General features: G+C 72.2%; 50 protein-coding genes (1 of these 50 only partly in view). 39 read left to right on the top strand and 11 right to left on the bottom strand.

The features are described from left to right. Nucleotides 1–528, bottom strand: the start of a protein-coding gene (locus I6A60_RS18305; protein ID WP_203012117.1) for an ABC transporter substrate-binding protein. It extends 729 nt beyond the left edge of the window; the window shows 528 of its 1257 coding nt (coding positions 1–528); it begins with the start codon at nucleotides 526–528; its stop codon lies beyond the left edge, outside the window. A 439-nt stretch (nucleotides 529–967) separates the two neighbouring features. On the opposite strand from I6A60_RS18305, the gene I6A60_RS18300 reads away from it, so the two are divergent. The 14 genes from I6A60_RS18300 to I6A60_RS18235 all read left to right on the top strand — a co-directional run bounded on the left by I6A60_RS18300 (nucleotide 968) and on the right by I6A60_RS18235 (nucleotide 18120). Further along, complete coding sequence (locus I6A60_RS18300) at nucleotides 968–2560, top strand: AMP-binding protein (protein ID WP_307873745.1); 1593 nt, start codon at nucleotides 968–970, stop codon at nucleotides 2558–2560. A gap of 231 nt (nucleotides 2561–2791) precedes the next feature. Then, nucleotides 2792–3901 (top strand): Zn-dependent alcohol dehydrogenase, encoded by a 1110-nt coding sequence (locus I6A60_RS18295; protein ID WP_203012118.1) that lies wholly within the window; start codon nucleotides 2792–2794, stop codon nucleotides 3899–3901. Next, complete coding sequence (locus I6A60_RS18290) at nucleotides 3898–5049, top strand: hypothetical protein (protein ID WP_203012119.1); 1152 nt, start codon at nucleotides 3898–3900, stop codon at nucleotides 5047–5049. Before I6A60_RS18295 ends, I6A60_RS18290 begins: the two co-directional genes overlap by 4 nt. Nucleotides 5050–5128: 79 nt before the next feature. Beyond that, nucleotides 5129–6184: a phosphotransferase family protein gene (locus I6A60_RS18285; protein ID WP_203012120.1), complete on the top strand. Its 1056-nt coding sequence runs from the start codon at nucleotides 5129–5131 to the stop codon at nucleotides 6182–6184. A gap of 55 nt (nucleotides 6185–6239) precedes the next feature. Continuing rightward, entirely contained in the window at nucleotides 6240–7910 is a 1671-nt protein-coding gene (locus I6A60_RS18280) for a class I adenylate-forming enzyme family protein (RefSeq protein ID WP_238435703.1), read from the top strand. Then, nucleotides 7885–9072, top strand: coding sequence for a MaoC family dehydratase N-terminal domain-containing protein (locus I6A60_RS18275; protein WP_203012121.1), 1188 nt, complete (start codon nucleotides 7885–7887; stop codon nucleotides 9070–9072). The genes I6A60_RS18280 and I6A60_RS18275 overlap by 26 nt, the downstream gene beginning before the upstream one ends. 66 nt (nucleotides 9073–9138) lie before the next feature. Beyond that, entirely contained in the window at nucleotides 9139–9765 is a 627-nt protein-coding gene (locus I6A60_RS18270; protein WP_203012122.1) for a TetR/AcrR family transcriptional regulator, read from the top strand. Between the two features lie 85 nt (nucleotides 9766–9850). After that, nucleotides 9851–11038 (top strand): cytochrome P450, encoded by a 1188-nt coding sequence (locus I6A60_RS18265; protein WP_203012123.1) that lies wholly within the window; start codon nucleotides 9851–9853, stop codon nucleotides 11036–11038. Between the two features lie 66 nt (nucleotides 11039–11104). Next, on the top strand, nucleotides 11105–12079 hold the full coding sequence (locus tag I6A60_RS18260) for an MDR family oxidoreductase (protein WP_203012124.1): 975 nt from the start codon (nucleotides 11105–11107) through the stop codon (nucleotides 12077–12079). Nucleotides 12080–12083: 4 nt separating this feature from the next. Further along, a complete protein-coding gene (locus I6A60_RS18255) occupies nucleotides 12084–12809 on the top strand; it encodes an SDR family oxidoreductase (RefSeq protein WP_203012125.1) in 726 nt (241 codons plus the stop codon). Continuing rightward, nucleotides 12806–14275: a class I adenylate-forming enzyme family protein gene (locus tag I6A60_RS18250; protein WP_203012126.1), complete on the top strand. Its 1470-nt coding sequence runs from the start codon at nucleotides 12806–12808 to the stop codon at nucleotides 14273–14275. Before I6A60_RS18255 ends, I6A60_RS18250 begins: the two co-directional genes overlap by 4 nt. A 65-nt stretch (nucleotides 14276–14340) precedes the next feature. Then, nucleotides 14341–15765 carry an aldehyde dehydrogenase gene (locus tag I6A60_RS18245; RefSeq protein WP_307873744.1) on the top strand — a complete coding sequence of 475 codons (1425 nt, stop codon included), beginning with the start codon at nucleotides 14341–14343 and terminating at the stop codon, nucleotides 15763–15765. Nucleotides 15766–15797: 32 nt separating this feature from the next. Further along, entirely contained in the window at nucleotides 15798–17243 is a 1446-nt protein-coding gene (locus I6A60_RS18240) for an acetyl-CoA synthetase (protein WP_203012128.1), read from the top strand. Between the two features lie 61 nt (nucleotides 17244–17304). Further along, nucleotides 17305–18120, top strand: a complete 816-nt coding sequence (locus I6A60_RS18235) for an enoyl-CoA hydratase-related protein (RefSeq protein ID WP_203012129.1) — start codon at nucleotides 17305–17307, stop codon at nucleotides 18118–18120. Nucleotides 18121–18159: 39 nt separating this feature from the next. On the opposite strand, the gene I6A60_RS18230 is transcribed toward I6A60_RS18235, so the two are convergent. Further along, a complete protein-coding gene (locus tag I6A60_RS18230) occupies nucleotides 18160–18639 on the bottom strand; it encodes an Lrp/AsnC family transcriptional regulator (RefSeq protein ID WP_238435702.1) in 480 nt (159 codons plus the stop codon). Nucleotides 18640–18785: 146 nt separating this feature from the next. Here I6A60_RS18230 and I6A60_RS18225 point away from each other — a divergent pair, with 146 nt between their 5' ends. Beyond that, entirely contained in the window at nucleotides 18786–21116 is a 2331-nt protein-coding gene (locus I6A60_RS18225; protein ID WP_238435713.1) for a pyruvate dehydrogenase, read from the top strand. Between the two features lie 72 nt (nucleotides 21117–21188). Here I6A60_RS18225 and I6A60_RS18220 read toward each other — a convergent pair whose 3' ends face one another. Next, entirely contained in the window at nucleotides 21189–21899 is a 711-nt protein-coding gene (locus tag I6A60_RS18220) for a GntR family transcriptional regulator (protein WP_203012131.1), read from the bottom strand. A 176-nt stretch (nucleotides 21900–22075) separates the two neighbouring features. On the opposite strand from I6A60_RS18220, the gene I6A60_RS18215 reads away from it, so the two are divergent. Beyond that, nucleotides 22076–23026 carry an amidohydrolase family protein gene (locus I6A60_RS18215; RefSeq protein WP_203012132.1) on the top strand — a complete coding sequence of 317 codons (951 nt, stop codon included), beginning with the start codon at nucleotides 22076–22078 and terminating at the stop codon, nucleotides 23024–23026. A gap of 19 nt (nucleotides 23027–23045) precedes the next feature. On the opposite strand, the gene I6A60_RS18210 is transcribed toward I6A60_RS18215, so the two are convergent. Next, nucleotides 23046–24527: an aldehyde dehydrogenase family protein gene (locus tag I6A60_RS18210; protein ID WP_203012133.1), complete on the bottom strand. Its 1482-nt coding sequence runs from the start codon at nucleotides 24525–24527 to the stop codon at nucleotides 23046–23048. A 9-nt stretch (nucleotides 24528–24536) separates the two neighbouring features. Then, a complete protein-coding gene (locus tag I6A60_RS18205) occupies nucleotides 24537–25676 on the bottom strand; it encodes an amidohydrolase family protein (protein WP_203012134.1) in 1140 nt (379 codons plus the stop codon). Nucleotides 25677–25918: 242 nt separating this feature from the next. On the opposite strand from I6A60_RS18205, the gene I6A60_RS18200 reads away from it, so the two are divergent. From I6A60_RS18200 to I6A60_RS18165, 8 genes are read left to right on the top strand one after another with little or no spacing between them, the layout of a single operon-like run. Next, nucleotides 25919–27049, top strand: a complete 1131-nt coding sequence (locus I6A60_RS18200) for a substrate-binding domain-containing protein (RefSeq protein ID WP_203012135.1) — start codon at nucleotides 25919–25921, stop codon at nucleotides 27047–27049. An 8-nt stretch (nucleotides 27050–27057) separates the two neighbouring features. After that, complete coding sequence (locus tag I6A60_RS18195; protein WP_203012136.1) at nucleotides 27058–28644, top strand: sugar ABC transporter ATP-binding protein; 1587 nt, start codon at nucleotides 27058–27060, stop codon at nucleotides 28642–28644. Further along, the gene (locus I6A60_RS18190; RefSeq protein WP_203012137.1) at nucleotides 28641–29753 is read left to right on the top strand and encodes an ABC transporter permease; all 1113 of its coding nucleotides are present in this window, start codon (nucleotides 28641–28643) and stop codon (nucleotides 29751–29753) included. The genes I6A60_RS18195 and I6A60_RS18190 overlap by 4 nt, the downstream gene beginning before the upstream one ends. Before the next feature lie 8 nt (nucleotides 29754–29761). After that, on the top strand, nucleotides 29762–30616 hold the full coding sequence (locus I6A60_RS18185) for a fumarylacetoacetate hydrolase family protein (RefSeq protein ID WP_203012138.1): 855 nt from the start codon (nucleotides 29762–29764) through the stop codon (nucleotides 30614–30616). A 49-nt stretch (nucleotides 30617–30665) separates the two neighbouring features. Beyond that, nucleotides 30666–31238: a VOC family protein gene (locus I6A60_RS18180; RefSeq protein ID WP_203012139.1), complete on the top strand. Its 573-nt coding sequence runs from the start codon at nucleotides 30666–30668 to the stop codon at nucleotides 31236–31238. Nucleotides 31239–31241: 3 nt separating this feature from the next. Continuing rightward, nucleotides 31242–31709 (top strand): hypothetical protein, encoded by a 468-nt coding sequence (locus tag I6A60_RS18175; protein WP_203012140.1) that lies wholly within the window; start codon nucleotides 31242–31244, stop codon nucleotides 31707–31709. Between the two features lie 52 nt (nucleotides 31710–31761). Beyond that, complete coding sequence (locus I6A60_RS18170; RefSeq protein WP_203012141.1) at nucleotides 31762–32664, top strand: alpha/beta fold hydrolase; 903 nt, start codon at nucleotides 31762–31764, stop codon at nucleotides 32662–32664. Beyond that, a complete protein-coding gene (locus I6A60_RS18165) occupies nucleotides 32661–34313 on the top strand; it encodes an FAD-dependent monooxygenase (protein WP_203042548.1) in 1653 nt (550 codons plus the stop codon). The genes I6A60_RS18170 and I6A60_RS18165 overlap by 4 nt, the downstream gene beginning before the upstream one ends. Nucleotides 34314–34412: 99 nt before the next feature. Here the strand turns inward: I6A60_RS18165 and I6A60_RS18160 are convergent, their stop codons facing one another. After that, entirely contained in the window at nucleotides 34413–35057 is a 645-nt protein-coding gene (locus tag I6A60_RS18160; RefSeq protein ID WP_203012143.1) for a dihydrofolate reductase family protein, read from the bottom strand. Between the two features lie 370 nt (nucleotides 35058–35427). Here I6A60_RS18160 and I6A60_RS18155 point away from each other — a divergent pair, with 370 nt between their 5' ends. Beyond that, nucleotides 35428–36309 (top strand): SAM-dependent methyltransferase, encoded by an 882-nt coding sequence (locus I6A60_RS18155; protein ID WP_203012144.1) that lies wholly within the window; start codon nucleotides 35428–35430, stop codon nucleotides 36307–36309. A 149-nt stretch (nucleotides 36310–36458) separates the two neighbouring features. Beyond that, nucleotides 36459–37574, top strand: coding sequence for an NDMA-dependent alcohol dehydrogenase (locus tag I6A60_RS18150; protein ID WP_203012145.1), 1116 nt, complete (start codon nucleotides 36459–36461; stop codon nucleotides 37572–37574). 9 nt (nucleotides 37575–37583) lie between these two features. Here I6A60_RS18150 and I6A60_RS18145 read toward each other — a convergent pair whose 3' ends face one another. After that, nucleotides 37584–38363: an enoyl-CoA hydratase/isomerase family protein gene (locus I6A60_RS18145; RefSeq protein WP_203012146.1), complete on the bottom strand. Its 780-nt coding sequence runs from the start codon at nucleotides 38361–38363 to the stop codon at nucleotides 37584–37586. Nucleotides 38364–38645: 282 nt separating this feature from the next. Between I6A60_RS18145 and I6A60_RS18140 the strand changes: the two genes are divergently transcribed. The 5 genes from I6A60_RS18140 to I6A60_RS18120 are packed head-to-tail and all read left to right on the top strand — an operon-like array spanning nucleotide 38646 to nucleotide 45610. After that, complete coding sequence (locus I6A60_RS18140) at nucleotides 38646–40298, top strand: carboxyl transferase domain-containing protein (RefSeq protein ID WP_307873743.1); 1653 nt, start codon at nucleotides 38646–38648, stop codon at nucleotides 40296–40298. Between the two features lie 8 nt (nucleotides 40299–40306). Further along, nucleotides 40307–42373 carry a biotin carboxylase N-terminal domain-containing protein gene (locus I6A60_RS18135; protein WP_203012147.1) on the top strand — a complete coding sequence of 689 codons (2067 nt, stop codon included), beginning with the start codon at nucleotides 40307–40309 and terminating at the stop codon, nucleotides 42371–42373. After that, a complete protein-coding gene (locus I6A60_RS18130; RefSeq protein WP_203012148.1) occupies nucleotides 42373–43185 on the top strand; it encodes a TIGR03084 family metal-binding protein in 813 nt (270 codons plus the stop codon). The genes I6A60_RS18135 and I6A60_RS18130 overlap by 1 nt, the downstream gene beginning before the upstream one ends. Then, entirely contained in the window at nucleotides 43182–45029 is a 1848-nt protein-coding gene (locus I6A60_RS18125) for an acyclic terpene utilization AtuA family protein (protein WP_203012149.1), read from the top strand. Before I6A60_RS18130 ends, I6A60_RS18125 begins: the two co-directional genes overlap by 4 nt. Continuing rightward, nucleotides 45026–45610, top strand: coding sequence for a TetR/AcrR family transcriptional regulator (locus I6A60_RS18120; protein WP_203012150.1), 585 nt, complete (start codon nucleotides 45026–45028; stop codon nucleotides 45608–45610). The genes I6A60_RS18125 and I6A60_RS18120 overlap by 4 nt, the downstream gene beginning before the upstream one ends. 28 nt (nucleotides 45611–45638) lie before the next feature. Here I6A60_RS18120 and I6A60_RS18115 read toward each other — a convergent pair whose 3' ends face one another. After that, nucleotides 45639–46463, bottom strand: coding sequence for a TetR/AcrR family transcriptional regulator (locus I6A60_RS18115; protein WP_374210126.1), 825 nt, complete (start codon nucleotides 46461–46463; stop codon nucleotides 45639–45641). Between the two features lie 95 nt (nucleotides 46464–46558). Between I6A60_RS18115 and I6A60_RS18110 the strand changes: the two genes are divergently transcribed. The 4 genes from I6A60_RS18110 (at nucleotide 46559) to I6A60_RS18095 (ending at nucleotide 50421) form a co-directional block, all read left to right on the top strand. Continuing rightward, nucleotides 46559–47776, top strand: coding sequence for a CaiB/BaiF CoA-transferase family protein (locus I6A60_RS18110; protein ID WP_203012152.1), 1218 nt, complete (start codon nucleotides 46559–46561; stop codon nucleotides 47774–47776). Nucleotides 47777–47849: 73 nt separating this feature from the next. Beyond that, on the top strand, nucleotides 47850–48302 hold the full coding sequence (locus tag I6A60_RS18105; RefSeq protein WP_203012153.1) for a pyridoxamine 5'-phosphate oxidase family protein: 453 nt from the start codon (nucleotides 47850–47852) through the stop codon (nucleotides 48300–48302). Nucleotides 48303–48361: 59 nt separating this feature from the next. Further along, on the top strand, nucleotides 48362–49633 hold the full coding sequence (locus I6A60_RS18100; protein ID WP_203012154.1) for an amidohydrolase family protein: 1272 nt from the start codon (nucleotides 48362–48364) through the stop codon (nucleotides 49631–49633). A 143-nt stretch (nucleotides 49634–49776) separates the two neighbouring features. After that, nucleotides 49777–50421, top strand: a complete 645-nt coding sequence (locus I6A60_RS18095; protein WP_203012155.1) for a TetR/AcrR family transcriptional regulator — start codon at nucleotides 49777–49779, stop codon at nucleotides 50419–50421. Here I6A60_RS18095 and I6A60_RS18090 read toward each other — a convergent pair. Together I6A60_RS18090 and I6A60_RS18085 are read right to left on the bottom strand one after the other, a co-directional pair. Continuing rightward, a complete protein-coding gene (locus tag I6A60_RS18090) occupies nucleotides 50387–51559 on the bottom strand; it encodes a hypothetical protein (protein WP_203012156.1) in 1173 nt (390 codons plus the stop codon). The genes I6A60_RS18095 and I6A60_RS18090 overlap by 35 nt on opposite strands. A 9-nt stretch (nucleotides 51560–51568) precedes the next feature. Beyond that, nucleotides 51569–52477, bottom strand: coding sequence for a metal-dependent hydrolase (locus I6A60_RS18085; RefSeq protein ID WP_203012157.1), 909 nt, complete (start codon nucleotides 52475–52477; stop codon nucleotides 51569–51571). A 228-nt stretch (nucleotides 52478–52705) separates the two neighbouring features. Here I6A60_RS18085 and I6A60_RS18080 point away from each other — a divergent pair, with 228 nt between their 5' ends. From I6A60_RS18080 to I6A60_RS18065, 4 genes are all read left to right on the top strand, one after another. Beyond that, nucleotides 52706–53458 carry a TetR/AcrR family transcriptional regulator gene (locus tag I6A60_RS18080; protein ID WP_203012158.1) on the top strand — a complete coding sequence of 251 codons (753 nt, stop codon included), beginning with the start codon at nucleotides 52706–52708 and terminating at the stop codon, nucleotides 53456–53458. A gap of 24 nt (nucleotides 53459–53482) precedes the next feature. Beyond that, on the top strand, nucleotides 53483–54712 hold the full coding sequence (locus I6A60_RS43605) for a cytochrome P450 (RefSeq protein ID WP_203012159.1): 1230 nt from the start codon (nucleotides 53483–53485) through the stop codon (nucleotides 54710–54712). A 158-nt stretch (nucleotides 54713–54870) separates the two neighbouring features. Beyond that, a complete protein-coding gene (locus I6A60_RS18070; protein WP_203012160.1) occupies nucleotides 54871–55281 on the top strand; it encodes a lipopolysaccharide assembly protein LapA domain-containing protein in 411 nt (136 codons plus the stop codon). 132 nt (nucleotides 55282–55413) lie between these two features. After that, nucleotides 55414–55992, top strand: a complete 579-nt coding sequence (locus I6A60_RS18065; RefSeq protein WP_203017091.1) for a PaaI family thioesterase — start codon at nucleotides 55414–55416, stop codon at nucleotides 55990–55992. Between the two features lie 92 nt (nucleotides 55993–56084). Here I6A60_RS18065 and I6A60_RS18060 read toward each other — a convergent pair whose 3' ends face one another. Beyond that, nucleotides 56085–56732, bottom strand: a complete 648-nt coding sequence (locus tag I6A60_RS18060; protein ID WP_203017089.1) for an MBL fold metallo-hydrolase — start codon at nucleotides 56730–56732, stop codon at nucleotides 56085–56087. Nucleotides 56733–57348 lie beyond the last annotated feature (616 nt).

The following is a 57348-nucleotide window of genomic DNA, read 5'->3' as shown; positions in this document are numbered from 1 at the left end:
GAACACGGAGGTGCCTCCGCCGTTGTACAGGTTGCCGGCGTGGAAGAGGTTGGGGTAGTCGCTCCAGATGGCGCTCGAAGCGGTTCCGGTGACCGGGACGTTCTCCTTCGCCAGCCAACCGGCGGACTGGTCCAGGGCCGTCGACGTGGTGATGAGGCCGAAGACCTTCTCCGTGTCGACCAGCCCATGCGCGGCGCCGGAGAAGGCCTGCTCGTCGGACTGGTCGTCTCGCCACACCAGGTCGATCCGCCGGCCGTTGACGCCGCCGTGCGCGTTCTGCAGGTCGATGCGGGCCTCGACGCCGCTGCGGGCCGACTTGAACGTGGAGGCGATCTCGGTGGGCCCGGTGTCTGGATAGATGTACCCGACCTTGATGGAGTCGGCTGTCACGCCGGGCGCCGGCAGGGGACAGGCGCTGGCTGCCGGCGCGGACGATCCGCAGGCGGTCAGCACCGTGGAGAGCCCGACGAGGGCGACGGCGACCGCCGCGACAGGGGCCCGCCCAGGTAATCGGCGAATGATCCTCACGGCCATCTCCCTCGTTGCTTCGTGCTGCTGAGTCCGCGGGTACCCGGTCGGGCCTCCTCACGGCGACGCAGTCGAGCTCGCTCGGGTGAGGCTGGTCCCACGGCCAGCGCGGTCTTCCGTGGTGCGCCTCCCCTCGGCCCCATGGATACTTTACAATGCTCAAATTGGTCAAGGGCCCGCCGTCGCGGGCCGGTCAGCCACCCGGCCGGTGGGCTGTGACCGAGGTACTACACAACGACTGGGCCGTGGTCGCCGACCCGGCAGGGCGCCGGGGGCTGCCGTCGCGGCGCCGGCCCCCTGGCCGTTCGATCCGGTGAAGGCAGGTCACGATGTCTCACGCACTGTCGGAGTTGGAGCCGCGGGAGTGCCGTTACGGCCACCGCGCCGGTGGCGAACGGGAGCCGAGGCTGCCGGGCGCGCGCCGGGGAGCGCGGTGGGCGTGACCCGCGCGCGCACCGTCGCGGAGGCCCTCGACGCGGTGCTCGCCGATGCCCCTGACAGGCCCGCGGTGGTGGGGCCGAGCGGGATGTTGACCTATGCGGGCCTCGACGCGGCGGCCGACGCGGCCGCCGGGTTCCTGGCCGAGCGCGGGGTCCGGCCGGGTGACCGGGTCGCCGCCGCGCTGCCGAACGATCTCGACATCGTGGTCGCGTTCCACGCGGTGGCGCGGCTCGGCGCGGTCTGGGTGGGCCTCGGCCGCGCGCTCGCCCGGCCGGAGAAGGACGCGCTGCTGGCCGTCGCCCGTCCCGCGCTCGTCCTGGTCGACCCGGCCGGCTACGCCGCCGAGCGCGAGCCGCGCACGACGGCCAGGGCCCCCGGACGGCCGTCCCCACTGCTCGTCGACCCGGCGGACCCGTCGGGCGACTGGGCCGCCGGCCTGCGCGCGCATGCCGGGGAGCCACGCCGGCCGGCGCCGGACCCGGATCTGCCGGCGGCGATCGCCTTCACCAGCGGCACGACCGGTCTCCCGCGAGGCGTCGTGCACTCCCAGCGAAACCTGCTGCTGCCCGCGGCGGCGCTCGCCGCCGACCGCGGCTACGACGAGAGCCTGCGCAAGGGCGACTGCCTGCCGCTGACCATTCTCAACCTCGTCGTCCTGACGACGCTGCTGACCTCGGCCGCGGGCGGCTGCTGCGTGCTGACCGACCGTCGCGACGCTCGCGGCGTCGCGGCGTGGATCGAGCGTGAGTCCGTCACGGTCTGGAACGGTGTCCCGGCCTTGCTGCACAGCCTGCTCCACGACCCTGAGATCACTCCCGAGCGGCTGGCGTCATTGACGGAGGTGTGGTCCGGCGGCGCCAACTGCCCCGAGGAGCTGCGAGCCGCGTTCCGCGACCGGTTCGGTGTGCCGGTGTGCGCGACCTACGGGCTCACCGAGGCGCCGACGGTCGTGACGATCGACCCGCCGGGGCGGCACATCGCCGGAGCCAGTGGTGTCCCGCTGCCACACCTGGACGTGCGGGTCGTCGACGACGAGGGCGCACCCGTACCCACCGGGGAGCTGGGCGAGGTCCTCGTCCGGGCCGCGCACGCAGGGCCGTGGCAGGGCGCCTACACGCCGATGCTGGGCGAGTGGACCAGCGACGGGCTGGTCTCCTTCCAGGGCTCGGAGCTCCGTACCGGCGATATCGGCCGGGTGGACGGTGACGGCTGGCTGTCCATCCACGACCGGCTGAAACTGCTCATCATGCGAGGAGGGGCGAACATCTACCCGGCCGAGGTCGAGCGGGTCCTCGCGCAGGTCGACGGGGTCCGCGAGGCCGTCGCGTTGGGGCTGCCCGACCCGCGGCTGGGCCAGCGGGTCGTCGCCGTCGTCGAGGTGACCCAGCCCGGCGCGACGGACGAGGAGACGTGTGTCGCCCACTGCCGGGCCAGCCTCGCGCGCTACAAGGTCCCCGAGCGTGTCCTGGTGCTCGACGCGCTGCCCCGCAATGCCATGGGCAAGCCGCTACGCGCGGCGCTGCCACCTCTCTTCGCGTCCGCCCCCGAACGTGAGGACGGGGCCCGGACGGCGCGGCCGCGGGCGACGTAGGCCGGCCGCGGCCGTGTGAGGCGGCCGGCTCCCCAGGTCGCGGCCTGGTCGGGGCCGGCGCGGTGGCCTGGTCACCAGGAGCTGGATCGTCGCTCCCGCGCCTGGGCGCTTTCCTTGAACGCCGATTTGAGCAGTGTAAAGATGACTGTGTCGCGGCCCCGGGCGTCATCGCCCCGGCCCGCGTCAGGGGTCCTACGTCCGTGCCCCACGTGTGGTGAAGGAGTCAGCTGGATGCGCGCCGCTGTGATGACCGCCTACGACGAACCTCTGGTCCTCGAGGACCTGGAGCGGGATCCGCTCGGGCCGCACGATGTCGCGGTCCGGGTCGACGCGAGCGGCGTGTGCCACTCGGACCTGACGATCCTCACCGGAGGCCTGCCGTTCCCCCCGCCGGCCGTGCTCGGCCACGAGGCGGCCGGAACCGTGCTCGAGACCGGTGACCAGGTGACCAGGGTCCGACCCGGTGACCGGGTCATCGCCAGTTTCGTGCCGCTGTGCGGGGAGTGCTGGAACTGTGTCCGCGGTCGCGGCCAGTTCTGCCGGCGCGCCTTCGGCGTGTCCGTCGCCCGGCGGTGGCGGCGGCCCGACGGCGCCCTGACGCTGGCGATGAGCGGTCTGGGGGCCTTCGCTGAGGAGATGGCGGTGCACGAGTGGTCGCTCGTCAAGGTCGACACGGACCTGCCGGCGGAGCAGCTGGCGCTGATCGGCTGCGGTGTGGCGACCGGCGTCGGTGCCGCTCTGAACACGGCCCGGGTCAGGCCCGGGTCCACCGTGGCGGTGATCGGCTGCGGCGGGGTCGGGCAGTTCGTCGTCCAGGGGGCGCGCATCGCCGGCGCGAGCCGGATCATCGCCGTGGATCCGGTCGCCTTCAAACGGGAGAAGGCGCTGGCTCTGGGTGCCACCGACGCGATAGACCCGGGCCTCGACGGGCCGCAGGCCACGGTGAACGACCTGACCGCGGGACGCGGCGTCGACTATGCCTTCGACGTGGTGGGCCTGCCCGCGACGATCCTGGCCGCCTATGACGTCGTCCGCGCGGGGGGAACGGCGGTCATCGTCGGCATGCCCCGCCAGGACGAGACCGTGACGTTCCCGGCGTCCGCGCTGTACGCGCGGGAGAAACGGCTGGTGGGCTGCTTCTACGGGTCGAGCCAGGTCCGCCGTGACTTTCCCCTGCTCGTGTCACTGGTGGAGACCGGGCGGTTGGACATCGCCGCCACGGTCACCCGCCGCCTGCCGTTGGCGGACGTGAACGCGGCTTTCGACGCGATGCAGGCCGGCGAGTCGATCCGAAGCGTCCTCGTGCCCGACGCGGCCCGCCCGATGGGAGCAGTCGCGTGACCGAGGAGACCGAGGCGCCCAGGCCGCTGGCCGTCGACGCCAGCACGGAGCACTTCCCCCTGACCGGGCTCGACGAGTACCTCATTCACAACCACCCGACGCCGGTGGCCGTCATGTGGACGCCGGACCTCCAGGCCTACGAGCGGGTCTGGTTCACCTGCCACGACCGCGTCGGCGAGCTGCTGGTCGTCTGCGGCGTCGCCTTCTACCCCAACCTCGGCACCGCGGAGGCGTTCGCGATCGTCAACCTGCGCGGTCGGCACATCACCGTGCGGGCGCACCGCCCGCTCGGGCCGGACCGCACGACGCTCGCGGTCGGCCCGATCGCCCTCGAGGTGGTCGCGCCGTTCCGGGAATGGCGGCTGACGCTCGGCGAGAACGACCAGGGCGTGCGGTTCGACCTCAGCTGGTTCGACACCAAGCGCCCGATCTTCCGCAACCTCGGCGCGGGGGCGATCGTGGGCAGCCGGCCCTTCAGCGGCGTCGCCGGCTATGACGGCTTCGGCCACCAGGAGGGCTGGGTCGAGGTCGACGGCGAACGTTTCGAGGTGACGCCGACCAGCCATCTCGGCACGCGGGACCACCACTGGGGAACCCGCGACGGCGTCGGCGGGCCGGCGCTCTACCAGGGCTTCACCCATCCCGTCCCGAGCGTCTTCGTCGAGTTCCCCGGCTGGTCGGTCTGGGTCGACCATCTGCTGCGCAACCTGGGGGACCCGAAGCGGGGCAGCGGGCTGTTGCAGGACCGGCGTTACCGCCTGCGCTTCGAGCCGGAGACCGACCAGCTCGTCGGCGGCGAGTTCGACCTCGTCCACAAGGACGGCTCGGTCCGGACGATGACGTTCGAGCGTCTGGGCAACCAGATCGCGTTCCTGCGCTGCGGCATGTACGGCGGGCCGAACGGCGGCACCCCGGACGGCGACATCTGGCAGGGAATGAAGGTCGGCGACGGCCGGAGCCTCGTCGTCGGGGGCGAGTCCTACGACGCGAACGATCCGGGGACGCGGGTCCGGGTCGGTGGGCTCGACCAGTTCCACGCCCGGTTCGAATGCGACGGAGAGGTCAGCTTCGGAATGGTGGAGAGCTACAGCTCGCTCACGCACGCGATGGCGGCGGCGGGCCGCGGCGGGCTGTCGGTGCTGCGGTGAGAGTCGGTGCTGCAGTGACGGCCGTGAACCGGCCTCTGGGCGGGCCCCGGCGACCCGCGTCGGGCGGACGGGCCGACCGATGGTAGCCGGGAACATCCGCGACGACGCGGTGGTCAGGTCCGGCGTGCTGGCCTGGCTGGCGGCCCGCCACCCCGGGGGCGGCGACTTCGCGCTCACCGAGTGGCACCGGCCCTCCATCGGCCACTCCAACGAGACGTTGCTCGTGACCGCGACCTGGACGCAGGACGCGCGGCCCCACCGTCTCGAGGCGGTCCTGCGGCTGCCGCCGCTGCTGCCGGCGTTCCCCTCCTACGACCTGCGCGTGCAGGCGGAGGTCCAGCGGGTCGTCGCCGGGCACGGGCTCCCGGCGCCGGCCGTGCTCGCGGTCGAGGAGGACCCGGCGTGGCTCGGCTCGCCCTTCCTGCTGATGGAGCGCGTCCGGGGGCGGGTGCCCGGCGAGATCATCACGATGGACGAGTTCGTCATGGCGGCGAGCGCCGAGCAGCAGGCCCGGCTGCAGCGGGACTTCCTCCGGCAGCTCGCTCGGCTGCACACCGTGGACTGGGCCGCCAGCGGCCTGGAGAAGATCGTGCGCGGCGCCGGGGCCTCGCTTCGGCAGGACGTCCAGTGGTGGGCGGACTACACGCGGTGGGACACCGACGACAGGCCGCCGGCCGGACTCGTCGAGGCGGTCGACTGGTGCCTGGCCACGGCGCCGAGCGACGACCCGCCGCGCTCGCTGCTCTGGGGTGACGCCCGCTACGGAAACGTGATGTGCGACGACGACCGGCGGATCGTCGCCGTGCTGGACTTCGACCTGGCGACGATCGGCCCGGCCGAGATGGACCTGGCCTGGAATCTCGCCCTCGACTCGCTGCTGTCTCGCTGGACCCGTCGCTCGGTGCCCGGTTTCCTCGACCACGACGCGGTCGTCGACAGCTACCAGAGCCTGCTCGGCCGGGAGCTGCGCCATTTCGCCTGGCACGAGATCTTCGCGCTGGTTCGGTCGGCCTGCGTCAACCAGCGGCAGGCGCGGCTGGCGGCGAAGGCCGGGACCGCGTACCCGGGCCCGACCGAGGACGACAACCCGCTCGTGGCCGACGTCCTGCGTCGGATCGAGAAGTTCAACGGCTGATGGCCACGAGCGCAGCCAGGCCGGCGAGCCGAGACCAGCGGGAGGTGACAGGAAAATGGAGGCCATAGCCGCGGGACCGCCGCTGTCGTCGGTCGACTACGTGCGATCGACGACGCTGGCGGCATTCATCGCGCAGGTCTGCGCCGAGCACCGGTATCGCGAGGCGCTCGTCTTCGACGACCCGCTGATCGGTGGTCAGACCGTCCGGTGGAGCTACGGCGAGCTTCTCACCCGCAGTCGCGCCGTGGCCCGCTCGTTGATCGCGAGCAAGGTTCGCCCCGGGGACCGCGTCGCGATTCTCATGGCGAACCGGCCACAGGCCGTCGCGGCGTTCTTCGGCGCGGCGATCGCAGGAGCCGTCGTCGTTCCGCTGTCGACCTTCTCCACCGGGCCGGAGCTGGCGACACTGCTGGAGCTGGCCGACCCGGCTGTGCTCCTCGCGCAGACCCGGATGGGCAACCGGGACTTCGCGGCCGACCTCGACCGGGCGCCCTGTCGGGTCGCCGCCGTCGGGCGGGACTGGGACTCCTTCCTGGACGAAGGAACCGAGGTGCCCGACGCGCTCCTCGACGACATCCAGGCGGAGCTGACCCCCGACTCCGACGGCCTGGTCATCTTCAGCTCGGGGACGACGGCGCGGCCCAAGGGGGTGCTGCACACGCAGCGAGCGCCGACCGTCCAGTTCTGGGTTCAGGCGCGGCTGTTCGGCCGCACGCCGGCCACCCGGATGTGGACCGCCCTGCCGCTGTTCTGGACGGCCGGCATGAACACCGCGATGGGAGCCACGCTGGCCGCGGGTGGCTGCTGGGTGATGCAGGAGGGCTTCGATCCCGAGCACGCGCTTCGCCTCATGGAGCGTGAGCGCGTGACCGAGCCGTACACGCTGCCGCACCAGGCGCGAGCCCTCGAAGAGCATTCGGCCTGGTGGACGACCGACCTGTCGTCGTTACGGCAGGTCTTCGGCAAGTCGGTGTTCTCCCGTCACCCGACCGTCCACGGCGACCCGAACTGGCAGATGCCGGTCGGCTGGGGGATGTCCGAGACGTGCGCCTTCATCTCGGCGCACCCCAGTGACGCCGGCCGTGAGGCGATGCGGCGGAGCCTGGGCGGGATCGTCCCGGGCGCCGAGATCAAGGTGATCGACCCGGGCAGCGGGCGGGTGGTCGAGCGCTGCGCGGAAGGCGAGCTGCTCGTCCGCGGCGAGACCCTGATGAAGGGCTACCTGGGCAAGGACCCGGCCGAAAGCTTCGACGCCGAAGGCTGGCTGCACACCGGCGACCTCGGGCACCTCGACGACGACGGCGAACTGCACTGGACCGGCCGCCGCACCGAGATGATCAGGACCGGTGGCGCGAACGTGTCACCCGCCGAGATCGAGGTGGCGCTGCGGGCCTGCCCGGACGTCCGACTCGCCCGGGTGCTGGGAATGCCCGACGAGCGGCTCGGGCAGGTCGCCGTGCTGTGCGTCGAGCTGACGGAGGGAGCCGACGCCGAGTCGGTCCGCGCCTTCCTTCGCTCCAGAATCGCCTCCTACAAGGTCCCGAAACGGATTCTGGTCTTCGGCGCGGGCGAGATACCGCTGACCAGGAGCGGGACGAAAGTGCGCGACGACGACCTTCGCCGGCTCGTCGGGCCCCGCCTGGCCGGCGCCGGCGACGAGGCCCGAGGCGGAATGATCACTAGGAAAGAGAGTGGGTTGAATGGCCGTGGGCCAGGAGACGAATGACGAGCTGGACGTTTCCGATCTGGCGCGCCACATGGGTGTGCCGATCATGCCGGGACAGCTGCGCGAGCCGATCGCCGTCAACGACATCCGCCGGTGGGTCCAGGCGATGCACTACCCGAACCCGCTGCACTACGACGAGTCGTGGGCCGCGCAGAGCCGGTTCGGCGGCTTCGTCGCCCCCCAGTCCTTCACGGTCGCGACCGATACCAGCCATGGCTGCGCGCCCGCCCAGGTGGGACGGATCCATGACTCGCATCTGGTCTTCGGCGGCGACGAGTGGTGGTTCTTCGAGGGCCGCATCCGTCCCGGCGACAGGATTCTGTGTCACCGGCAGCCCTTCGACTTCAAGGTGCGGCAGACGGCGTTCGCCGGCCCGACGTGTTTCCAGCGCGGCGACACGCTCTACCTCAACCAGCGCGGCGAACGGATCGCGCTCCAACGGTCGACCGCGATTCGCTACAAGGTCCGCGCGGCCGCCGAGAAGAAGCTCTACGACGCCGGCGGCGGCGAGCCCGAATGGACCGAGCGGCAGCTGGCCGAGCTGGACGAGACCAAGCAGGGGTTCATCGACCAGCTCCAGGCGCTCGGCCACGACAAGCGCCTGCTGTCCAGCGTCACGGTCGGCGACCGGCTGCCGCCCAACGTGCTGGGCCCGCACAGCCTGGCGAGCTTCGCGACCGAGTGGCGGGCGTACCCGATGACCACGTGGGGCGCGATGGCCAAGGGCCCGACGTCTGTGCGCGGCGAGGACCTCGGGTACACGAAGGACATGGCCGGCCACGAAGGGGACCGCGACCTGGAGCGGACCAATCCGGAGAAGACCGACGGCGCGTACTACGGGCCTTCCCGTGGCCATCTGCAGCCGACCTGGGCACGGCGGATCGGGATGCCGCGCGGCTACGGCTACGGCGCGTCGGTCGGCGCGTGGCTGCTCGACTTCGTCGCGGCCTGGGCGGGCGAATGGGGGAGCATCTACCATGCCGACCTCAGGTATCGCAGCCCCGTGCTCACCGGGGACGCGACCTTCCTGTCCGGTACCGTCACAGAGGTCCGCGAGGAACGCCGGCGGGTTCACGTCGCCAGCATCGAGGTCGTGGCCCGCGACCAGGACGCCGCGGTACAGGCCAAGGGTGTGGTGACCGTTCAGCTCCCGGTCTCCTGACGCGCGCATCCGCCGGCTGGGCGCTCGGCCGGCCGGCGCGGCTGCTGCCCTACGATTGGTGGCGTCATGAGCAACGGGTCCGACGGCGGTGCCGCCACTGCGAGGCCGGTACGCAGCCGCCGGCGCACCGACCTCAGCGAGCGGGAGATCGTCACGGCGGCGCTCCGCCTGGTCGCCCGCGAGGGCGCCGACAAGCTGACCATGCGCGGTCTCGCCGCCGAGCTCGGCCTGTCCTCGATGGCCAGCTACTACCACGTGCCGAGCAAGACGGTCCTGTTCGACCTGGTCGCGGACGCGGTCCTGGCCGACGTGCGGGTGCCCGACTCCGAGGAGCCGTGGGAGAAGCGGGTGCGCGAGATGTTCATCTCCGCGCGCTCGGAGCTGGCCCGCTACCCGGGCGTGGCGGCGCTGCTGCTGAGCCGGACGTCCGAGACGCCGAACATGCGCCGGCTGTCCTCCGAGCTGCGGCGCGCGCTGCGTCAGGCTGGCTTCGGGCGGGCCGAGTCGGACGCGTTCGGTGAGGTCTTCACGATCTACCTGTTCGGCCGGCTGATCTTCGAAGCCCGGCCCAGCGCCGACTCCGTCGCCGCCGCGGCCGAGCCCGACCAGGCCGGCACAGGGGCCGCCGACGCCTTCGAGACCGGCCTGGACCTGCTGCTGGCCGGCACCAGGGAACAGCTCCGAACCACCTAGCACGACGGGCCGCAGGGCCTCCGGCGGCGCTTGACGCCCCGACTTGAGCACTGTAAGAATTCGTCCGACCAGGGAGCGAGGACCCATGACACCTGTCACGGCCCCGGGGCCGATGCTTACGGTCCCCGGCCTTTTCGAGCGTCCCGACTATTTCGAGATCCTGGCCAGGCTCCGCCGCGAGGCACCGGTCGCGCGCACGCCGGACGGTCTCTGGGCGGTGACGCGTTACGAGGACATCCGAATGATCAGCCGGGAGCCGCACCGTTTCTGCTCCGGCCGTGGTGTGCTCGTCAATGACCCGATCCGTGTCCACGGCGCCGTCAATGACGAGACGTCGCTGCTCCATATCGACCCGCCGCACCACAGCAGGTACCGAGGCGTCGCGAACCGCCAGTTCACGCCACGGGCGGTGGGCCGGCTGGAGGAACGGATTCGGGCTATCACGCGGGAGGTGCTGGAAGCGGCCGACCCCAGGCGTGAGATCGACCTCGTGGGTGAGATCGCGGCGCCCATTCCGGTGCGGGTCATCGCCGAGCTGCTCGGCATCGACGCCGCCGATCTCGCGACGTTCCGCCGGTGGTCCGACGCGGTGATCGAGGTGATCGACCACCCGACGGCGGAGGTCTACGCCGAGTCCGGGGAGCTGCTCACCTACCTCATGCGCCTCGCCGACCAGCGCCGTTCCGAGCCCCGCGACGACCTGGTCTCCCGACTGTGGCAGGCCCAGTACCAGGGCGAACCACTGTCCCATGAGCAGGTGAGGATGTTCGGCCTCACCCTGCTCGTCGCCGGCAACGAGACCACGCGCCACCTGCTCTCGGGAACGCTGGCCGCGCTGGCCGCGCATCCCGAGCAGCGGGCCGCGCTCGTGCGCGAACCGGACCGGATTCCGGCCGCCGTCGAGGAGTGCCTGCGCTGGACGACGCCCATCCAGGCTTTCGGCCGGACCGCGACCGAGGACGTGACGCTGCACGGGCAGGAGATCGCCGCCGGCGACTTCCTGGTCCTTCTCTACGCGTCGGGTAATCGCGACGAGCTGGTTTTCGGACCCACCGCCGACCGTTTCGACGTCGCGCGCGCCGCCGGCCCCAACATCTCCTTTGGTTTCGGTGAGCACCTCTGTCTCGGCGCGTCGCTGGCCCGGCTGGAGGCCCGCGTCGTGCTGGAGGAACTGCTGGCCCGGTTCCCGGAATTCGTCACGGGAACACCGACGAAAGTTCAGTCCACGCTCGTCCGTGGTTTCCAGACCCTGCCCGGCGTGCTCGCGCCGTAAATGGGCCGGAAGAAAGACATCTTCGGCGTAGATCGCCGGCCGACCTGACATTGTGAAGGAATCCGCATGGTGCGTGCAGTGGTGTTGACCGACGTCCCGCCGGCGTCCCTGGTGGACCTGGCCGCGGACGATCTGCCCGACGGCGACGTCACGATCGACGTGCGCTGGTCGTCGCTGAACTACAAGGACGGCCTGGCGGTGACCGGATCGGGGCGGATCGCGCGGAAGCTGCCGATGACCTGCGGCGCCGACCTCGCAGGCACGGTCGCGGCGTCGGAGAACCCGGCCGTGCGGGTCGGTGACGAGGTCCTCGTCACCGGGTGGGGCCTGTCCGAGACCAGGCCGGGAGGCTACACCCAGCGTCAGCGCGTGCCGGCCTCGATGGTCACCGCGCGGCCCGAGGGCCTGTCGCTGCGGCAGACCATGGCCATCGGGACGGCGGGCCTGACGTCAATGCTGTGCGTGATGGCGCTGGAGGGGGCCGGTCTGCGGCCTGGCGCGGGCCCGGTCCTGGTCACCGGGGCGAGCGGGGGAGTGGGCACGCTGGCGGTGGCCGTGCTGGCCTCGCTCGGCTACGAGGTCACGGCCTCGACCGGCTCCCCGGCCGCGCATCCGCTGCTGCGCGAGCTCGGCGCGACCGAGATCATCGACCGGGCCGAGCTGGCCACGCCCGGGCGGCCGCTCGGCAAGGAACGCTGGGTGGGGGCGATCGACACGGTCGGCAGCCAGACGCTCGCGAGCGTGCTGGCGTCCATCCGGTACGGCGGTGCCGTCGCGGCCTGCGGGCTGGCGGGCGGCAACGACCTGCCCGCCACCGTCCTGCCGTTCATCCTGCGGGGCGTGAGCCTGCTCGGCATCGACTCGGTGATGTGCCCGCCGGACCTGCGCGACGCCGCCTGGTCGCGGCTGGCCAGCGATCTGCCGGTCAGCCTGCTCGACCGCGTCACCCAGGTCGAGCCGCTCAGCGACATCGTGAAGCTCGGCAAGCAGATTCTGGCCGGCGAGATCTCCGGCCGCGTGGTCGTCGACGTCCGGGCCTGACGCGGTGGCGACGCGAACAGCGATCGTCACCGGCGGGAGCGGCGGCATCGGTCGGGCGTGCGGGCTGGTCCTTCAGGAGCGCGGCTACGACGTGGTGCTGACCGCGCGCCGCGCCGAGCCGCTGGCCGAGGCGGCCCGCGAGATCGGCTGCCGGTTCGTGGCGGCCGACTGCGCGGAACCCGACGAGTTCGCGCGGGTGGTGGCCGCGTGCGAACAGGTGGACCTGCTCGTCCACTCGGCCGGCGTCCTTCGGGGGACGTTCGTCCGGAAGGAACGGATCGAGCAGTTCGACGCGGTGATCCGCGCCAACCTGCGCTCGACCTTCGTGGCCGTGCAGGGTGTCCTGCCGATCATGCCGGTCCGCGGGCGCATCGTCCTGATCTCGTCCTCCGCCGGCGACCAGGGCATGAAGGGCCGGTCCGCCTACTCGGCGTCCAAGGGCGCCGTGAACGCCTTCGCCGACGCCCTGCGCGGCGAGGTCGTCCGGGACGGCATCCACGTCAACGTGATCGTTCCCGCGCCGGTCGAGACCGCGATGCTGGCGGGGGTGACCTTCGAGATGCACGCCATCCAGGCCAGTGACGTGGCCGCGGCGGTCGGCTACCTCGACGGGCTCGACCCCCGGGTCGTCGTGCCGCGGATCGACCTGCGCGCCGTCGAGTCCGGCCCGCTCGCCCCCGCGCCGTTACGCCCGCCGGGAGCGGCCGCCACGGCGGGGGCCCGGCCATGACGGTGACCGTGGGAGTCCCGATCGGCCAGCGGCTGAGCGACCTCGCCGCGGCCGACCCGGACCGGCTGTCCGTGGTGGTCGTGCGCCAGGACGGGGGTCGCGAGGCGCTCGACCGCCAGCAGGTGGAGGACGGCGCGAACCGGTGGGGCCGGGCGCTGGCGGCCCGCGGGCTCGCGGCCGGGGACCGGGTGGCGCTGCTCGTCCACAACTCGGTCGAGCTGGTACTCGGAGCGCTCGGTGCCTGGAAGGTGGGCGCCGTGCCCGTTCCGGTGCGCTGGGACCTGCCCGCCTGGGAGCGAGAGCGGGTCCTCGCGGTCGTCGCCGCCCGGGTGGTGATCGACGAGGGAACCGCGCCAGCCCTGCGGGCCGAGGCCGCGACGTTCCCGGCCGACCCGCTGCCCGCGGTCACCCCGCAGCACTCGTTCGGCATCTGCAGCAGCGGCTCCACCGGCACGCCCAAGGTCATCGTCAACACCCGGCCGGGCCGGTGGACCGCGGAGCTCTCGACGCCGTTCGCCGAGAACTTCGGCGGCCCGGTGACGCATCCGCAGGTCGTTCTCGTGCCCGCGCCGATGTATCACACCAACGGTTTCATGACCCTCAACTCGCTGCTCGGCGGTGACCGTCTGGTCATCCTGGAGAAGTTCGACGCCGTCGCGGCCATCGACGCGATCGAGCGGGAGGGCGTCACCACCTTCACGGCGACACCGACAATGCTGCAGCGCCTGGCCGCCGTTCCCGGCATCGACGGCCGAGATCTGTCCCGCGTCGAATGGATCCTGCAGGGGGCCGCGATGATGCCGCCCGCGCTGCTGCGCCGGTGGTTCGACCTGCTGGCGCCGGAGAAGGTCATCATGGCCTACGGCATGACGGAGCAGCTCGGGCTGGTGGCGATTCGTGGCGACGAATGGCTCACCCATCCCGGAAGCGTCGGGCGGGGATTCCGCGGCACCGAGCTCAGGATTCTCGACGAGTACCAGAATCCGGTGCCGGCCGGGGTATACGGCGACGTCTACCTGCGGTCGCCCGCCACCGGGGCGTACGACTACCTCGGGGGAGCGCCGCTTCTGCCGACCACGCCGGACGGTTTCGGCACCGCCGGCGACATGGGGCACCTCGACGAGGAGGGCTACCTCTATCTGGCGGACCGCCGGGTAGACATGATCATCACCGGTGGCGCGAACGTCTTTCCCGCCGAGGTCGAGGGCGCGCTGTCCGAGCACCCGGATATCGCCGACGTCGTCGTCGTCGGGCTGTCCGACCCCGACTGGGGCCGGCGGGTACACGCGATCGTCGAGCGCCGGCCGGGCACCGCCGGGCCCTCGGAGCAGGAGTGCATCGCGTTCGTGAAGGCACGGCTGGCGTCGTACAAGGCGCCGAAGTCGGTGGAGTTCGTCGCCGAGCTGCCGCGCAGCGCCGCGACGAAGATCAGTAGGTCCGCGCTCGTCGCCGAGCGGGGCGGCTGATGGCCACGCCCGCCGACGGGACCCAGCCGCGTCCCGCCCTCCGACCGCCCCAGAAGGGTGAAGCCGTGTACGAGTACGAGCGCTTCTTTGTCGACGGCGCCTGGGTGGAACCGCGGACGGACGCCGCCGTCGAGGTTCACTCACCGCACGACGGCGCCGCCGTCGGCCGGGCGCCGAACGCCGCCGCCGAGGACGTCGACGTGGCCGTGGCCGCCGCCCGGCGGGCGTTCGACGAGGGCCCGTGGCCGTGGCTGTCGCCGGCCGAGCGGGTCGCGGCGCTGCGGCCCTTCGTCGAGCGCTATGGCGCGCGGACCGCGGAGATGGCCGCGCTGGTGACCGGCGAGATGGGCTCGCCGGCGTGGTTCTCCGAGCAGGCACACGGGCTCGGGCCCTGGTACCTGATGGGGGAGACGCTCGCCTTCGCCGAGCACTACGACTGGGAGCGGCCCAGGGGGCGCAACCTGCTGCGGCGCGCGCCGGCCGGGGTCGTGGGGATCATCACGCCGTGGAACGTGCCGCAGGTGACGATCCTCGCGAAGCTGATGCCCGCGCTGCTCGCCGGCTGCACGGCGGTCGTGAAGCCGGCTCCCGAGACGCCCCTGGACGCCATGCTCCTGGCGACGATGCTCGCCGAGGCCGACCTGCCACCCGGGGTGGTGAGCGTGATCACGGGCGGCGCGGAGGCCGGTCGCCGGCTGAGCGAGCATCCCGGCGTCGACAAGGTCTCCTTCACCGGCAGCGCGGCCGTCGGGGCGCGGATCGGGAAGGCGTGCGCCGAGCGGCTGGCCCGGTGCAGCCTCGAGCTCGGCGGCAAGTCCGCCGCGATCGTCTGCGAGGACGCGGACTTCGACCGGACGATCGACGGCCTGCGCTTCGCCTCCTTCCTGAACAACGGCCAGGCCTGCGTCGCGCAGACCCGGGTGCTCGCGCCCCGGTCGCGTTACGACGAGTTCTGCGCGGCGTTCGCGGCGATGGCCTCGGCGCTGGCGGTGGGCGACCCGGCCCTGGCCGACACGTACGTCGGACCGCTCGTCTCGGCCCGCCAGCGGGAGCGGGTCGCGTCCTACCTGGAGATCGGGCTGGCCGAAGGCGCGGTCGCGGCGGCCGGCGGCCCCGGCGAGACGGGCGATCCGCGCGGCCAGTACGTGCGGCCGACGGTGTTCCGCGATGTCACGAACGACATGCGGATCGCCCGCGAGGAGATCTTCGGACCGGTGGTCGTCGTGATCCCCTATGAGGACGAGGACGACGCCGTCAGGATCGCGAACGACTCCCCCTACGGCCTCGGTGGGTCCGTCTGGACGAAGCACCGGGCCCACGGCCTGAGCATCGGCCGGCGGGTACGCACGGGGACCTTCGGGATCAACAGCTACGGGCCGGAGTTCAGCATGCCGTTCGGCGGCTTCAAGGCCAGCGGCATCGGCCGCGAGTACGGGCCCGAGTCCTTCGACGAGTACGTCGAGCTCCAGTCGATCTACGGCGTCGCGTGAGCGGCCGTGGGACTCGCCGCGGGGACCCGGACATGACCAGCATCTGCCTGATCGGCGCCGCGCAGCGGACCGTGCGCGAGACACCGGCGCCCGAGCCCCTCGACAGCTGGGAGGCCCGGGCCCGGGAGGCGGCGGCCAGCCTGCCGCGAGCGCTGGCCGACGTGCAGTCGATCCAGGTCGTCTACTGCCAGAGCTGGCCCTACGACGATCCCGTCGGCCGGCTCGCCGAGCGGCTGGGCGCCGATCCGAAGCACCGCGTCTACTCGGGGATCGGCGGAACCGTCCCGCAGACGTTGGTCAACGCCACCGCTGCCGCGATGCTGCGCGGCGAGCTCGATCTCGCGCTCGTCGTCGGCGGCGAGGCGCTCGCGACGGTCCGGGCGTACAAACGGGCGGGGGAGCGGCTGCCCTGGTCCCACCGCGAGACGCCCCGCTCGCCCTTCCCGTGGACGCCGCCCCATCCGGCCGAGACCGCGCATGACGTGCTCCAGGCGTGGGAGACCTTCCCGTTGTGGGACACGGCCCGGCGGGCCGCCCGGGGCGCGTCGCTCGCCGACGACGCGGCCGAGGCCGCACGGCTGATGGCGGGGCTGACGCCGGTCGCGGCGGCGAACCCGCATGCCTGGCGCCCACGCGTCCTCGACGCGGCGACCGTCGGCACGGCGACGCCGGACAACCGCTACGTCGGCTGGCCGTACACCAAGAACGAGGTCGCCGTCATGGACGTCGACATGAGCGCGGCGCTGCTGCTGGCGACCGGGGCCCGCGCCGACGCGCTCGGCGTGCCCGAGGACCAGCGGCTCTACCTGGCCGGCTGGTCGTACGCGCAGGACCCGGCGAGCATCGCCGCCCGCCCCGACCTGGCCCGATCGGCGGCCATGGCGGCCGCCGGCCGGGCGGCGCTCGACCGGGCCGGGCTGACGCTGGCGGAGGTCGGCGCCTTCGACCTGTACTCGTGCTTCCCGTCGTCGCTGCGGCTCGGCTGCGACGCGCTCGGCCTGGAGGTCGACGACTCCCGCGGCCTGACGGTGACGGGCGGGCTTCCCTACGCGGGCGGTCCCGCTTCTGGTTACCTCCTGCACGCCCTGGCCTCCCTCTACGAGCAGCGACCACACTCGGCGCTGGTGACGGGGGTCGGCATGCACCTTCAGAAGCATGTCGCCGCGGTGTGGACCTGTGCGCCGGCCAGGCCTGAGGCCCCTGACGACGACGTCGTTCAGCAGGGCGTCGACGCCGAGCAGGCCGCCCGCCGTCTGCTCGTCTCCTACGAGGGGCCGGCGCGGGTGCTGGCGTACACGGTCGCGCATTCCCGGGACGGCGGCGCCGAGCGGGGTCTGGTCGTGCTGGACACCCCGCGCGGTCGGGCCCTCGCTCGCGTGCACGAGCCCGCGCTGCTCGCCGACGCCGAGTCCCGCGAGCTGGTCGGGCAGCCGGTCACCGTCACGACCGACGGGCAGCGCAACGAGGCCCGCTGGTGACGATCTTCACCCCTGATCTCCGCTCAACCCTCGTCCGCGCAACCCTCGAAGGAGAAGGCTCGTGCCCGTTCACTACGAGGTCGGCACCCGCGCACCGCACGTCGCGCTGATAACGCTCGACAGGCCGGAAGCGAAGAACGCCTGCGACCTGGAGCACTTCCACCAGCTCGCCGAGACCTGGAAGCGCTTCGCCGCCGACGACGAGGCCTGGGTCGCGATCTTCACCGGGGTGGGCCGGGCGTTCATGGCGGGCGCCGATCTCAAGACCTACGTCCCGGAGATCACCGCGCTCAGCCAGAAGATCAAGAGCGGCGACGTCGACTCGGTCCGCGGCTACTCCCTGACCGACGGCACCGACGCGGTGCTGCGCGGCACCAGGATCTACAAGCCGATCGTCGCCGCGGTGAACGGCCCCTGCGTCGCGGGCGGGATGGAGATGCTCGGGGGCATCGACATCCGGATTGCCAGCGAGCACGCCACCTTCGGCGTGCTCGAACCGGCGCGCGGGCTCTTCGCCGGGGGCGGCACGACCGTGCGCCTGCCCCGGCAGGTGCCGTTCGCCCACGCGATGGAGTTCCTGCTGTGCGCCGACCAGGTCGACGCCACCCGGGCCCACCAGATGGGTCTCGTGAACGCGGTCGTCCCCGAGGCCGAGCTGCTGGACACCGCGTTCGCCTACGCCGCCCGGATAACGAAGAACGCTCCGCTGGCCGTCCAGGCGACGAAGCGCAGCGTGCTGGAGGGCCTCAAGCTCGGCCTGGGCGACGCGTACCGGAACGAGGCGCGGATCGCGCAGGAGATCTTCACGACCGACGACGCGAAGGAGGGGCCGCGGGCCTTCGCCGAGCGTCGGGCCCCCAGGTGGACCGGCAGCTGACCGATCGTGCCCGGACCCGCGCGGCGATCCGCCAAGGGGTCACGACGGACGGATCTCGCGGCGCAGCAGCGGGCTCACCCGGTAGTCCACCAACTGCCGCATGACCAGCGACGTTTCGGTTCTTTCCACGCCTGGGGTGGCCAGGATCTGCCCGGCGATCCGGTAGAGGTCGTCGCCGTCACGGGCGGCGACCCGCACCAGCAGATCCTTCGCGCCGCTGAGCCCGAAGACCTCCAGAACCTCCGGAATGCCGGCGAGACTCGCCGCCACCTCGTCGAGGAGCTGTTGCGTGACCGTGGCGACGATGAAGGCACTCAGCGGGTAGCCAAGCGCCGCTGGTTCGATGCGCCGCTCGAAGCTGGCCAGCACCCCGTGTTGATCAAACCGCGACAGCCGTGACTGGACGGTGTTGCGCGACAGACCGACAGTGTCGGCCAGGGACAGCACGGTGGCGCGCGGCTCGTCGGCGAGAGCGAGCAGGAGGCGCGCGTCCGTGTCGTCCACCCGCGTGGCTCGCATTCTGCTCAGGGGAGTCGGTGATAGCTCGATCGTGTTGAGCACAATGATAAGTGCTGCGTGACGAGGTTGCGCACATCGACCTCTGAGAGGTCTGATTCCCAGCAGATTGCCTGTTATAACACCTTGCCGGGGAGTTGATCGTGACGATGACCGCGACGAGCGTCGACCTACCGCCGGGAGTCGACGATCGAGGTGAGCCGCTGCGCGCGATCGAGGACCGGGTCCTGTGGCTGTCGAGCGCGATCATCGATCACGCGAACCGGGTCCGGCCCAACCCGTCGGGCCTCAAGGTCGGCGGCCACCAGGCGTCGAGCGCCTCGATGGTGTCGATCATGACGTCGCTCTGGTTCGAGCAGCTGCGGCCGGCGGACCGGGTCTCGGTGAAGCCGCACGCCTCGCCGGTCCTGCACGCGATCAACTACCTGCTCGGCCAGCTGGACGCGTCGTCCCTGACGACGCTGCGCGAGTTCGGCGGACTGCAGGCCTATCCCAGCCGGACGAAGGACCCCGATCCGGTGGACTACTCCACCGGGTCGGTGGGCATCGGGGCGACGGCCCCGATCTGGGCCGCGCTCGCCCGCCGCTACGTCGAGGGCCATTTCGGCGCGGGGGAGACCGGCGGACGGCAGTACTCGCTGCTCGGGGATGCCGAGCTCGACGAAGGCGCCTGCTGGGAGGCGGTCCTGGACCCGATGGTGGCCGAGCTGGGCGAGGTCGTGTGGATCGTCGACCTCAACCGCCAGTCGCTCGACCGGGTGGTGCCCAACATCGGCGCCGACCGGCTGCAGGGCATGTTCGCGGCGGCCCGCTGGCAGGTGCTGTCGGTCAAGTACGGCCGCCGGCTTGAGGCGCTGTTCGGCCGGCCCGACGGTGACCGGCTGCGCGCCCGCCTCGACGCGATGCCGAACCCCGAGTACCAGCGGCTGCTGCGTTGCGGCCCCGGTGAGCTGCGCACCCGCCTCGCCGGCTCCGGCCCGGACGGCGCAGCGGTCCGCCGGCTGCTCGACGGTGTGGCCGACGACGAGCTGCACGCCGCCGTCCGTAATCTGGGCGGCCACGACCATCGGGCGCTGGCCGACGCCTTCGCCCGGATCGACGACACGCGCCCGACCGTGATCTTCGCCTACACGATCAAGGGATACGGGCTCGCCACCGAGGGTCATCCGCAGAACCACTCGGCGCTGCTCAACGCCGAGCAGCTGCGCTCGCTCGCGGCCCGGGTGGGCACGGACCCCGACCGGCCCTGGCTGCGGTTCCCGGCCGAAAGCCGCGAGGACCGGCTGTGCGCCCAGGTCGCGGCGCGGCTCGCGCGCGACCCGGTGCCCCTGTCGCCGCCGCCCGCGGTGCCGACGGACCTCGGTCACACGCCGACCGGGCTCGCCACCACCCAGGCCGCGCTCGGGCGCACGCTGCTCGACCTGAACCGGGCCGCTCCGGACGTGGGCGCGCGGATCGTGACCGTCAGCCCCGACGTCAGCTCGTCGACCAACCTCGGCGGCTGGGTCAACAAGGTCGGGGTCTGGTCCGACACCGAGCGCGACGACTGGTTCGCCGACGACGCCGAGACGATCCTGCACTGGCGGGAGCGGCCGACCGGGCGGCACGTCGAGCTGGGGATCGCCGAGACCAACCTGGTCGGCGCGATCGGCGAGCTCGGCGCCACCTGGAGCCGCTGGGGGCAGCCGCTGCTGCCGATCGGGGTGCTCTACGACCCGTTCGTGGAACGCGCCCTGGAACCGTGGTCGTTCGGGATCTACGCCGGCGGGCAGTCGATCCTCGTCGGCACCCCGGCCGGGGTCACGCTCGCGCCGGAGGGCGGCGCGCACCAGTCGATCAAGACTCCGTCGATCGGCCTCGAGCAGCCGGGCTGCGTCAGCTACGAGCCGGCGTTCGCCGTCGAGGCGGAATGGACGCTGCTCGCGGCGCTCGCCCAGCTGGGCCGGCCGGGCGGGCAGTCGGCCTACCTGCGCCTGTCCACGCGCTCCGTCGACCAGTCGCTGGCCGCGGTGCCGAGCGACCCGGCCGCCCGCGAGCGCCGCCGTCGCAACGTGGTGGCCGGCGCCTACCTGCTACGCCGGCACGACCGGCCGGCGGTGACGCTGTGCGCGATGGGCCCCCTGGTCACCGAGACGCTGGCCGCAGCTGACCGGCTGGCCGCACTCGGCTTCGGCGCGGACGTCGTCTGCGTGACCAGCCCGGACCTGCTCTTCCGGGCCCTGCAGGCCCGCCGCGGGCTGGGTGACGCGGCCGAGTGGATCCTGGAGGTCGTCTTCCCGTCCGACCGGGCGGTGCCGATGGTGACGGTGCTGGACGGCCATCCGCACACCCTGGCCTTCCTGGCCGGCGTCAACCGGGTGCCGTCCGCGCATCTCGGGGTGACCGGGTTCGGCCAGTCGGGTGACCTCGGCGACGTCTACCGGTATCACCACCTGGACGTCGACTCGATCGTGGGCGTCGCCCTCGACCTCGTCGACTGATGCGGCTGATGCCCGAGGCCCGCTGCCGGGTCTCGGGCATCAGGGTCCCGCTCCGGGAGCGGCGGACGGGCCTCAGCCCGCCGTCTCGCGGGCCTGGAGGCCCGCTGCGGCGGTCCCGAGGGCTGCCCCGGCCATCTTCTCGTTGTGGTCGAGGTGCTCGTCGACGGCGCGGGCGGCCGCGTCCGGGTCCCGGCGCCGGTAGACGCTCAGCAGGCTCTCGTGGGCGTGCCGCCGGCGGTGGTGCTCCTCCGGGTCCGGGTCGAGCAGGCCGAACCCGATGCGGATATAGCGCTCCGCGGCCCGCCAGAGGGTGGTCAGCACCCGGATGTCCCAGGCCGTGGCGGCGGACCCGAACAGCGCGAGATGGAAGTCGCGGTGCGCGTCGTAGATCGCGTCCATGCTCCGGTCCGGGTCACCGAAGTCGGCGGCGTCGCGCTCCAGCCGGTCCAGCTCCGCGTCGGAGATCCGGGTGCAGGAGCGGCGCGCGAGGTCGGGTTCGAGCAGCCGGCGCAGCCGGTAGATGGCGTGCAGGTCGTCGAAGTCGATCGGCGCGATGGTGACGCTGCGGCCGGGCCGGATCACCACCAGCCCCTCGCTCTCCAGGTTCCGCAGCGCCTCGCGGACCGGGATGAAGCTGACGTCGAGCCGGCTGGCGAGCTCGCGCAGCGAGAAGCTCTGACCGGGAGGCAGCGCCCCGGTCAGGATCGAGCGCCGCAGCTCGGTGGTGACGAGGTCGCCGACGGTGCGTGACTCGACGGGACGGACCTCCGCCGGAGATGCCATCCACGCCTCGCTTCCGGTGAGCCGACCACGCCTCGATATCAACTATATCCCGGGGCCCGGATTCGACTTGCGAGTGATATAACATATAACGATCAATCTGGCGGATGTGCACGTTCTGTCCTCGGGACAGCCGGAATGGACGACAAGCGGGCCGCGACGCCCGGTGGGAGCGCACTGTGAAGATCATCGCTCTGGAAGAGCACACCTTCCCGCACGACATCCTCACCGCCGCCGGGCTCGACCTGGGCAGTCGCGCCGGCCGCAAGGCCGCCGAGCTCGACGATCTGGGCGAGGGCCGGCTGAGGACGATGGACGACGCCGGCGTCGACCTCCAGGTGCTCTCGGCGTTGGCGCACATCGTGCAGGAGCTCGAGCCGGCCAGCTCCGTCGCCGTCTCCCAGGCCCTCAACGACCGGATGGCGGCGACCGTCCAGGCGCATCCCGACCGTTTCCGGGCCTTCGCCACCCTGCCGATCTCGGCCCCGGAGCAGGCCGTCGTAGAGCTTCGCCGCGCGGTCGACGAGCTGGGCTTCGTGGGGACGATGATCCACGGCCAGACCAACGGCGTCTTCCTCGACCACCCGTCGATGGAGCCGATCCTGGCGTGCGCGGAGCGGCTCGGTGTGCCGATCTACCTGCATCCGGCCCCGCCGCCGCCGGCCGTCCAGGACGCGTACTACTCCGGGCTGCCCGCCGACCTCGCCGCGGCGCTCTCGACAGCGGGCTGGGGCTGGCACGCCGAGTGCGGCATGCACGTCCTGCGGATGATCGTCGCCGGGGTGTTCGAGCGGCACCCCGCGCTGGAGGTGATCGTGGGGCACATGGGGGAGGGCCTGCCGTTCTCGCTGGCGAGGGCGGACGACATGCTCAGCCCGCTGCTCAAGGGGCGGACGCCGGTCGCCGAGACCGCCCAGCGCAACGTCTACATCACCACGTCTGCCTACACGACGGTCGCCCCGCTGCAGTGCGCGCTGACGGTGCTGGGCGCCGACCGCATCCTGTTCTCGGTCGACCACCCGTTCGCCGACAGCGCGCGGGGCACCGCCTTCCTGCGGAGCGCTCCGCTGAGCCCGGCCGACCGGGAGAAGATCGCGCACGGCAACGCGGAACGGGTGCTCGGGCTCTGACCCGCGGGCTGGGGCCGGCTCAGATCGGGTACCGGCCGGCCCCGCGGTTGAGCGTGGTCAGCCGGATCTCGGTGAAGTCCTCCCGCGCGTAGTGCCCGGAGCGGCCCCAGCCACTGTCCTTCACGCCGCCGTTGGGCAGGGACGGCTCTCCCACCAGCGTCGGCGCGTTGACATGGACGATCCCGGTGTCGAAGCGCTGAGCCAGGTCGAGGCCGCGGTCCTGGTCGCCGGTCATGATCGCGGCGCTCAGCCCGTACGGGGTGGCCTGCGCGCGCTCCAGGGCCTCCTCGGCGTCCTCGACCGCCTCGACGACGAGCACCGGGCCGAACGTCTCCTCGCTGCCGAGGGCGACCACCGCGTCGCGGGGGACGTCGGCCAGGATCGTCGGCTCGTACACGCGACCGTGGGACGCGGCACCGGTGACGACCCGGGCGCCGCGGGCGATCGCCTCCTCGACCCGCGCGGCGACCTGCCTGACCGCACGGTCGTTGATCAGCGGCCCGATCACCGTGCTCGGCTCGGTGGGATCACCGGAGCTGAGGGCGGCGGTCCGGGCGGCGAGCGCGTCGAGGAACGCGTCGTGAATCGGCCGTTCGACCAGCACCTTCCTGGTGCACAGGCAGATCTGCCCCTGGTGGAAGAAGGCGCCGAAGACCGTCGCGTCGACGGCGTGGGCCAGGTCGGCGTCGGCCAGCACGATCATCGGGTTGTAGCCGCCCAGCTCCAGCACGATCGGCTTGAGCGCCCGCCCGGCCCGTTCGGCGAGGATCCGGGCGGTCGAGGCGGAGCCGGTGAAGTTGATGCAGCGGACGGCCGGGCTGGCCATGAAGACCTCGCTGATCGCGGCGGCGTCGCCGGGGGCGTGTACGACCACGTTCAGGGAACCGGCGGGGAAACCGGCCTCGGCCGCGATCTCGGCGTGCAGCAGGCCGGCGGAGACCGGCGCCTCCTCGGAGGGCTTGATGACGACGGTGTTCCCGAAGGCCATCGGCAGGGCGATGGTGCGCCAGGCCAGGTTGAAGGCGCCGTTCCAGGGCGTGAAGCCGGCGACGACGCCGAGCGGCTTGCGCACCGCCATCGCGAACCGGCCGGGGGTGTCGCTCGGCAGGACCTCGCCGACGGGCAGGTAGCCCCAGTTGGCCGCCTGCCGCAGTAAGTTCACCGACCACTGCACCTGGAAGTGGGCGAACGGGGCGCTGCAGCCCGACTCGACGGCCAGGATGCGCACGATCTCGGCGCGCCGCCGTTCGGTGATGTCGGCGGCCTTGAGGAACAGGCGCTGGCGCTCGGCCGGAGCCGTCGCGGCCCACCCGGGGAAGGCGGCCTGCGCGGCGGCGACGGCGGCCTCGGCCTCGGCCGGTCCGCCGGCGGCGATCCGGGCCACGACCTGGTCGTCGAACGGGTTGTAGTCCGGGAACGTCGGGCCACCCGGCCGCGACCACGACCCGTTGATGAAGTGCGTGGTCGTGGTGATCGCCGAGCGTGTGTCGAGGCTGGTCATCGTCGTCCTTCAGCTGGTCGTGGCGGGGAGGCCGGCACACCACACGCGCTCGACGCGGCGGCTGTCGGTGATGTCAGCGAGGGGGTCGCCGCCGATCAGAACGAGGTCGGCCCGCAGGCCGGGCCGGATGGCCCCGCGGTCGGAGAGCCCGAAGTGCCTGGCCGGCAGCGAGGTCGCGGCCGAGATCGCCGCAGCGGCGGACAGTCCGGCCCGCACGAGCAGTTCGAGCTCGCGGTGCAGGCTCGGCCCGTGGCTGATGTTGGCCGGGACGCCGACCGTGGCGTTGGCGTCGGTGCCGGCGAGGATCGGCACCCCCGCCCGGTGCAGCAGGCCGACCGACCGCTGCGCGTTGTGGTAGCCCGGCCCGGCCGGCGCGGCGGCATCACCCCGCGCCCCGTCGGCGCCGTCAGCCCCGTGGCCGAAGAACCTGGTGGCGACGGCGTCCATCATCGTCAACGTCGGCACCACGACGCGGCCCCGCGCGGCGAGGGCCGCGACGGTGGCCTCGTCGAGGATGGCGTCCAGCGGAGCGTGGGTGATCACGTCGGCGCCCGCGGCCAGCGCCATCTGGTAGGGGATCAACCGGACGGCGTGGGCCACCGTCAGCTGGCCCTGCCGCCGCGCCGCGCTGACGAGCGCGTCGAGCGTGGGCTGGTCGAGCCCCGGCACGTCCGCGATCAGCTTGAGGTAGTCCGAGCCCTCGGCGAGCCGGTCCCGCACGAAGGTCTCGGCGTCCGCCGGGCCGCTGACGAGCGCGGCGTCGGGCCGGCCGGGAATGTGGCTGTGGGCCGAGCCCGGCGCGGTGGCCGGTACTCCGGCGCTGCGGATGTCGGTGAGCCCGGGACGGCCGCGCAGCTCGTCGACCAGCTCCCGCGGCCAGCAGCCCATGTCCAGGGCGGTGGTGATCCCGGCGCGGACCAGCTGTTCGAGGTTCTCCTCGCCGTGCAGGTGGACATGGGCGTCGATGAGGCCCGGCAGCAGGACCCCGTCCTCGCCGTCGACGACCGTGCGGCCCGCGGTACTCAGGTCGGGGCCGATCGCGGCGATCCGCGCGCCGTCGACGAGGACCGACGTTCGGTGGCTGAGCGCGGGCCCGTCGACCAGGCGGACCCCGCGAATCAGGAGCTGACTTCCCTCGTGCTCGGTCATGTGCATCCGCCCGGTTCCGGCGCGTCAGGATGAGAGTGTTGCTGTTATAACATATAACTGCTAACTTCCTCCAACGCGGCGGTCGTGCAACGCCGCAGCCCTGCAAACGCAGTGGTCGTGGCTCGCGCGGGACGCCGCCACTACAGGCCCGCGAGCACTACGGGCCCGCGAGCACTACAGGCCCGCGAGCGCGTCGGCCAACGGCCTCGCCGGCCGGTCAACCACCACCGAGGGAGTTCGCAATGCGTCGTAGACATCTCGCTCAAAACCGCGTGGCGCTGGTCAGCCTCGCTGCGGTCGCGCTGACCGCGGCGGCCTGCGGCAGCAGCGGCGGGGGCACGAACGCGTCCAGCACGCCGGCCGCCGGAACAGCCACCGGCTCCGCCGTGGCGGCCGCGGCCGCGATCGCGCCGTATGTCGGGCATCCGAGCACGTTCCCCGCGACCGAGAAGCTGGCGAAACGCCCGGCGCCCGGAAGCAAGTTCGTCTTCTTACAGTGCGGGGCCCCGGTGTGCGCCATCTTCGCCAACCTGCTGCCCGCGCCGACGAAGGCGCTGGGCGTCGACCTCGGGATCGTGAACTCGGGATCCTCGGCCACCACCGCGCAGGCCGCGGCCGCCACGGCCCTCACGCAGAATCCCGCCGCCGTTCTCATCGGGGCGTCGAGCCCGCAGCTGTACGGCGACTACCTGCACAAGCTGGGCTCCGCGGGATCCGTCGTCGTCGGTGGCGGGACGGTCGGCGGCGAGCCCTACGGCGTGCAGCAGGCGATCGGCGGCGCCGCCAGCACCAACCGGGCCGGTCAGCTGATGGCCGACTGGGTGACGGTCAACAAGGGGCCGAAGGCGAACGTGGTGTTCTTCGGGACGCCGGAGCTGACGTTCTCCACCTCGATGCAGGAGGGGTTCGCCAAGGCCATCGCGGCGTGTTCCGGATGCAGGGCGAGCTACCAGCAGCTCTCGGTCACGACATTCGGCACGACGGCCCCGAACCAGGTCATCAGCTATCTGCAGTCACACCCGGAGACCAACACGGTCGTGTTCGCCTCGATGGAAGGCGCGACCGGCCTGGCGGCGGCACTGAAGAACGCGCACCTCTCGCCCACGACGCTCGGTTTCGCGCCGACCCCCAGCAACCTCCAGGACATCCGTGACGGTGGGCTGACCGCCGGGCTGGCCCTCGACTTCCCGGTCCAGATCTGGATGCAGGTCAACGCCGCCGCCCGCCTCATCGCACACCAGACGACGCCCCAGTCCAACCTCGAGGTGGACATGCAGTTCCTGACCAAGAATGACGTCACCGCAACCGACGTCCAGCGAGGCTGGACCGGCTACCCCGACGTCGCGCAGCGGTTCGCCGCGCTGTGGGGATGACGCCGCGGATGGTCGGCCACGCGCCGGGAGCCGGGGTGGCCACCCGGCCGGCGCCCCAGCCCCGGGTGCTGCTGCGGGTGTCACACCTGTCGAAGACGTTCGTCGGCACCAAGGCGCTCGATGACCTCTCGTTGCAGGTGGGTGCCGGCGAGATCCTGGCCGTCGTCGGCCAGAACGGGTCGGGCAAGTCGACGCTGGTGAAGCTGCTTGCCGGAGTCCACCAGCCCGACCCGGGCGCGACCATCGAGGTGGGTGACGGATCGGGCCGGCTCGTCCCGGCGCGGGACGGGCGGGGGCTGCATTTCATCCATCAGGACCTCGGGCTGCTGCCCATGCTGAGCACGACCGAGAACCTCGACCTCGGTCGACCACTCGGCTCCCGGTGGATCACCCCGGCCCGGCGCGGCGAGCACGTCAGGGCCCAGCGGCTGACCGCCCGGTTCGGGGCGGACATCGACGTGCGGGCGCCGGTGGCCCTGCTCTCGCCGGCGGAGCGCGCGATCGTCGCGATCGCCAGGGCCATGGACGGCTGGCAGCACCCGGAGAACGTGCTCGTCCTCGACGAGCCGACCACCGCCTTCCACCGCGACGAGGTCGCCCGGCTGTTCGAGGCGGTGCGCCGGGTCGCGGCGGCCGGCGCCGGCATCATCTTCATCTCGCACCGCCTCGACGAGGTGCGGGCCCTCGCGGACCGCGTCGTCGTCCTGCGCGACGGCAGGCTGGTCGCCGAGGCGGCCGCCGGGCAGCTGGATGACGACTCGCTCGTCAGGGCCATCGTCGGTACGGCCGTCACCGACGCCCGACCCGCCGCCAGCGGCTCCGAGGCGGTCGTGCTGGAGGTCGACGACCTGCGCGGCGCGCGGGTGGACGGCGTGAGCCTGCGGCTGCGCGCCGGTGAGGTCGTCGGCGTGTCGGGCGTGCTCGGTTCGGGCCGCGAGAACGTCAACGCCCTGCTCTTCGGGTCCGTGCGACGCCGCGGCGGGCGGGTCAGCCTCGGCGGGACCGAGCTGGCACCGGGTGACCTGACCAGCGCGATCGAGCGTGGCGCGGCTTTCGTTCCGGCTGACCGGCACCGGCTCGGCGCGGTCATGACGATGAGCATGCGCGAGAACCTCACCCTGCCGGCGCTGCGGCGCCTGCGTGGCCGGCTCGGCGCGCTTCGTCTGACGGCCGAGCGCGCGGAGGCCCGGCGCTGGGTCGACGAGGTCGAGCTGCGCCCACCGCTGGCGGACCGCCCGCTGTCCACCTTCAGCGGCGGAAACCAGCAGAAGGTCGTCCTGGCCAAGTGGCTGCGCACCAGCCCGCGGCTGCTGTTGCTCGACGAGCCCACTCAGGGCGTCGACATCGGGGCCAAGGCCGCCATCTACCGGCTCATCCAACGCGCGGCGGCCCAGGGCACCGCGGTGCTGGTCAGCTCCGCCGACGCCAAGGAGCTCGTGTCGATCTGCGACCGGGTGCTGCTCGTCGAACGAGGGCGCATCGTGGGCGAGCTGACCGGCGCGGCCCTCACCGAGACCGCGCTCGTCCACGCCGTGGCGCGGGCCGACTCGGCGCACCAGTCTCCCGACGAGCTCAGGCCGGAGGTGGCCACATGACGGTCCAGCCCGCGACCCGCCCGATCGCACCGGCCGCGGCCGCCCGCCCGGACGCGCGGCCACCCATCGGCGCCCGGCTGCGGCGGTGGCTCTCGCCGCGCAACGCGAGCGCGGTGTACCTGTTCGCGCTGCTGTTCGTCGTCTTCGCGGTGTGGGAGCCGGACACCTTCCTCACCCTGCAGACCTGGCGGCTGCTGCTCGACAGCCAGGCGGTCACCGGCCTGGTCGCGGTCGGTCTCATCGTCTCGCTGTCGGCCGGCGTCATCGACCTGGCGATCGGGTCCGAGGCGGGGATCGGCGGCATCCTGGTGGCCTGGTTCCTGGCCCGCCAGGGTCTGCCGATCCCGGTGGCCATCCTGCTCAGCCTGCTCGCGGGGGCGGCGGTCGGCGTGGTGCTCACCCTGCTCATCGTCCGGGCCCGAGTCCCCTCGATGATCGGGACACTCGCGATCAGCTCGATCCTCATCGCCATGATCGACTGGATCTCCGGCAGCCAGCAGATCCTCGACCTCGGCACGTCGTTCCAGAAGATCGGGACCGACGAGCTGTTCGGCGTGACCTACCCGGTGTACGTACTCGCCGCCGTCTCGCTGATCGTCTGGTACTTCCTCGACCGCACCGCGGTCGGCCGACGGATCTACGCCACCGGCGGGAACGTGGAGGCCGCCCGGCTCGCCGGGGTCCGCACCTCGCGGATGATCCTGCTGGCGACGGTGACGTGCGGCGTCATCGTCGCGATGGCCGGTGTGCTGGCCAGCTCGCAGCTGGCGACCGGCGACCCGACGATCACCCAGTCCTACCTGCTGCCCGCCTTCGCCGCGGCCTTCCTGGGCTCGACGCAGTTCCGGGGCGGCCGCTTCAACGTGGCCGGGACGCTGATGGCCGTGGCCGTCCTCGCCGTCGGCGTCAAGGGACTGCAGCTCGGCGGCGCCCCCATCTGGCTGCCGGATCTCTTCGACGGGGTGGCGCTGATCGCGGCGATCGGCTTCGCCCAGTACCAGAAGGCTCCCACCGCCCGAACGGCCGCGATCAGGCGCACGCTACGACCTCGCGGTCGCGAGCGGCGCGCGGAATTCGAAACGGCACCGAATGAGACGGCACCGAACTAAGGAGTGGCATGCGGATCGTCAACACGGGTGGGCGCCTTGGCCTGGTGCGCGACGATGGCGTGGTCGACGTGGCCACGGCCAGTGGCGGCCGGTTCGGCCCGGGAGTTCAGGCCGTCTACGAGCAATGGGCGCAGTTCCGCGCCTGGGCGGCCGAGGTGGATTCCCGCGTGGCGTCGCGGCCACTGGACGAGACGGCGCTCGGCGCCCCCGCGCCCCAGCCGCGACAGGTCTTCGCCATCGGCCTGAACTACCTGGACCATGCCGAGGAATCGGCCATGGAGACGCCGAGCGACGGCATGGTCGTGTTCACCAAGTTCCCGTCCTCGGTCGCCGGGCCGGTCAGCGACATCGAGGTGCCGCCCGGATCGGTCGACTTCGAGGCCGAGCTCGTCGTGGTCATCGGTGCGCCCGCTTATCACGTCGCGGCCGAGAACGCGTGGGACTACGTCGCCGGGCTGACCGTCGGTCAGGACATCTCCGAGCGTGAGCTGCAGCTGCGCCCGCCGACGCCGCAGTTCAATCTCGGCAAGTCCTTTCCCGGCTTCGCCCCGATCGGTCCGCAGCTGGTCACTCCGGACGCTTTCGAGAACCCTGACGACCTTGAGATCAGCTGCAGCGTGAACGGCGTCGAGATGCAGCGAGCGCGAACCAAGATCATGATTTTTCCGGTAGCTCAGATCATCGCCCGGCTGTCGGCGGTCCTCCCGCTTTTTCCGGGTGACGTCATCTTCACCGGAACGCCGTCCGGCATCGGCTGGGCCCGTGACCCGAAGGTGCTGCTGAAGCCCGGCGACGAACTGGTCACGACGATCGAGAACATCGGATCGATGCGTAACCGTTTCGTACCGCAGGCGCCGGCCTGAATCTTTACCGGCAACCGCCACAAACCCTTGCTGGAAAGGGGATCGACAGATGACCGTCGCGCCGAGGTTCGCGCACATCGTCTTCCAGACGAGCCAGCCCAAGGAGATGATCGACTGGTACTGCTCCGTTCTCGCCGCGCACGTCGTCTATGAGGATGACGGCCTCGGGTTCATCACCTTCGACGACGAGCACCACCGGGTCGCCTTCATCAAGGCGCCGGTACCGCTGGAGCCCAAGACACCGACGACCGCGGCCATGCACCACGCCGCCTACACCTTCACCGATATCGACGACCTGTTGGAACGTTACGTGCAGCTTCGTTCCCAGGGCATCCTCCCGGCGGTGTGCATCGCGCACGGCGTCACGCTGTCGATGTACTACCGGGACCCCGACCGGAACATGGTCGAGATCCAGGTCGACCGGTTCGCCGAACCGGACCAGGCGACGGCCTACATGAACGGGCCCGAGTACGCGGCCGACTCCGTCGGGCCGGCGTTCGATCCCGAGCAGCTGCTCCAGGCCCGCCGCGCCGGCGCCAGCGCCGAGGAGCTGTGCGACCGCGCCTGGGCGGTCAAGGCCGGGCTGCCCGATCCGATGCCCGCGCTGATCGGCGTGAGCTGACCGATGACCCAGCAACCGCTGCACGACGCCTGCCTGCTGTGCGCGACGGAGGACGCCGAGGACGCCAGCGTCGTCTTCCGCGACGAGCTCTGGGCGGCCGAGATCGTGCCCGGCTACGAGGTGCCGGGCTGGATCATCCTGCGGGCCCGCCGGCACGCCGAACGGATCACCGGTCTTTCCGACGAGGAGCTGGACAGCTTTGGCCGCCGGGCCCGTGACCTCGTCGCGGCGGTCTCCGAGGTCATGGACGCGCCGTCGACCTACCTGCTGGTCTTCGGCGAGAACTACCCGCACTTCCACGTGCTCGTCGCGCCGCGCGGTGCGCACGTGCCGTCCGACCGGCGGGCCGGCGACATCCTGAAGCTCCGGCTGGAGTCGGCCGACGCGCTCGCCGCTCGCGCGCTGGTGCCGGCCCTGCGGGCAGCCCTCGCCCGAGCGCTGCCCCGCGGCGTCGCGGCCGAGGCCGGATGACCACCTCCTTCGCCCGACCACCAATTCGCCCGACCGCGGAAAGGAAACCGTGATGACAAGCGCCAGCACGGAGGAATTCGGTCACACCGTGACCGGGAACGGGCCGGCCAGGGGCCTGACCTTCTCCGGCCGCCAGCGATGGACGGAAACGCCGTTACGTCCCGACACGCCACTGGTCATCGCGCTGCACGGAGGCACCTACACGTCGACCTACTTCGACGTTCCCGGCTATTCGCTGCTCGACCGCGCGGCCGCGGTCGGCGTGCCGGTGATCGCGATCGACCGGCCCGGCTACCGGGGGAGTTCGGCGATCGAGCCGGGCGAGTCGATCATCCTGGCGAACGCCGACGTGCTGGACCACCTCGTCGGTGAGCTGTGGGACAGGTACGGGAACGGTGCCAGCGGCGTCGTGCTGATCGGCCACTCGATCGGAGGTGCCGTGGTCACCGCCCTGGCCGCCCGGCGACCGTCGTGGCCGCTGCTGGGCATCGCGGTCTCCGGCTGCCTGCTGCGGGTGCCGGGGGAGTCACGCGCCGCCTGGGACGCGCTGCCCGACATCCCCATGGTCGAGCTGCCCAGCCCGATGAAGGACTTCGTCATGTTCGGCCCGGACTGGACGTACCCGGACCTCATGCCGGCGGCCAGCCACGTCGCGGACGCGCCGGTACCCCGGGCCGAGCTGCTCGACATCACCGGCGGCTGGATCGAGCGGGTCGGCTCGGTCGCCGGGCAGGTCAACGTCCCGGTCCACGCGCGGCAGGGTGAGTTCGACAAACTGTGGATCACCGACGAGCAGCAGGTCGCCGGCTTCGCCGCCGCCTTCGGGGCGGCGCCTTCCGTGAACGCGCGCCTGGTCCCGTCCTCCGGGCACTGCATCGACTTCCACCGGTCCTCGGCCGCCTTCCAGCTCGAACAGCTGGCGTTCGCGCTCGCCTGCTGCATCAAAGCCGAGTGAGCGGTCAGGCGACCTCGATGACCCCGATCCGCACCCAGGTGCTCATCGTGGGCGGCGGCCCGGTGGGCCTGGCGACCGCGATGGAGCTGACGTTCCAGGGCATCGACTGCGTGGTCGTCGAACCACGCGTGACGGTGTCCGCGACGCGGCCGCGGGCGAAGACCACCTCCGCCCGGACGATGGAGCTGTTCAGACGGTGGTCGTTCGCCGACGAGATCCGCAAGCGCGCGCCCATCCCGGTCGGGTGGTCCAGCGACATCGCGTTCTGCACGACCGCCACCGGCCAGCAGATCGTCCGCCTGCGCGGCGTGCTCGGGCTGGACCCGGCCGATCATGACCTTGTCGCCGAGCCAGGCCAGCAGGTCGGTCAGCCGGTGGTCGAACAGGCGCTGCGCGACACCCTGGCCGGGACGCCGGGCTGCCGCCTGCTGCTCGGCCAACGGGTGCTGTCCCTCGCGGAACACCCCGGCTCGGTCACGGGAGTCATCGGCCCGGACGGCGCTCGCGACACTGGCGACGGGCCCGACGACGAGGCCTCGACCACGTTCGAAGCCGACTACGTCGTCGGCGCGGACGGGGCACGCAGCCTCGTGCGCGCCGCGATCGGCGCCTCGTACCAGGGCGGGAACTCCGGGCGCCCCAATCTCAGCGTCGTCTTTCGCAGCCCGGGCCTCGCCGACCACCTGGTCGGCGGCCCGGCGCTGCACTACTGGGTGCTCAACCCCGCCGCGCCGGGAGTCGTAGGTCCACTCGACCTGGCCGACACCTGGTGGGCCATCGCCACCGGTCGCCCCGACGACGACCGCGCCGACCCGGCGGCCCTCGTCCGCGCTCTGGTCGGCCGTGAGGTCCCTGTCGAGGTGCTCGGAACCGACCCGTGGCAGGCCCGCGCGCTGCTGGTCGACCGCTACCGATCGGCGCGGCGCTTCCTGGTCGGCGACGCCGCCCACCAGAACCCGCCGTGGGGCGGCCATGGCTACAACACCGGAGTCGGCGACGCGGTCAACCTCGGCTGGAAGCTGGCCGCGGTGCTGCGGGGCTGGGCCCCGGCCGCGCTGCTCGAGAGCTATGAGGCGGAACGCCGACCCGTCGCCGAGCAGACCATCGCCATCGCCGCCGCGAACACGGCCGCGCTGCCGACCGACCTCGCGACCGCGGCGGCGCACGACGACCCCGCCGCCGTTCGGGTCCTCGCCGAACAGGTCCGAGCCGCGAAGCGCCTCGAGTTCTACTGCTCCGGCCTCGTCCTCGGGTACGCCTACGGGCCGGGGCTGGGATCGCAGACGACCGACGGGACGGACTTCGCGCCGCGCGCGATACCCGGCAACCGGCTGCCGCACCGATGGGTCCAGCCGGGGCTGTCGCTGTACGACCTGCTCGGCCCGGGTTTCACGCTCCTCGGCGACCCGGCGCTCGGCGAGCCCCTCCTCACGGTGGCCGAGTCCCTCGGTGTCCCCGTGACCTCCGTGGCCGAGATCGGCGTGCCCGTCGACCAGTTCCTCGGCCGCGCGCTCGTCCTCGTCCGCCCTGACCAGCATGTCGCGTGGCTCGGGGACCGCGTCACGCCTGCCGAGGCCGCCGAGGTGTGGACAGCCGCGCTCGCCGGGTTCGGCCCGTCCGACGGGCGGCGAGCGACTGGAGGCTCTTGATGCGCGGCCAGTGAACACGACCGGTGCCTCGCGGGCTCGGCCCTCAAGCCGTCAACCGCCATCCTTGATGTCCTTCAGGTCGGCCGGCGTGGCGGCCGCCTATCGGCGCCAGAAGAAGTGGTGCACGAAGCCGTTCGGCCTCGGAACACGCTCCAGGTGGAATCGGTCGGTCAGTTCCTCCGGGCTCTCCCAGAGGCGCACACCGCTGCCGAGTTCGATCGGTGCGACAGCGATGTGCATCTCGTCGATCAGGTCGGCGTCGAGGAACTCCCGCAGCGTCGTGATGCCACCGCCGATGCGCACGTCCCGGCCGGCCGCCGCGGCCTTCGCCTGCTTCAGCGCCTCCTGCGGCGTCGTGTCGAGGAAGTGGAACGTCGTCTCGCCCAGCGTGAACGATGGTCGAAGGTGATGCGTGAGGACGAAGACCGGAGTGTGGAACGGCGGCTCGTCTCCCCACCAGCCCTGCCACTCGTGGTCGAGCCAGGGACCGCGGAGCGGGCCGAACTTGTTCCGCCCCATGATCTCCGCGCCGATGTTGCGGGTGAAGTCACGGGCGATGTAGTCGTCGAATCCTCGGGTGCCGCCCGGTTCTGTGCGGTTGACCCAGTTGGCCGTTGCACCGACCCAGGAGAACAGCACACCGGGATCCGCGTGGCCGAACGGTCGTTCCAAGCTCTGATCCTCACCTGCCCCGAACCCGTCCCTCGCGACGGACATGCAGTGGACCCGAACCCGCTGTGTCATGGCCTACCTCCCTGAACGCCGGCTCCCGCCTTCGCGGCCGCGTGACAGATGGTCGTTGCCGACGCGTCCCGCTCGACAACCGCGGCGGAGATTTTTGGCTGTCGGCGTCCGTGCTGGGCAGATCAGGCGACATCGCGTCGGGAGGTCGCCAGCGCGGCGGCGGCGAACACCTTCACCGCCTTCGCCCTGATCACCGTCGCGCGGCGCGGAGTCGCGAGGAAGGTCGGACGGATGGTTCCGGTCTCGAGGATGACGGTACGTAGGCAGGCCTGCCGTCGCCGTCGGCTGACCGGCGGCGTACTGGTAGAAATAGTCCAGATCTTGCCGTGCGGCCGTGGCGGCGAGTCGCGCCGCGGAGGGGGACCGGGCTGTGAGCCTGTCGGATGGTGAGCACGAGGCGGACGAGCCCTCGCCAGTGGGCGGGCGCGACGACACGCTCATCCGGCGACGGGCCCGACCGACGGAGCTGCACACCGACCGGCCTCACTCGGCGCGGATGTACGACTACTACCTGGACGGCAAGACGAACTATCCGGCCGACCGCGAGGCCGCCGAGCAGGTTCTGGCGACGTTCCCGAGCGCGGGGATCACCGCCCGGCAGAACCGGGCCTTCCTGGGCCGGGCGACCCGCCATCTGGCGCAGGCCGGTGTCGAGCAGTTCCTCGACGTCGGGGCCGGTATCCCGACCTCGCCTAACCTGCACGAGGTCGCCCAGTCGGTCACGCCGCGTGCCCGGGTCGTCTACGCCGACAACGACCCGATCGTCCTCGCGCACGCCCGTGCCCTGCTCGCGAGCTCGCCGGAAGGCGCCACCGCGTACCTCGAGGCGGACCTTCGCCGGCCCGCGGACATCCTGGCCAGCCACGAGCTCGCCGAGACCCTCGACCTGTCCCGGCCGGTCGGCCTGTCCCTGCTCGCGGTGCTGCACTTCGTCCCGGACGCCGACGACCCGACCGCGATCGTGCGCGAGCTCGTCGACGCGCTGCCGGCGGGCAGCTACCTGATGCTCAGCCATGCGACCGCGGACTTCGTGCCGGCGGAGACCACCCACCGCAACACCGACGTCTACCAGCGGCGCGGCATCCCGTTCCAGGCCCGCGACCGGGCGCAGGTCGCGGCTCTGGTCCCGGACACGATGGAGATCATCGACCCGGGCGTGACGTCGGTCCACCGCTGGCATCCGGACGCCCAGCCGGCCGACTACTCCGACGCCGAGATCAGCACCTACGGCCTGGTCGCCCGCAAGCGTTGACAGGCAGGCCGCCTCGTCCTCCGTTCCGACCTGGACCGGAACGGTCTGCTCGACTCCAATACATCTAAATCTTAAGGTGGGGGGACGTCCAGGACGCCCACCCGCGGGCAGCGGCTGTGCCTGGTAGAGCCCAGGAAGGCGGGTGCCCGATGGTCAGCACGCGAGCGGCGTTGCTGCACGGTCCAGGCCAGGACTACAAGATCGACACTGTGGAGCTCGACGACCCGCGCGCCGGGGAGGTCCTCGTCGCGGTCCGCGCCTGCGGCCTGTGCCACTCCGACGAGCACGCCCGCACCGGCGACCTGCCGATGCCGCACTATCCGATGATCTGCGGCCATGAGGGCGCTGGCGAGGTCGTCGAGGTCGGCGCGGGCGTCACCTCGGTCCGCCCGGGCGACCACGTGGCCATGTCGTTCATTCCGTCCTGCGGTCACTGCCAGCCGTGCCGGTCGGGCCGGGCCTTCCTGTGCGACCTCGGTTCCCGGCTGTTCGACCTCGGCATGATCAGCGACGGGCGGGTCGCCCACCACCTCGGCGACCAGGCGGTCGCCCGCTACTCCCAGATCGGCGCGTTCTCCGAGTACCAGCTGCTCAACGAGGCCTCCGTCGTCAGGATCGACCAGGACATTCCGTGGGCCGCCGCCGCGCTGGTGTCCTGCGGTGTCGCTACCGGGTTCGGCTCGGCCGTCAACCGGGCCGAGGTGCGGCCGGGCGACACGGTCGCGGTCCTGGGCATCGGCGGTCTCGGCGCCAGCGCCGTGCAGGGCGCGCGTATCGCCGGCGCGCGGCAGATCTTCGCGGTCGACCCGGTCGAGTTCAAGCGCGAGCAGGCGGTCCGGTTCGGGGCGACCCACGCCTTCGCCTCGCTCGACGAGGCCATCGGCCAGATCCGCCGGCTGACCGGCGGTGTCATGTGCGACTCGGTGATCTGCACGTTCTCGGTCATGCGCTCCGAGCTGCTCGAACCGGCGCTGACGCTGACCCGGAAGGACGGAATCTGCGTCATCACGTCCGTCGCGCCGCTCAGCCAAAGCCAGGCCGACGTCAACCTGACGATGCTGGCGATGATGAACAAGCAGATCCGCGGCTGTATCTACGGCTCGCAGAGCCCACGGGTCGCGATCCCCCGGCTGCTCGACCTCTACCGCGCCGGCATCCTGCAGATCGACGAGCTCGTCACCGAGACCTACTCGCTCGACCAGGTGAACCAGGGCTACGCCGATCTCGAGGCCGGCCGCATCCTGCGCGGCGTCCTCGTCCCCTAGCCGTCGTGGCTACCGTCCGGTCCACCGGGGCTGCCTGCGCTCGCGGAACGACCCGACACCCTCGCGCAGGTCGTCGGTGGTGAGGGCGAGCGCGAGCTGGCCGCGCAGATAGGCCAGCGCCGCGTCGAGCGGCTGGTCGCGGGTCGCGTCGAGGGCGTCCTTGCCCATGCGCATCAGCAGCGGTGAACGAGACGCGATGAGCCCGGCCCAGCGGTCGACCTCGGCCGCGAACCCGGCCGCGGGCACGACGGCGTTGACGATGTGCAGGCGTTCGGCCTCCTCGGCCGTGATCAGCTGGCCGGTCATCATGAGCTCGTTCGCCTTCGCCCTCGGCACGCTGCGGTAGATCAGAGCCGAGACCATGAACGGGAAGACCCCGACGTTGATCTCGGGGCAGCCGAAGCGTGTGCCCTCCCGCGCGACGATCAGGTCGCAGGCGAGCGCGAGCCCGAACGCGCCGGCGAGCACGTCCCCGCCCGCGGCACAGATGCTGGGGCGCCCGAGCCGCGCGAGGAGCCGGAACAGCCGGGGAAACCGGTCCAGGTCCGCGTACTTGTCCATCGCCGAGCTGTCGTCGACGAAGGCCTTCAGGTCGCCGCCGCTCGAGAACACCCGCTCGTCGGCGGAGGCGAGCACCAGCACCCGCACGGAGTCGTCGGCGCGCAGCCGCTCCAGATGACTGATCAGCTCGTCGAGCAGCTGACCGCCCAGGGCGTTGCGGGTTGCGAGGTCTCGCAGCGTCACGGTCGCGATTCCCCGGTCGTCGATCTCACAGTCCACGAGCGGCACGGTCGCGGTCCTCTCTCGCCGGGCCCTGCTGGCGTCGGCCGCCTGCCCGGCGACCGGGGGCCGCGCTCCCGCGGCATCTACCGCGCCGCTTGCCTCCGCCCCACTAGTGACCATACATTCACTAGCGTCCGGTCTGGTGGACATCGGCGGTCAAAGTAGCGGGTTCGTGTCCGCGCTGGCCGCTGGATAGTTAATCGCGAGTCACTAGTGGCAGTGTGGCTTCGAGGGGTGGCCCGCCCCGGCCGGACCGACGAACCGGCCAGGAGGAGGAGGAGGAAGAACGTGAGCGTTCTCGCGCAGCCGGGTCGGACAGCCGCGCACGCCCGCGTGGCCGAGGGGACGGTGTTGCGGTCCCGACTGGATGTCCACGCCGACCAGTACCGGACGAACCGGGCCGCGCAGCTCGTGGCCCTCGCCGCGTTGGACGCGGAGCTGGACACGGCGCGCGACGGCGGCGGCGCCCGCTACCGGCAGCGTCATCACCAACGTGGCCGCCTGCTCGTCCGGGAGCGGATCGAGCTCCTCGTCGACCGGGACTCGCCGTTGCTCGAGCTCTCGCCGCTGGCCGCGTGGGGAAGCGAGTTCACCGTCGGCGCGAGCGTCGTCACCGCCATCGGCGTCGTCGCCGGCGTCGAGGTCGTGGTCATCGCGCACGACCCAACCGTTCGCGGCGGCGCGATGAACCCGTTCTCCCTGCGCAAGACGCTGCGGGCACTGGACATCGCGAGGCGCAACCGGCTGCCGGTCGTCAACCTGGTCGAGTCCGGTGGCGCCGACCTGCCCAGTCAGTCCGACCTGTTCGTCCAGGCAGGGAAGATCTTCCACGACCTGACGGAGCTGTCCGCGCAGGGCGTCCCGTCGATCGCGCTGGTCTTCGGGAACTCGACCGCGGGCGGCGCCTATGTCCCCGGCATGTGCGACTACGCGGTGCTCGTCGACAAGCAGGCCAAGGTGTTCCTGGGCGGCCCGCCGCTGGTGAGGATGGCGACCGGCGAGGAGTCCGACGACGAGGACCTCGGCGGCGCCGCGATGCACGCCCGCGTCTCCGGACTGGCGGACTACTTCGCCCTCGACGAGCGGGACGCGATCCGGATCGGCCGGCGGATCGTCTCCGAGCTGAACTGGCGCAAGCGCGGCCCGGGCCCGAGCCTGCCCGCCGACGCCCCGCTCTACGACCCGGACGAGCTGCTGGGCATCGCGCCGGCGGACTTCCGGACCCCGTTCGACCCGCGAGAGGTGCTGGCCCGGGTCGTGGACGGCTCCCGGTTCGGCGAGTACAAGCCCGACTACGGCAGGAGCCTGGTCACCGGGTGGGCCTCGATCCACGGCTTCCCCGTCGGCGTGCTCGCGAACGCCAACGGCATCCTGTTCTCCGAGGAGTCGAAGAAGGGCGCCGAGTTCATCCAGCTCGCGAACCAGGTCGACACTCCGTTGATCTTCCTGCAGAACACGACCGGCTTCATGGTCGGAGCGGCGTACGAGCAGGGCGGCATCATCAAGGACGGCGCGAAGCTGATCAACGCCGTCACGAACAGCGCGGTGCCGCATCTGACCGTCAACATGGCCGCGTCGTTCGGCGCCGGGAACTACGGCATGTCCGGCCGGGCGTACGACCCGCGTCTCATGTTCGCCTGGGTCAACGCGAAGCTCGCCGTGATGGGCGCCGCGCAGCTCGCGGGCGTGCTGTCCATCGTAGGGAAGGCCGCCGCGGCCGCTTCCGGCCGACCGTTCGACCAGGCGCAGGACGACGCCCGCCGCGACCGGATCGAACGCCAGATCGCCGCGGAGTCCGACGCGTTCTTCGTCAGCGGAAAGCTCTATGACGACGGCGTGCTGGACCCGCGTGACACCCGCACCGTGCTCGGCATCGCGCTGTCAGCCGCGCACTCGGCACCGATCGAGGGGCGCCGCGGCTACGGCGTCTTCAGGATGTAGGGACGGCCATGACGACGATTACCAAGCTGCTGGTCGCCAATCGTGGGGAGATCGCCGCGCGGGTCATGCGCACCGCGCGCGAGCTCGACATCGCGACGGTCGCGGTCTACTCCGACCCGGACGCCGACGGTCCGTTCGTCGCCGCGGCCGACGAGGCGGTCCGGCTGCCCGGCGCGCTTCCCGGCGAGACGTACCTGCGCGGTGACCTGGTCATCGCGGCCGCGCGACGCACCGGCGCCGATGCCATCCACCCCGGCTACGGGTTCCTCTCGGAGAACGCCGAGTTCGCCCGGGACTGCGCGCGGGCGGGGCTGACGTTCGTCGGCCCGCCGCCGGCCGCGATCGAGGCGATGGGCTCGAAGACGCGGGCCAAGGAGCTCATGGCCGCGTCCGGTGTCCCGGTGCTGCCGGGCCTGGTCGTGGACGAGGCGCTCGCCGCCGACCCCGGCCGGCTCGCCCGGGAGGCGGCGGCCCTGGAGCTGCCGCTGCTGGTCAAGGCCGTCTACGGCGGTGGTGGCCGGGGGATGCGCATCGTGCGCGGTCTGGCGGAGCTCGCCGGGGCGGTCGAGGCCGCCCGGCGCGAGGCCGCCGCCGCGTTCGGGAACGGCGCGGTGTTCCTGGAGCACTACGTGGAACGCCCCCGGCACATCGAGGTCCAGATCTTCGCGGACAGCCAGGGCGACGTGGTGCACCTCTTCGAGCGGGAGTGCTCGATCCAGCGCCGCTACCAGAAGATCATCGAGGAGGCGCCGTCTGTCGCGGTCGACGCCGAGCTGCGGGCCCGGCTCGGCACGGCCGCGATCGCGGCGGCCCGCGCGATCGGCTACGTCGGCGCCGGCACCGTGGAGTTCGTGCTCGACCCGTCCGGCCAGTTCTACTTCCTGGAGGTCAACACCAGGCTGCAGGTCGAGCACCCGGTCACCGAGGAGATCACCGGCCTCGACCTCGTCGCGCTGCAGCTGCGCGTCGCCGAGGGCCGGCCGCTGCCGCCCGAGGCCCACACGGCGACGATCACCGGCCACGCGGTGGAGGCCCGGCTCTACGCGGAGGACGTGCCGGCCGGGTTCCTCCCGTCGACCGGCGTCCTGCACCGCTTCGAGGTGCCGGCGGTGCCCGGCGTCCGGGTCGACTCCGGCGTGGTCGACGGCTCGGTCGTCGGCATGCACTACGACCCGATGCTCGCGAAGGTGATCGCCCACGGCGCCACCCGGGAGCAGGCGATCCGCCGGCTGGCCACTGCTCTGGCCGGCACCCGGACCCACGGCGTGACGACGAACCGGGCGCTGCTGGTCGCGATCCTGCGCGAGGCCGAGTTTCGCGCCGGCACGATCGACACCGGCTACCTCGACCGGCACGACCCGGCCGTGCTGGGCGCCGCCGCGTCGGCCAAGGGGGGGCCGGCCAAGGAGGTGCGGGCAACCCACCTGGTCGCCGCCGCGCTCGCGGCCGCGGCCGATCGCCGGGCGGCCGCGATCCTGCCGGGCGTCCCCGCCGGCTGGCGCAATGTCGCGTCCGCGCCGCAGAAGGTCGAGTACGACACCGGGGGAGAGGCGGTCGAGGTGACCTACCGCCACCGGGGGACGCGGGTCGACGCGACAGTGGCCGGCTCGACGGTCGACGTCGAGCTTCACCACGCGGACGCCCGCCTCGTCGACCTGACCGTCGACGGGGTCCGTTCCCGCATCGACGTGATGCGGGTCGAGGAGCGCACCGGCGCGCGCACGGTCTACCTGGACGGCCGGGGTGCGTCGACCGTCGCGCGCGAGGTGCCGCGGTTCGTCGAGCCCGGGTCGGTGGTGGCGCCCGGGTCCCTCACGGCTCCGATGCCGGGCACCATCGTCCGGCTCGGCGTCGCCGCCGGTCACGCCGTCGCCAAGGGCGCCGTCGTCGTCGTCCTGGAAGCCATGAAGATGGAGCACACGATCACGGCCCCGGTCGACGGCGTCGTCGCCGAGCTGAACTTCCGCGAGGGCGACGCGGTCGACAGCGGTTCGGTGCTCGCGCTGATCGCCCCCGCCCCCGCCCCCGCCCCCGCCGCCGAGGCCGACGTCGCCCGCGCGGCGGTGACGGCCTGATGGCGGTCGACGTCGCCGCGCTCGCCGAGGACCTGGCCGCGCAGACCGCGAGCCTCACCGCGATGCTCGACGGGCTGTCCGAGGCCGCCTGGCACCAGCCCACGCCGGCCGCGGGGTGGGACGTCCTTGACCAGGTCACCCACCTCGCGTTCTGGGACGAGATCGCGACGCTGGCCGCGACCGACCCGGCGAGGTTCGAGACGCGCAGGCAGGCGCTGGTCGCGCTCGGCCCGGACTTCGTCGACGTGGTCGCGCGGCAGTCCCGCGACCGGACCGGTGCGCAGGCACTCGCCTGGTTCACCCGGACCCGCGGCGAGCTGCTCACGGCGCTGCTCGCCGTGCCGCCGGACCGGAGGCTGCCGTGGTTCGGGCCGCCGATGAGCGCGGCGAGCTCCCTGTCCGCCCGGCTCATGGAGACCTGGGCGCACGGCCAGGACGTCGCCGACACGCTCGGCCTCGACCCGGCGCCTACGGCGCGGCTGCGGCACATCGCGCACCTGGGAGTCGTCACGATCGGCTGGGCCTTCACCGTGCACGGTCGGCCCAGGCCGGCCGGCTCGTTCCGCGTCGAGCTGTCCGCACCGGACGGTGCCCTGTGGACGTGGGGCCCAGCCGACGCGCGGAATGTCGTGCGCGGGCCGGCGCAGGACTTCTGCCTGCTGGTCACCCAGCGGCGCCACCACCGTGACCTCGCGCTGACTGCGACCGGGGCGGACGCGGCGGTGTACCTCGAGATCGCCCAGGTGTTCGCCGGCCCACCGGGCTCCGGCCGCGCGCCGAACCGAGTCCCGGCCGAGGAGGCAGGCTCATGACGACAGGCCCGGCGGGCGAACCCCCGGCGCCGCGGCGGCCGGTCCGGATCGCGAACTGCTCCGGCTTCTTCGGTGACCGGCTCGACGCCGCCCGCCTCATGGTCGAAGGTGGCCCGATCGACGTGCTCACCGGGGACTACCTGGCCGAGCTGACGATGCTCGTCCTCTGGAAGACGCGGGCCCGCCCAGCCGGAGCCGGCTACGCCAGGACGTTCCTCAGCCAGGTCGAGGACGTGCTCGGCACCTGCCTGGACCGCGGCATCAAGATCGTGGTGAACGCGGGCGGGCTGGACCCCGCGGGCCTCGCGGGCAAGGTCCGCGACCTCGCCGCCGGTCTTGGCCTGCGGCCCAGCGTCGCCCACATCACCGGGGACGACCTCGTCGAACGCCTCGGGGCGCTGCGGGCGGCCGGCGAGCCGTTCGCGCACCTCGACACCGGCCGGCCGCTCGCCGACGCCGCCGTCGAACCGGTCACGGCGAACGCCTACCTCGGCGGCTGGGGGATCGCCACCGCGTTGTCCCGCGGCGCGGACGTCGTCATCGCCCCGCGCGTCACCGACGCCTCGCTCGTGGTCGGCCCGGCCGCGTGGTGGCATGGCTGGGCCCGCGCGGACTGGGACCGGCTGGCCGGCGCCGTCGCCGCCGGTCACGTCATCGAGTGCGGCGCACAGGCCTGCGGCGGCAACTACAGCTTCCTGGACGAGGTGACCGACCGGCGCTATCCCGGGTTTCCCATCGCGGAGGTCGCGGCCGACGGCAGCAGCGTGATCACCAAGCATTCCGACACCGGCGGCGCCGTCACGACGGGCACCGTCACCGCCCAGCTGCTCTACGAGATCGCGGCGCCCGAGTACGCGAACCCCGACGTCGTCGCGCACTTCGACACCGTCCGGCTGGACCGGCAGGGCCCGGACCGGGTCCTGCTCACCGGCACCCGGGGCAGCCCGCCGTCGACCCGACTCAAGGTCGCGGTGAACTATCTCGGCGGTTACCGCAACACCGTGACCATGGTGCTGACCGGCCTGGACATCGAGGAGAAGGCCGCCTGGGCCCGTCAGGAGCTGTTCGACCAGCTCGGTGGTGAGGCCGCCTTCGACGCGGTCGACGTGCAGCTGCTCCGGTTCGACCGCGACGACGCCGACGCCAACACGCTCGCGACGGCGCAGCTGCGGGTCACGGTCAAGGACCGGGACGCGGCCAAGGTGGGCCGGCGGTTCTCGGACGCCGCCAACAGCCTCTTCCTCGGTGGCTACGCCGGTTTCCACACCGCTGCCCCGCCCGGCGGCGCGACGTCCTTCGGGGTCTACTGGCCGACGCTCGTCGACCGTGACGCCGTTACCCACATGGTCGTCCTCGACGACGGCAGCACCCTCGTGATCCCGCACAGCCCGGCGGCGGGTCAAGCTGCCGCCGGCACCCGGCCGGCGTCGGTGGCGCGCGGGGTCTCGGTCGCGGCCGGCGGCAGCGACAGCAGCGCTGGCACCGACGCGGTCACGGTGCGGGTGCCGCTCGGCCGGGTCGCCGGGGCGCGCTCGGGCGACAAGGGCGGCAACGCCAACGTCGGCCTCTGGGCCCGGACCGACGCCGCCCACCGCTGGCTGGCGGCGACCCTCACCACCGAGGCCCTGCGCGAGCTGCTCCCGGAGGCCGCCGCCCTGCCCGTCCACCGGTATGAGCTGCCCCTGCTGCGGGCCGTCAACTTCGTGGTGGTCGGCCTGCTGGGTGACGGCGTCGCCGCCAGCGTCCGCCTCGACCCCCAGGCGAAAGGCCTCGGTGAGTACGTACGCTCCCGGTTCATGGACATCCCCGCCGCGCTGCTCGACGAGCGGCCGCCCGGCCCATGACCCAGCAGGCAGCGGCCCGGGTGCGCGATCCGGAGCGGCGGGACAAGATCCTGGTGGCGGCCGCATCGTTGATCGCCGCGCGTGGGTACCACGCCGTGACGATGGCCGAGATCGGCCAGGAGGCGGGCATCGTCGGCTCCGGCGTCTACCGGCACTTCGCCAGCAAGGCCCAGGTGCTCTCGGCGCTGCTCGACCAGACCCTGACGGCGCTGCTCGCGGACGCGGCCCGGATCCTCGACGCCGGCCAGGACAGCGGCACGACGATCCGGCTGCTGATCCAGTCCCAGATCGACTTCTCGCTGGACAACAAGGACATGGTCCGGCTCTACCGGCGCGAGGCCGCGACGCTGCCGCCTGACGAGGGACGCGGCCTGCGCCGCGCGCAGCGCCGCTACAACGCGGACTGGGCCGCGACCCTCGGCGAGCTGCGCCCGGACCTGAACGACGCCCAGTCCGCGACCCTCGTCCAGGCCGCGGTCGCCGCGATCCAGTCGGTCGTCACGTACGACAGCGGTCTGCCGCGGGCCGAGCTCGTCCCCCTGCTGACCACCGCGGCCCTCGCCTGCCTCGGGGTCGCCTGACCCGCCGGCGCGCGGCGACCCGGTCGCGCTACCGCGTGGCCGAGCTCGACCCGGCCGGCCGGCCGGCGGAGATCTCGGTGGCGATGCCGTCGAGGAAGCGGCTCATGCCGTAGGAGAACACCTCGTCGGCCGCCATGGACACGTACGCGTCGCCCGCCGTCCGCAGGGCGGCGAACTGGTCGGCGGGCAGCCCGGCGACGAGCTGCCCGAAGCCGTCGGCGCCGACGGCTCCGTGCGCGCCGCGGCCGGCGGCGCTGCGCTCGATCTCGACGACCCCGGCCACGTACTGGATCACCGTGCTGGCCGCGAAGGCCGCCTGCCTCGGCGCCAGCCCGGCGTCCAGGAACATGCCGAGGGCGGCGTCGACGAGACGCAGCGCGTTCGGTCCGTACCCCGACCGGTTCCGCCCGGTCGACGCGGGCAGCGGCTGGGTGAGCAGGACCCGGCGCAGCTCGCGCATGAGCCCTTCGACGTCGTGGCGCCAGCCGCGCCCGGTCCGGACCAGCCGGATGTCGCCGAGGACGTGGTCGGCGATCAGCGCGATCAGCTCGTCCCGGCTCGCGATGTGGCGGTACAGCGACCCGCTGCTGGTGTCGAGGTGGTCCGCGACGGCCCGCACGGTCAGCGTGTCGACCCCGCCCGAGCGCATGACCTCCAGCGCGGCCGTCACGACGCGTTCGGTGGACAGGCCGCCGACCCGGGGGCGCCGCCTGCGGGCCGCGGCGACGCGTTCGGCCCACCAGCGGGCGGAGCCCGGGTCGGCGGGCTCGGCCGTGCCCTGGTCGGGGCCGGCCGGCCTGTCCGCGCCGGGCACCACGAGTGATCGCTGCTGCACTCCACCATCGAACACCACCTTGACAGTATGCGAACGGCGCTCGCATACTTCGAGCCGAAAGGCGAGCAACGTTTGCATATGACGATGGGGACAGCGTCAAGGTGGAGGTGTCCATGACCGCGGTGATGCGTGGCGTCCTGGTGCTGGAGGTCGCCGAACACACCTTCGTCCCCGCGGCCTCCGCGCTCCTGGCCGACTGGGGCGCCGACGTCGTCAAGATCGAGCACGTCGAGCGCGGCGACGCGATGCGCGGCCTCGCGTCGTCCGGCATCGCGGTCGTGCCGGACGACGTGCACGTCCTGTTCGAGCACTCCAACCGGGGGAAGCGCAGCCTCGGCCTCGACCTGACCTCGGAGGCCGGACGGGAGATCCTCTACCGGCTCGCCGCGAAGGCCGACGTCTTCCTGACCAACAAGCTGCCCAGCGTCCGCGCCAAGCTGAAGATCGACGTCGAGGACATCCGGGCGCACAACCCGCGGATCATCTACGTCCGTGGCACGGGCCAGGGCGAGCGCGGGCCCGAGGCCGACCGCGGCGCCTACGACGCGCTGGCGTTCTGGTCGCGCGCCGGGGTGGCCGCCGGGGTGATGCGCCCCGAGTACGGCCATGTCCCGGTTCCGCCGGCGCCCGGCTTCGGCGACTCGATCGGGGCCATGACGATCGCCGGCGGGATCACCAGCGCGCTGTTCCACCGGGAGCGCACCGGCGAGGCGACCACGGTGGACGTCTCACTGCTCGGTACCGCGATGTGGTCGATGGGCCAGGCGCTCGCGCTGTCGCTGCAGCTCGACGTCCCGTGGACCCCGCCGCCGCTGGACAAGCAGGGCTCCAACCCGCTCAGCCGCAACTACCAGACCGAGGACGGCCGCTGGCTGTCGTTCACCTGCCTGCAGGCGGGCCGCTACTGGCCGTCGGCCTGCGCGGCGGTCGGCCGGCCCGAGCTGGCCACCGACCCGCGCTTCGCCGACCACGCCGCCCTGCTCGCGCACAGCGGCGAGGCCATCGCCCTGCTTCGGGAGGTGTTCGCGCAGCGCCCGCTCGCCGAGTGGCGCGACCTGCTGGCGGACTTCACCGGCCAGTGGTCCGTCGTCCAGGACACCCTGGAGGCCGCGGTCGACCCGCAGACGGTGGCCAACGGCTACGTGCAGGAATGCCAGACCGCCGACGGCGTGCCGTTCCGCCTCGCCGCCGCCCCGGTCCAGTTCGACGGGCAGCCGGCGCCACCGCGGCGCGCACCGGCGTTCAACGAGCACGGCGACGACGTGCTCGGCGAGCTGGGCCTGGACGTCGAGGCGATCATCGACCTCAAGGTCCGCGGCGTCGTCGCCTGACCGCCGGCGCGCCGACTTCCGATATCCGACCTCCGATATCCGACCGCCGAGATCCGAAAGGAATGCGCGCGCGATGAAAGAACAGCGCAGAGGCCGCAAGATAGCCATGAGCCAGCCCGAGGTCGATGCCTTCCTGACCGAGGAGCGCACCTGCCGCGTCGCCACCTCGGGCGGGAACGGGCCGCATCTGACGCCCCTGTGGTTCGCCTGGGACGGCACGTCGCTGTGGCTCAACTCGATCGTGAAGAGCCAGCGCTGGACCGACATCGCCCGCGACCCGCGCGTCTCCGTCCTCGTCGACGGCGGGCACGCGTTCAACGAGCTGCACGGGGTGGAGCTGCGGGGCCGGCTGGAGACCGTCGGCGAGGCGCCCCGGACGAACACCCCGAACCCCGAGCTGGAAGTCCCCGAGCGCCTCTTCGCCCAGAAGTACACCGGCCGGGACGAGATGCACTACGACGGGCGGCACGCCTGGCTGCGCCTGACCCCGGAGAAGATCGTCAGCTGGGATTTCCGAAAGATGTAGCCGTTTTCCCGACCAGGTTCCGCCCGACCAGGTTCCGCCATCCCGAGAGGAGCGACCCGATGCGCATGGAGGACATGATCCTCGTCAGCATCGACGACCACATGATCGAGCCGCCGGACATGTACCGCAACCACGTCCCGGCGAAATGGCTCGACGAGGCGCCGCGAGTCGAGCGCAACGAGCAGGGCTTAGACCAGTGGGTCTTCCAGGGTGAGAAGACGACGACGCATTTCGGCCTTTCCGCGACCGTCGGCTGGCCCCGCACGGAGTGGGGCTACAACGCCGGTACCTACAGCGAGCTTCGGCCCGGCTGCTTCGACGTGCACGAGCGGGTCAGGGACATGGACGCCAACGGCGTGCTGGCCTCGATGTGCTTCCCGACGATGGCCGGCTGGAACGCCAGGACCTTCACCGAGTCGCGGGACAAGGATGTCGCGCTCGTGATGCTCCAGGCCTACAACGACTGGGCGATCGACGAGTGGTGCGGCACCTACCCCGGGCGCTTCATCCCGCTCGCGATCGTCCCGATGTGGGACGTCGACCTCGCCGTGAAGGAGGTCCACCGCGTCGCGAGGAAGGGCTGCCGGTCGATCAGCTTCCTGGAGACGCCGCACGTCCAGGGCTTCCCGAGCTTCCTCTCCGGCCACTGGGACCCGATGCTCCAGGCGCTGTGCGACGAGAACATGGTCCTGTCGCTGCACATCGGCGCCGGCTTCGACGTGATCAAGAAGCCGGCCGAGGCTCCGATCGACCACCTGATGGTGCTCGCCTGCCAGATCAGCGCCATCACCGCCCAGGACCTGCTGTTCGGCCCGACCCTGCGCAGGTTCCCGGACCTCAAGGTCGCGCTCTCGGAGGGCGGGATCGGGTGGATTCCGTTCTACTTCGACCGGGTCGACCGCCACGTCGAGAACCAGGCCTGGCTGCACGACGGCGGCGACTTCGGCGGCAAGCTGCCCTCCGAGGTGTTCCGTGACCACATCCTGGCCTGCTACATCACCGACCCCTCGGGCCTGCGGCTGCGCGACCGGATCGGCGTCGACATCATCGCGTGGGAATGCGACTACCCGCACACCGACACCACGTGGCCGCGGTCGCCGGAGTTCGCCTGGGACGAGCTCCAGCAGGCCGGGTGCGCCGACGACGAGATCCACAAGATCACCTGGCAGAACGCCACCCGGTTCTTCGGCTGGGACCCCTTCAAGCACACCCCCCAGGACCAGGCCACCGTCGGCGCCCTGCGCTCGCTCGCCACGGACGTCGACACGACCCGCATGACCCGCCAGGAATGGCGCCAGCGCAACGAGGCCGCCGGCATCGGCGTCTTCTAGCCGGACGCGGCCCACGGTAGGAGGTCCCCGCCCGTCGCCAGGAGCGCGGGCGGGGAGGAACCGCGGTGATCTCCTGCGGTCCGGTGCGCGCCTATAGGTTGGCGGCGGAACGGATGCAGGCTCGACGCGCGAGGGATCAGGCCATGGCGAGGCGGCGAGGCTGGGCGGGCTCGCCGCCCGCGGACGAGCACGAGGCGCGCAGCCGGATCATCGAGGCGGCGATGCGGTGCGTCGACCGCAACGGCGCCGCGGCGTTCACGCTGCATGACGTCGCCACCGAGCTCGGCGTCATCCGCCAGACCGTGTACCGCTACTACCCCAGCACCGACGAGCTGTTCGCCGCCGTCGGCCAGGCCGCCGTCGGGTCGTTCGTCGACGACCTCATCCGCCACCTGCGCGCCGTCACCCGGCCGGTGGACTGGGTCGTCGAGGCGCTCGCGACGGCGATCGACTGGCTGCCCGGCAACCCGCACCTCACCCTGCTGCTCGCGGCCGGCCGCCCCGGTGTGTTCACCCGCGGCGTCACCTCGACCGTGGCGATGGAGTTCGGGAAGGAGCTGTTCGGCCGCTCGACGGTCGACTGGGCGGCGGCGGGCTACGACGACCACCGGCTCGACGAGCTGATCGAGCTCATGCTGCGCCTGCTCCAGTCGATGACCATCGACCCGCCGGACCCGCCCCGCACCGGTCAGGAGCTGCGCGACTACCTGGAACGCTGGATCGGGCCCGCGGTGGCCATGGCGGGCGGGCCGGTCAGGCCGAGCTCGCCTGCGGCGCCGGTTCGGTGACCTCCGCCCCCGACGGCCGGCTGGCCCAGGAAAGGGACGACGCCGTTGCCACCCCGGCCAGCACCGCGGCCGCGGCCACCAGGCATCCGATCGCGTAGGGCAGGCTCCCGATCGGGGTGCCGTCGGCGGTGACGCCGTCGGTGGCCGACTGGTAGGCGGGCAGCGCGGTCGTCCACAGCACGACGAAGACCACCAGGAACAGGCTGCCGTAGCCGACGGCGAACCAGGGGCGCTCGGCGGCCGGGGCCGAGGCGGACCGGTCGGCTCGGGCGGCCCGCCACTGCTGGTAGAGGACGGGCACGGCGACGACCGCGAAGGCCGCGACACACAGCCACATCACGACGGCCTGGGCGCCGTTGTTGTCGTCGCCCACGACCGAGGACGGCAGGCTGCCGACGGCGATCAGCGGCGGGACGAGCACACCCGACGCGAGCGTGCGCCAGGTGAGGCTCCAGCCACCGACGCGCTCGCCCCGGTCGGCCCTGCGTCCCACGAACAGCCGCGCGAGCAGGGTGAGGGCGGCGGGACCGAGCGCGGCGAAGATGAACACGCTGGTCATCGGCACCGAGGCGAGTCTCGGCTGGTTGAGGGACAGGTCGTAGTTCCAGATCCACCAGCGCAGCTGGGGCCCGAGCTGGTCGAAGATCTCGTAGAACAGATGGTGGACGAACCCGACACAGATCGCGCCGAGGAACACGTTGCGGCGGAAACCGCCGAGCGACCGGACGATCTCGTACGCCAGCGACGTCAGGGCCGCGTACAGCGCGACGATGTAGAGGGGGATGCGGTCGTCCACCAGCTGGACGGTGAAGACGTTGTGGGCGAACAGGTCGTGCATGGTGTCGGGCAGGCCGAGTGACCGGGAGAAGAACAGGGTCGGCTCGGTGACGGCGAGGTAGACGATCGCCCCGAACCAGACCGCCAGGTTCGACGGGTCGCCGTGGCGGCGCCAGCGCCGGACGGCGTGGACCAGGGCGAGGACCGCGCCGGCGATCAGCAGGGCCTCGACGACGGGAAGGGTCCAGTTGGCCAGGCCGAACGGGTCGCGTAAGTGGACCACGGGTTCGACCGAGGCGCAGGAGAAGCTCCCGATCTTCCTGGCCAGATGTTCGAAGGTCGGGCTGCAGTCGGCGGCCATCCGCTGTCCTCAGGCCGTTTTGGTGGCGGAGTACCAGCTGGCTACGGGGGCGCCGTCTTCGTAGCGGCCCAGCCAGGTGTCGACGAAGACCGGCAGCGGCTGGTGCTCGGGGTCGTGCCCCGGCAGCTGGGCGCGCAGCACGCGGCGAGCGGCGGCGCGGCGTTCGGCCTTGGGGATGAATTCGAGTCCCCCGCCCGAGCTCGGGGCCGGGTTTCCACGGCGGCGCGACGGCAGCTTCGCGCGCACTCCCTCGGCCGGGACCAGCACGCGCGCGTCGACCTTGCGGTCCTCGAACGGGACGTGCTCGTTGATCCCCGCCGCGATGACCTTGAGCAGCCGGTTGATGTGCAGCAGCACTGAGGGCAGGGCGCGCAGCCGGTAGGCCTCGCCACCGAACTCCCGGTAGATGAGCAGGCCGGAGCTCCGGTGTTCGACCTCTTCGGTGAAGTGCCACAGGAACAGTGACGCGACCCGGTCGTCGCCGGGCGCGAACAGCCGGTCCTCGTGGTCGAGGAACAGCTTGAACGTCGGGGTGAAGGCCGACTCCAGGTCGGCGATGTACGCGAGGTGGAACTTCAGCGGCTTCGACGCGAGCAGCTCGTCGTAGAGCGCCATCGCGGCGTCGACGGTGTCCTGCAGCCCCGGGTAGGTCCGGGTCAGCGCCCTCATGTGCTGGCGGTGGGCCCGGGCGTGCTGCGCCTCCTGGCGCAGGAACGCGTCAGCCTCGGCGGCGACGTCGGCGTCGGTGATCAGCGGGATCGCCTCCTTCACCGCGGCGACGATGTACTTCTCGAACGCGATCGCGATGATGCCCGTCGCGTTCGCGCTCATCGAGAACTCGGGGTTCTCCGGGTTCCACAGGAACGGGACGTCACCGTCGAAGTCGAAGGGCACCCGCCGCACCTGCAAGGTCGTCATCGGATCTCCCGCGGTGATCGACGAAATAACATACAAGATCGCAAAATGTGTATGTATGCGGCCAGTCGTAGGATGCTCGGCCGCTCTGGCTGGGTCAAGAGATGGACCACCGGCGCGCGGTCGAGCGGCTGCGTGCCGCGTGTGCCGGCCCGGGGATCGAAGCCCCTCGGGCCCGCCAATCCGATACCCGCTGGTATCGGATACCCGTCGGTATCGTAGGCTGACCGTGTGGGTGATCCTGGAACGGACGCGTTCGAGTCGGGGGGAGCCGCCGCGTCGGCGAGGTCGGCCCCGGCGGGGACGGCGGTCGACCCGGCGGGTCCGACGCCGCGGGCGCCGCGGGCGGAGGTGCGCCGGCGCCTGCTGGCGGCGGCGGCCAGCGTGTTCGCCGAGCGGGGCTACGGCGAAAGCCGGCTCGACGACGTCGCGCGCGTCGCCGGTTTCACCAAGGGGGCCGTCTACTCGAACTTCGGCTCGAAACAGCAGCTGTTCGCGGAGCTCGTCGGCGCTCACATGGCCGAGCAGGCGGCGGCCGTGCGCGGTGGCGTCACCTCGGCGACCGACCCCGACGGCACCGACCCTGACCGAACCGACCCTGACCGCACCGACCGGGACCGGGTGCAGGCCCGTGGCATCGAGCTGATGGGCGACTACCTGGTCAGCGACGACCGAGGCCAGCGCCTGATGGTCGAGTTCGCCGCGCAGGCAAGCCGTGATTCTCGGATTCAGGAGGCCTGGGCGCCCCATCGGCGCGCGCACCAGGAGGCAGTCGTCGCGCTGCTGGCCGAGCGGCTTCACGCTCTCGGCCTCTCGGCCGTCGTCGATCTCGACACGCTGGCCCTCATCATGATCGCCCTACGGAACGGCCTGGCGCTCGAACGGGCGGCAGCGCCGGACCAGGTGGACCGGCTGGCCATCGAGCGTGCCGTCGCGGCCGTCCTGACCAGCCTCATCCCCCCGACCGCCGACCGCGACGCATGAGGCTCGACGACGAGGAGAGCAGCCGTGACTGTCGAGACCTATGACCTGAACCCGGAAACGTTCCAGGCGATGGCGCAGCATGACGTGCTGACTCGGCTGCGCGCGCAGGACCCGGTGCACTGGACCGTCGACGCCGACGGCAAGGGGTTCTGGTCTCTGACCAGGCACGCGGACATCCAGCTGGCCAACCGTGACGTCGACACCTTCACCGTGACCCGCGGCTTCACGCTCATCGACGTCGACCAGGACCCTTTCCAGGGCGCGGCGATGTTGGAGATGCTCCCCGGCCTCGGCCCCGAGCGGCATGCGCGGCACCGGCGCATCGTCAGCCGCGGCTTCACTCCCCGCGTCCTGGGCCTGTTGGAGGATCACCTGCGGCTCAAGGCGCGCCTGATCGTGGACAACGTGATCGCGCGAGGCAGGGCCGACTTCGTCGACGAGATCGCGGCCGAGCTGCCGCTCCAGGCCATCTGCGAGCTCGTCGGAGTGCCCGAGCGCGACCGCCGCCAGATGTTCGCGTGGGGAAACGCCATGACCGGCGTCGACGACCCCAACGTCGGCGACCGGGAGGCGGGGATGCGCGCCTCCGCCGGGCTCATCGGCTACGGCCAGAGCCTGCGCGCGGACCGGCTGCGTGACCCCGCGGACGACATCGTCACCAGGCTGACCCAGGCCGCGGTCGTGGACGACGGTCTGACCGACGCCGAGTTCGGGATGTTCTTCGTCCTGCTGATCGTCGCGGGCAACGAGACGACCCGGAACGCGACCGCGCACGGGATGCGCGCACTGCTGGAGAACCCCGAGCAGCTCGCGAAGCTGCGCGCGGACCACAGCAGTGAACGCATGGCGACCGCCGTCGAGGAGATCCTGCGGTGGTCCACCCCGATCCAGTACTTCCGCCGGACGGCGACACGTGACGTCGAGCTGCGTGGCCGGACGATCCGAGCCGGCGACTGGGTCGTGCTGTGGTACCCCTCGGCCAACCGTGACGAGGACGTGTTTCCCGATCCGTTCACGTTCGACGTCGACCGCACCCCCAACGACCATGTGACGTTCGGGGGCGGCGGCCCGCATTTCTGCCTCGGCGCGAACCTGGCCCGCCTCGAACTGCGACTGATCCTCACCGAGATCATCACGAGGATGCCGCACCTGCGCCTCGACGGACCGGTCGAGCTGCTCCGGTCGAACTTCGTCAGCGGCGTCACGCACATGCCCGTCCGGTGGGACGAGCCCCGGCCGGGCGCCGGCAGCTGACGACGGGGGCCGCCGGGCACCCTCGCGCGCGGCGCCGTCCGCCGGCGGAGCAGACTGTCCGACCAGGCCCACGGCGCGCTGAGCGGGTCTTTTGGTGCGCTGTAGATCTAGACTGTGTAACGCAGCATGTGCCACGTCGCAGGGGGAGTGGGTCAGGTATGACCGCGCCAGGGCAGCCCGCCGGTAGCTACGGATACGTCAACCCCGCGCCGGGGCAGATCCCGGCGCCGACCGCGCCGAGCGGGCCGACGCAGGCCGGTCCGCCCGGCCAGCCGCCGCGCAGCCAGCCGCCCGGCAAGCAGCGCCGCGGCCAGGGCGGGGTCAGCTGGGTGGTCTACGCGGTCACCGTCCTGATCCTGATCGTGGCGATCCTGGTGGTGCTTTTCGTCGCGAAGAACAGCCAGACCGTCCCGATCTGGCTGTTCGGGAGCCGCAGGTCCATGTCGGTCGCCGCGGCGCTGACCATCGCGTCCGGCGCCGGTCTCGTCGTCGGGCTCCTGATCGGCGTGATCGCGCAGATCCCGTTGCGCCGCAGGCTGAGGTCCGCCAAGCGGCGGCTCGAGGGCTGACAGCTCGCCGGGCCGGCTCGGCCCGTGGGCTGGCTCGGCCCGCGGGCCGGCGCCGGCCCGACCGGACGCGCCGGGTGAGACGTTGGCCGCGCTGCGTCTCGCTGCGCCGGTCGCTTGGATATCGTCCGGCGGGTGACGGCCTATCGCACCGAGATCCCGCCTGACGCGGTCACGCCGACCCGCCACCCGGACGCGCCGGCGCCCGGCTTCGTGCTGCCGACGCACTACGCGAACTGTTTCGGCTGCGGTCCGGGCCAGCCGCACGGCCTGCACATGCGGATCGTCGTGGGCGAGGGCTGCGACCTCACCGCGACGTTCGACGTCACCGAGGACCACCAGGGCGCGCCCGGTCTCGCGCACGGCGGGCTGCTGGCGTCCGCGCTCGACGAGATCCTCGGGATGCTCGGCCACCTGACCCGGATGAGCTGCGTGACCGCCCGGCTGGAGACCGACTTCCGCCGTCCGGTCCCCGTCGGCACCAGGCTCTACCTGACCTCCCGGGCCGACGCGGTCGCCGGCCGCAAGCTGTACGCCAGCGGGCAGGGGCACCTGGGCGCGCCGGACGGGCCGGTCGCCGTGCGGGCCCGGGCGTTGTTCGTCCAGGTCGGCCTGGAGCACTTCACCGAGAACGGGCGCTCCGCGGAGATCGACGCGATCGGCCGCGACCCGAGCCTGATCACCCACATCGGCGACTACACCGTCAACCCCTGAGCGGTCGTCAACGCTGAGCCGCCCGCGGCGTCCTAGGCCGGCGCCAGGCCGGCGCCAGGCCGGCGCCGCGCTGGCTCGGTGACCGGCTGGTCTCAGTGGCCGCGGGCCACCCAGGCGTCGTAGTCGTGGGCCTCGACGCCGATCCAGGTGTCGTCGCCGTGCCCGGGATGCACGATCGTGTCGGCGGGCAGGGTGAACAGCCGCTCGCGAATCGACATCAGGATCGTCGGGAAGTCCGAGTACGACCAGCCGGTGCCACCCGGCCCGCCGCGCATCAGGGTGTCGCCGCTGAACAGCGTCGGCCCGGTGGCGAACAACCCGAACAGGCACACCCCGCCGGGGGAGTGTCCCGGCGTGTGGAGCACGTGCAGCGTCCCGCCGGGCACCGGGATCGGCGCGCCGTCGACCAGGGCCCGGTCCGGCCGCCGGGCCGGGTAGACCGACTCCCAGAGCAGATGGTCGGCCCGGTGCAGCGCTATCGGCGCGTCGACGAGGTCCGCGAGCTCGACGGCGGCGTTGATGTGGTCGTTGTGCCCGTGGGTCGCGATGATGCCGTTGACCCGCCGGCCGTCGACCGCGGCGACGATCACCGCCGGGTCGTGCGCCGCGTCGATGACCAGCACCTCGGCGTCGTCGCCCAGCAGCCACACGTTGTTGTCGACCTTGACGGTCTGCCCGTCCAGGCTGAAGTCCCCCCGGGTGAGCACGCGCTCCACCCGCGGGATGACCGGACTGCTCACAGGCGATCCTCTCGGCCTCGGCCGGCGCGGCCGCGCGGCCGCCGGCGCGTGGTCAGGGCGACGGCGACAGTCACCCCCCAGGCGCTTTGGACACGCATGATCGCACCTGCACCCCCCACCGCGCTCGCCTGGTGACCCACCGCACCCACCCCAATTTTGGCGACCGCCCCGCCATCAACCCCCACGGCCACCCCGAAAAGCGCTTTAAGCGAATCCCGAACCCGTTCCCGACCCTGGATAGGCGCGGCCGCCGGTTTTCGTCGGCGGTAGCCCGAAGGGCGCCTCCGGCGCGATGCGAGCGGAACGCGACGTTGCTCCCGACCCTGGACAGGCGCGCGCCTCGGATTTCGGCGCCAGCCTCGGTTCCAGGTTGGGGAGGGCGCCCTGGCGCCCGACCACGCGGTAGCCCGAAGGGCGCCTCCGGCGCGATGCGAGCGGAACGCGACGTTGCTCCCGACCCTGGACAGGCGCACGCCTCGAATTTCGACGTTGCCCCAGTCCAAGCTTGGGGAGGGCGCTCAGCGCCCGACCACGCGGAGCGCCCCGCGGGGGGGCCCGGGCCCGGGGGGGGGGGCCCGCCCCCCCCCCGGGCGCCCCGCCCCCCCCCCCCACACAC

Origin of the sequence: Frankia sp. AgB1.9 (assembly GCF_016786355.1) — a bacterium.
In the GTDB taxonomy this organism is placed as follows: domain Bacteria; phylum Actinomycetota; class Actinomycetes; order Frankiales; family Frankiaceae; genus Pseudofrankia.
This window is presented reverse-complemented; position numbering and strand designations above follow the sequence as displayed.

What these genes read in the sequence shown, in the direction of transcription:
- I6A60_RS18185 (WP_203012138.1), top strand. Translation starts at nt 29,762, where the DNA reads ATGCGGATCGTCAACACGGGTGGGCGCCTTGGCCTGGTGCGCGACGAT.
- I6A60_RS18135 (WP_203012147.1), top strand. Translation starts at nt 40,307, where the DNA reads ATGACGACGATTACCAAGCTGCTGGTCGCCAATCGTGGGGAGATCGCC.
- I6A60_RS18240 (WP_203012128.1), top strand. Translation starts at nt 15,798, where the DNA reads ATGACCAGCATCTGCCTGATCGGCGCCGCGCAGCGGACCGTGCGCGAG.
- I6A60_RS18095 (WP_203012155.1), top strand. Translation starts at nt 49,777, where the DNA reads ATGGCGAGGCGGCGAGGCTGGGCGGGCTCGCCGCCCGCGGACGAGCAC.
- I6A60_RS18190 (WP_203012137.1), top strand. Translation starts at nt 28,641, where the DNA reads ATGACGGTCCAGCCCGCGACCCGCCCGATCGCACCGGCCGCGGCCGCC.
- I6A60_RS18130 (WP_203012148.1), top strand. Translation starts at nt 42,373, where the DNA reads ATGGCGGTCGACGTCGCCGCGCTCGCCGAGGACCTGGCCGCGCAGACC.
- I6A60_RS18175 (WP_203012140.1), top strand. Translation starts at nt 31,242, where the DNA reads ATGACCCAGCAACCGCTGCACGACGCCTGCCTGCTGTGCGCGACGGAG.
- I6A60_RS18160 (WP_203012143.1), bottom strand. Translation starts at nt 35,057, where the DNA reads ATGACACAGCGGGTTCGGGTCCACTGCATGTCCGTCGCGAGGGACGGG.
- I6A60_RS18280 (WP_238435703.1), top strand. Translation starts at nt 6,240, where the DNA reads ATGGAGGCCATAGCCGCGGGACCGCCGCTGTCGTCGGTCGACTACGTG.
- I6A60_RS18200 (WP_203012135.1), top strand. Translation starts at nt 25,919, where the DNA reads ATGCGTCGTAGACATCTCGCTCAAAACCGCGTGGCGCTGGTCAGCCTC.
- I6A60_RS18295 (WP_203012118.1), top strand. Translation starts at nt 2,792, where the DNA reads ATGCGCGCCGCTGTGATGACCGCCTACGACGAACCTCTGGTCCTCGAG.
- I6A60_RS18100 (WP_203012154.1), top strand. Translation starts at nt 48,362, where the DNA reads ATGCGCATGGAGGACATGATCCTCGTCAGCATCGACGACCACATGATC.
- I6A60_RS18125 (WP_203012149.1), top strand. Translation starts at nt 43,182, where the DNA reads ATGACGACAGGCCCGGCGGGCGAACCCCCGGCGCCGCGGCGGCCGGTC.
- I6A60_RS18285 (WP_203012120.1), top strand. Translation starts at nt 5,129, where the DNA reads ATGGTAGCCGGGAACATCCGCGACGACGCGGTGGTCAGGTCCGGCGTG.
- I6A60_RS18085 (WP_203012157.1), bottom strand. Translation starts at nt 52,477, where the DNA reads ATGACGACCTTGCAGGTGCGGCGGGTGCCCTTCGACTTCGACGGTGAC.
- I6A60_RS18265 (WP_203012123.1), top strand. Translation starts at nt 9,851, where the DNA reads ATGACACCTGTCACGGCCCCGGGGCCGATGCTTACGGTCCCCGGCCTT.
- I6A60_RS18275 (WP_203012121.1), top strand. Translation starts at nt 7,885, where the DNA reads ATGGCCGTGGGCCAGGAGACGAATGACGAGCTGGACGTTTCCGATCTG.
- I6A60_RS18260 (WP_203012124.1), top strand. Translation starts at nt 11,105, where the DNA reads ATGGTGCGTGCAGTGGTGTTGACCGACGTCCCGCCGGCGTCCCTGGTG.
- I6A60_RS18180 (WP_203012139.1), top strand. Translation starts at nt 30,666, where the DNA reads ATGACCGTCGCGCCGAGGTTCGCGCACATCGTCTTCCAGACGAGCCAG.
- I6A60_RS18210 (WP_203012133.1), bottom strand. Translation starts at nt 24,527, where the DNA reads ATGACCAGCCTCGACACACGCTCGGCGATCACCACGACCACGCACTTC.
- I6A60_RS18110 (WP_203012152.1), top strand. Translation starts at nt 46,559, where the DNA reads ATGACCGCGGTGATGCGTGGCGTCCTGGTGCTGGAGGTCGCCGAACAC.
- I6A60_RS18225 (WP_238435713.1), top strand. Translation starts at nt 18,786, where the DNA reads ATGACCGCGACGAGCGTCGACCTACCGCCGGGAGTCGACGATCGAGGT.
- I6A60_RS18250 (WP_203012126.1), top strand. Translation starts at nt 12,806, where the DNA reads ATGACGGTGACCGTGGGAGTCCCGATCGGCCAGCGGCTGAGCGACCTC.
- I6A60_RS18270 (WP_203012122.1), top strand. Translation starts at nt 9,139, where the DNA reads ATGAGCAACGGGTCCGACGGCGGTGCCGCCACTGCGAGGCCGGTACGC.
- I6A60_RS18105 (WP_203012153.1), top strand. Translation starts at nt 47,850, where the DNA reads ATGAAAGAACAGCGCAGAGGCCGCAAGATAGCCATGAGCCAGCCCGAG.
- I6A60_RS18150 (WP_203012145.1), top strand. Translation starts at nt 36,459, where the DNA reads ATGGTCAGCACGCGAGCGGCGTTGCTGCACGGTCCAGGCCAGGACTAC.
- I6A60_RS18205 (WP_203012134.1), bottom strand. Translation starts at nt 25,676, where the DNA reads ATGACCGAGCACGAGGGAAGTCAGCTCCTGATTCGCGGGGTCCGCCTG.
- I6A60_RS18220 (WP_203012131.1), bottom strand. Translation starts at nt 21,899, where the DNA reads ATGGCATCTCCGGCGGAGGTCCGTCCCGTCGAGTCACGCACCGTCGGC.
- I6A60_RS18230 (WP_238435702.1), bottom strand. Translation starts at nt 18,639, where the DNA reads ATGCGAGCCACGCGGGTGGACGACACGGACGCGCGCCTCCTGCTCGCT.
- I6A60_RS18195 (WP_203012136.1), top strand. Translation starts at nt 27,058, where the DNA reads ATGGTCGGCCACGCGCCGGGAGCCGGGGTGGCCACCCGGCCGGCGCCC.
- I6A60_RS18170 (WP_203012141.1), top strand. Translation starts at nt 31,762, where the DNA reads ATGACAAGCGCCAGCACGGAGGAATTCGGTCACACCGTGACCGGGAAC.
- I6A60_RS18090 (WP_203012156.1), bottom strand. Translation starts at nt 51,559, where the DNA reads ATGGCCGCCGACTGCAGCCCGACCTTCGAACATCTGGCCAGGAAGATC.
- I6A60_RS18070 (WP_203012160.1), top strand. Translation starts at nt 54,871, where the DNA reads ATGACCGCGCCAGGGCAGCCCGCCGGTAGCTACGGATACGTCAACCCC.
- I6A60_RS18120 (WP_203012150.1), top strand. Translation starts at nt 45,026, where the DNA reads ATGACCCAGCAGGCAGCGGCCCGGGTGCGCGATCCGGAGCGGCGGGAC.